The organism is Brevibacterium permense (genome assembly GCF_025506275.1).
Taxonomy (GTDB): domain Bacteria; phylum Actinomycetota; class Actinomycetes; order Actinomycetales; family Brevibacteriaceae; genus Brevibacterium; species Brevibacterium permense_A.
On sequence record NZ_QYCP01000096.1, the window covers coordinates 169033 to 226703 of the forward strand.

The 57671-nt window shown below is 60.7% G+C and carries 45 protein-coding genes (2 of these 45 only partly in view); 23 read left to right on the plus strand and 22 right to left on the minus strand.

The window, feature by feature from the left end:
• The 3 genes in view from D3I60_RS18435 to D3I60_RS18445 are tightly spaced (each overlapping or abutting the next) and all read right to left on the minus strand, a layout consistent with a single transcriptional unit that may run on beyond the window.
• Positions 1–763 carry the 5' portion of an ABC transporter permease gene (locus D3I60_RS18435; protein ID WP_262778323.1) on the minus strand. Its footprint begins 77 nt before the window's first position, so the window shows 763 of its 840 coding nt (coding positions 1–763); its start codon is at positions 761–763; its stop codon lies beyond the left edge, outside the window.
• Positions 763–1539, minus strand: coding sequence for an ABC transporter permease (locus tag D3I60_RS18440; protein ID WP_262778326.1), 777 nt, complete (start codon positions 1537–1539; stop codon positions 763–765). Before D3I60_RS18440 ends, D3I60_RS18435 begins: the two co-directional genes overlap by 1 nt.
• A complete protein-coding gene (locus D3I60_RS18445; protein ID WP_262778329.1) occupies positions 1536–2540 on the minus strand; it encodes an ABC transporter substrate-binding protein in 1005 nt (334 codons plus the stop codon). The genes D3I60_RS18440 and D3I60_RS18445 overlap by 4 nt, the downstream gene beginning before the upstream one ends.
• Before the next feature lie 132 nt (positions 2541–2672).
• Here D3I60_RS18445 and D3I60_RS18450 point away from each other — a divergent pair, with 132 nt between their 5' ends.
• Both D3I60_RS18450 and D3I60_RS18455 read left to right on the plus strand, forming a co-directional pair.
• Entirely contained in the window at positions 2673–3266 is a 594-nt protein-coding gene (locus tag D3I60_RS18450) for a TetR/AcrR family transcriptional regulator (protein ID WP_262778330.1), read from the plus strand.
• Positions 3267–3376: 110 nt separating this feature from the next.
• Positions 3377–4699 (plus strand): NAD(P)/FAD-dependent oxidoreductase, encoded by a 1323-nt coding sequence (locus D3I60_RS18455; RefSeq protein ID WP_262778333.1) that lies wholly within the window; start codon positions 3377–3379, stop codon positions 4697–4699.
• An 87-nt stretch (positions 4700–4786) separates the two neighbouring features.
• Here the strand turns inward: D3I60_RS18455 and D3I60_RS18460 are convergent, their stop codons facing one another.
• From D3I60_RS18460 to D3I60_RS18470, 3 genes are read right to left on the minus strand one after another with little or no spacing between them, the layout of a single operon-like run.
• The gene (locus D3I60_RS18460; protein ID WP_262778336.1) at positions 4787–6382 is read right to left on the minus strand and encodes an amidohydrolase; all 1596 of its coding nucleotides are present in this window, start codon (positions 6380–6382) and stop codon (positions 4787–4789) included.
• A 31-nt stretch (positions 6383–6413) separates the two neighbouring features.
• A complete protein-coding gene (locus D3I60_RS18465) occupies positions 6414–7892 on the minus strand; it encodes an APC family permease (protein ID WP_262778339.1) in 1479 nt (492 codons plus the stop codon).
• Complete coding sequence (locus D3I60_RS18470; protein WP_262778342.1) at positions 7889–9181, minus strand: MFS transporter; 1293 nt, start codon at positions 9179–9181, stop codon at positions 7889–7891. The genes D3I60_RS18465 and D3I60_RS18470 overlap by 4 nt, the downstream gene beginning before the upstream one ends.
• Positions 9182–9466: 285 nt before the next feature.
• Between D3I60_RS18470 and D3I60_RS18475 the strand changes: the two genes are divergently transcribed.
• A complete protein-coding gene (locus tag D3I60_RS18475) occupies positions 9467–10285 on the plus strand; it encodes an SDR family NAD(P)-dependent oxidoreductase (protein ID WP_262778344.1) in 819 nt (272 codons plus the stop codon).
• A gap of 4 nt (positions 10286–10289) precedes the next feature.
• Here D3I60_RS18475 and D3I60_RS18480 read toward each other — a convergent pair whose 3' ends face one another.
• The 3 genes from D3I60_RS18480 to D3I60_RS18490 are packed head-to-tail and all read right to left on the minus strand — an operon-like array spanning position 10290 to position 13639.
• Positions 10290–11261 (minus strand): helix-turn-helix domain-containing protein, encoded by a 972-nt coding sequence (locus tag D3I60_RS18480; protein ID WP_262778346.1) that lies wholly within the window; start codon positions 11259–11261, stop codon positions 10290–10292.
• Between the two features lie 48 nt (positions 11262–11309).
• Positions 11310–12575 carry an aspartate aminotransferase family protein gene (locus D3I60_RS18485; RefSeq protein ID WP_262778347.1) on the minus strand — a complete coding sequence of 422 codons (1266 nt, stop codon included), beginning with the start codon at positions 12573–12575 and terminating at the stop codon, positions 11310–11312.
• The gene (locus D3I60_RS18490; RefSeq protein ID WP_262778349.1) at positions 12572–13639 is read right to left on the minus strand and encodes a phosphotransferase enzyme family protein; all 1068 of its coding nucleotides are present in this window, start codon (positions 13637–13639) and stop codon (positions 12572–12574) included. Before D3I60_RS18490 ends, D3I60_RS18485 begins: the two co-directional genes overlap by 4 nt.
• A 111-nt stretch (positions 13640–13750) precedes the next feature.
• On the opposite strand from D3I60_RS18490, the gene D3I60_RS18495 reads away from it, so the two are divergent.
• Positions 13751–14362 (plus strand): TetR/AcrR family transcriptional regulator, encoded by a 612-nt coding sequence (locus D3I60_RS18495; RefSeq protein ID WP_262778351.1) that lies wholly within the window; start codon positions 13751–13753, stop codon positions 14360–14362.
• Here D3I60_RS18495 and D3I60_RS18500 read toward each other — a convergent pair.
• Positions 14334–15521, minus strand: coding sequence for a DmpA family aminopeptidase (locus tag D3I60_RS18500; protein ID WP_262778353.1), 1188 nt, complete (start codon positions 15519–15521; stop codon positions 14334–14336). The genes D3I60_RS18495 and D3I60_RS18500 overlap by 29 nt on opposite strands.
• A 156-nt stretch (positions 15522–15677) precedes the next feature.
• On the opposite strand from D3I60_RS18500, the gene D3I60_RS18505 reads away from it, so the two are divergent.
• Entirely contained in the window at positions 15678–17132 is a 1455-nt protein-coding gene (locus D3I60_RS18505; RefSeq protein ID WP_262778354.1) for an APC family permease, read from the plus strand.
• Positions 17133–17178: 46 nt separating this feature from the next.
• Positions 17179–17808: a TetR/AcrR family transcriptional regulator gene (locus D3I60_RS18510; RefSeq protein WP_262778355.1), complete on the plus strand. Its 630-nt coding sequence runs from the start codon at positions 17179–17181 to the stop codon at positions 17806–17808.
• A 58-nt stretch (positions 17809–17866) separates the two neighbouring features.
• Here D3I60_RS18510 and D3I60_RS18515 read toward each other — a convergent pair whose 3' ends face one another.
• A complete protein-coding gene (locus D3I60_RS18515; RefSeq protein WP_262778357.1) occupies positions 17867–17992 on the minus strand; it encodes a hypothetical protein in 126 nt (41 codons plus the stop codon).
• Positions 17993–18185: 193 nt separating this feature from the next.
• Positions 18186–18791, minus strand: a complete 606-nt coding sequence (locus tag D3I60_RS18520) for an HdeD family acid-resistance protein (RefSeq protein WP_262778359.1) — start codon at positions 18789–18791, stop codon at positions 18186–18188.
• A gap of 116 nt (positions 18792–18907) precedes the next feature.
• Between D3I60_RS18520 and D3I60_RS18525 the strand changes: the two genes are divergently transcribed.
• From D3I60_RS18525 to D3I60_RS19245, 3 genes are all read left to right on the plus strand, one after another.
• Entirely contained in the window at positions 18908–19132 is a 225-nt protein-coding gene (locus D3I60_RS18525) for a hypothetical protein (protein ID WP_262778361.1), read from the plus strand.
• A gap of 183 nt (positions 19133–19315) precedes the next feature.
• Complete coding sequence (locus D3I60_RS18530) at positions 19316–19552, plus strand: hypothetical protein (protein ID WP_262778362.1); 237 nt, start codon at positions 19316–19318, stop codon at positions 19550–19552.
• A 108-nt stretch (positions 19553–19660) separates the two neighbouring features.
• Positions 19661–21523: a glycosyltransferase gene (locus tag D3I60_RS19245; protein ID WP_262778363.1), complete on the plus strand. Its 1863-nt coding sequence runs from the start codon at positions 19661–19663 to the stop codon at positions 21521–21523.
• Here D3I60_RS19245 and D3I60_RS18540 read toward each other — a convergent pair.
• Positions 21507–22637: a magnesium and cobalt transport protein CorA gene (locus D3I60_RS18540; protein WP_262778364.1), complete on the minus strand. Its 1131-nt coding sequence runs from the start codon at positions 22635–22637 to the stop codon at positions 21507–21509. The two genes, D3I60_RS19245 and D3I60_RS18540, sit on opposite strands and share 17 nt — an antisense overlap.
• A gap of 134 nt (positions 22638–22771) precedes the next feature.
• Here D3I60_RS18540 and D3I60_RS18545 point away from each other — a divergent pair, with 134 nt between their 5' ends.
• The 5 genes from D3I60_RS18545 (at position 22772) to D3I60_RS18565 (ending at position 28632) form a co-directional block, all read left to right on the plus strand.
• The gene (locus tag D3I60_RS18545) at positions 22772–24040 is read left to right on the plus strand and encodes a CDP-glycerol glycerophosphotransferase family protein (RefSeq protein WP_262778366.1); all 1269 of its coding nucleotides are present in this window, start codon (positions 22772–22774) and stop codon (positions 24038–24040) included.
• Between the two features lie 103 nt (positions 24041–24143).
• On the plus strand, positions 24144–24533 hold the full coding sequence (gene tagD / locus D3I60_RS18550) for a glycerol-3-phosphate cytidylyltransferase (protein ID WP_039206950.1): 390 nt from the start codon (positions 24144–24146) through the stop codon (positions 24531–24533).
• Between the two features lie 64 nt (positions 24534–24597).
• On the plus strand, positions 24598–25428 hold the full coding sequence (locus D3I60_RS18555) for a CDP-alcohol phosphatidyltransferase family protein (protein ID WP_262778369.1): 831 nt from the start codon (positions 24598–24600) through the stop codon (positions 25426–25428).
• Positions 25425–26348 (plus strand): glycosyltransferase family 2 protein, encoded by a 924-nt coding sequence (locus D3I60_RS18560; protein ID WP_262778371.1) that lies wholly within the window; start codon positions 25425–25427, stop codon positions 26346–26348. Before D3I60_RS18555 ends, D3I60_RS18560 begins: the two co-directional genes overlap by 4 nt.
• Before the next feature lie 163 nt (positions 26349–26511).
• Complete coding sequence (locus D3I60_RS18565) at positions 26512–28632, plus strand: acyltransferase family protein (protein WP_262778373.1); 2121 nt, start codon at positions 26512–26514, stop codon at positions 28630–28632.
• 183 nt (positions 28633–28815) lie between these two features.
• Here D3I60_RS18565 and D3I60_RS18570 read toward each other — a convergent pair whose 3' ends face one another.
• Positions 28816–31452, minus strand: a complete 2637-nt coding sequence (locus D3I60_RS18570) for a polysaccharide pyruvyl transferase family protein (RefSeq protein WP_262778375.1) — start codon at positions 31450–31452, stop codon at positions 28816–28818.
• Between the two features lie 211 nt (positions 31453–31663).
• On the opposite strand from D3I60_RS18570, the gene D3I60_RS18575 reads away from it, so the two are divergent.
• Positions 31664–33481, plus strand: a complete 1818-nt coding sequence (locus D3I60_RS18575) for a glycosyltransferase (protein ID WP_262778377.1) — start codon at positions 31664–31666, stop codon at positions 33479–33481.
• 22 nt (positions 33482–33503) lie between these two features.
• Here D3I60_RS18575 and D3I60_RS18580 read toward each other — a convergent pair whose 3' ends face one another.
• Positions 33504–36926: a CDP-glycerol glycerophosphotransferase family protein gene (locus D3I60_RS18580; RefSeq protein ID WP_262778379.1), complete on the minus strand. Its 3423-nt coding sequence runs from the start codon at positions 36924–36926 to the stop codon at positions 33504–33506.
• 577 nt (positions 36927–37503) lie between these two features.
• On the opposite strand from D3I60_RS18580, the gene D3I60_RS18585 reads away from it, so the two are divergent.
• Both D3I60_RS18585 and D3I60_RS18590 read left to right on the plus strand, forming a co-directional pair.
• Positions 37504–39633 carry an acyltransferase family protein gene (locus tag D3I60_RS18585; RefSeq protein ID WP_262778382.1) on the plus strand — a complete coding sequence of 710 codons (2130 nt, stop codon included), beginning with the start codon at positions 37504–37506 and terminating at the stop codon, positions 39631–39633.
• 413 nt (positions 39634–40046) lie between these two features.
• Positions 40047–41936, plus strand: coding sequence for a glycosyltransferase (locus tag D3I60_RS18590; protein WP_262778384.1), 1890 nt, complete (start codon positions 40047–40049; stop codon positions 41934–41936).
• A gap of 20 nt (positions 41937–41956) precedes the next feature.
• On the opposite strand, the gene D3I60_RS18595 is transcribed toward D3I60_RS18590, so the two are convergent.
• Both D3I60_RS18595 and D3I60_RS18600 read right to left on the minus strand, forming a co-directional pair.
• Positions 41957–43240 carry a CDP-glycerol glycerophosphotransferase family protein gene (locus D3I60_RS18595; protein ID WP_262778386.1) on the minus strand — a complete coding sequence of 428 codons (1284 nt, stop codon included), beginning with the start codon at positions 43238–43240 and terminating at the stop codon, positions 41957–41959.
• A 183-nt stretch (positions 43241–43423) separates the two neighbouring features.
• The gene (locus D3I60_RS18600; RefSeq protein WP_262778387.1) at positions 43424–45409 is read right to left on the minus strand and encodes a CDP-glycerol glycerophosphotransferase family protein; all 1986 of its coding nucleotides are present in this window, start codon (positions 45407–45409) and stop codon (positions 43424–43426) included.
• Between the two features lie 219 nt (positions 45410–45628).
• Between D3I60_RS18600 and D3I60_RS18605 the strand changes: the two genes are divergently transcribed.
• From D3I60_RS18605 to D3I60_RS18625, 5 genes are read left to right on the plus strand one after another with little or no spacing between them, the layout of a single operon-like run.
• Positions 45629–46672 (plus strand): TetR family transcriptional regulator C-terminal domain-containing protein, encoded by a 1044-nt coding sequence (locus D3I60_RS18605; protein WP_262778389.1) that lies wholly within the window; start codon positions 45629–45631, stop codon positions 46670–46672.
• A gap of 11 nt (positions 46673–46683) precedes the next feature.
• A complete protein-coding gene (locus tag D3I60_RS18610) occupies positions 46684–48231 on the plus strand; it encodes an ABC transporter substrate-binding protein (protein WP_262778391.1) in 1548 nt (515 codons plus the stop codon).
• A gap of 1 nt (position 48232) precedes the next feature.
• Positions 48233–49186, plus strand: a complete 954-nt coding sequence (locus D3I60_RS18615) for an ABC transporter permease (RefSeq protein WP_262778393.1) — start codon at positions 48233–48235, stop codon at positions 49184–49186.
• Positions 49183–50100, plus strand: coding sequence for an ABC transporter permease (locus D3I60_RS18620; RefSeq protein ID WP_262778395.1), 918 nt, complete (start codon positions 49183–49185; stop codon positions 50098–50100). The genes D3I60_RS18615 and D3I60_RS18620 overlap by 4 nt, the downstream gene beginning before the upstream one ends.
• The gene (locus tag D3I60_RS18625) at positions 50100–51899 is read left to right on the plus strand and encodes an ABC transporter ATP-binding protein (protein WP_262778397.1); all 1800 of its coding nucleotides are present in this window, start codon (positions 50100–50102) and stop codon (positions 51897–51899) included. Before D3I60_RS18620 ends, D3I60_RS18625 begins: the two co-directional genes overlap by 1 nt.
• 56 nt (positions 51900–51955) lie before the next feature.
• Here the strand turns inward: D3I60_RS18625 and D3I60_RS18630 are convergent, their stop codons facing one another.
• On the minus strand, positions 51956–52639 hold the full coding sequence (locus D3I60_RS18630) for a helix-turn-helix transcriptional regulator (RefSeq protein WP_262778399.1): 684 nt from the start codon (positions 52637–52639) through the stop codon (positions 51956–51958).
• Between the two features lie 195 nt (positions 52640–52834).
• Here D3I60_RS18630 and D3I60_RS18635 point away from each other — a divergent pair, with 195 nt between their 5' ends.
• A complete protein-coding gene (locus tag D3I60_RS18635) occupies positions 52835–53836 on the plus strand; it encodes an ABC transporter substrate-binding protein (protein WP_262778401.1) in 1002 nt (333 codons plus the stop codon).
• Positions 53837–53848: 12 nt separating this feature from the next.
• Here D3I60_RS18635 and D3I60_RS18640 read toward each other — a convergent pair whose 3' ends face one another.
• The 4 genes from D3I60_RS18640 to D3I60_RS18655 all read right to left on the minus strand — a co-directional run.
• The gene (locus D3I60_RS18640) at positions 53849–54052 is read right to left on the minus strand and encodes a hypothetical protein (RefSeq protein WP_262778403.1); all 204 of its coding nucleotides are present in this window, start codon (positions 54050–54052) and stop codon (positions 53849–53851) included.
• A gap of 195 nt (positions 54053–54247) precedes the next feature.
• On the minus strand, positions 54248–55591 hold the full coding sequence (locus D3I60_RS18645) for an MFS transporter (protein ID WP_262778405.1): 1344 nt from the start codon (positions 55589–55591) through the stop codon (positions 54248–54250).
• Positions 55592–55596: 5 nt separating this feature from the next.
• The gene (gene lhgO / locus D3I60_RS18650; RefSeq protein ID WP_262778407.1) at positions 55597–56886 is read right to left on the minus strand and encodes an L-2-hydroxyglutarate oxidase; all 1290 of its coding nucleotides are present in this window, start codon (positions 56884–56886) and stop codon (positions 55597–55599) included.
• 182 nt (positions 56887–57068) lie between these two features.
• On the minus strand, positions 57069–57671 hold the 3' portion of the coding sequence (locus tag D3I60_RS18655) for a GntR family transcriptional regulator (RefSeq protein WP_262778409.1). The gene runs 108 nt beyond the window's last position; only the last 603 of its 711 coding nucleotides appear in the window; the start codon falls outside the window, past its right edge; it ends in the stop codon at positions 57069–57071.

Sequence of the window (57671 nt, forward strand, 5' to 3'; positions counted from 1 at the left end):
TTGCGAGGTAGCCGAAGATGCCGAGCAGGAGGATCCCCGCCCACATATCGGCGATGGTGAAGGTCTGCTGCGCCAAAAGGGTTTTGGCTCCCAAGCCGGTCGACGAACCCAGCATCTCGCTGGCGATCATGACGACGAAGGCGGCGATGAGGCCCACCTGCATCCCGGAGAGGATGCGTGGTGCCGCGGCGGGCAGCACGACCTCGAAGAGGCGTTCGGACCACGTCAGTCGGTAGACTCTGCTGACCATGTCGAGGGTTTCATCATTGGCGCGGACCCCGTCGATGGTCGAGATGAGAACCGGAAAGAGCGCCGCGACTGTGATCGACAGGATCCGGGTCTCATTCTCGAACCCCAGCAGAGAGACGAAGATCGGCACGAGCGCCACGGGTGGGATGGCGCGGAAGAAGTGGATCACTGGCTCGAGCAGCCACGACAGGAACCTCGACGTGCCCAATGCCAGACCGAGCAGGACTCCGAGGAGGCACGCGATGACGAATGACGCAACGAGGTTGCCCAGCGAGCTGCCGATGTCGATGAGGAATTCGGACGTCTGAGTCAGCTGCCACAGGCGGGCGAGGATTGTCTGCAGCGGTGGGAAGAAGATGTTCGTCGACCCCGCCGAGGCGAACCACCAGGCGGCGATGAGGATGACGGGCAGACCCACCTCGGCGCCGATGAGCAGCCAACGGGGGCTGCGGGCGGCCCTTTGGCGGCGGGCCTGCCGAGTCCGCGATCGAAGCGGTTTCTGGATGGTGGTCATCAGGGGTTCTCCTTCCGGAACTGCGGGTGCCAATGGAGGACCCGACGCTCGACGAGTGAGCTCACACCCTGGAACACCAGTCCCAGCAGCCCGAGGATGAGGACGTACGCGAAGAGTTCGGGCTGATTGCCGGCCAGCTGTGCCTGTAGCAGGCTCTGTCCCAGGCCCGGACCGCCGCCGAGCAACCCGGCCACGACGGCGACGATGAGCGACGTCGGTGCGGCCACTCGCACAGCGGTGCCGATATAGGGAAGTGCGCTGGGGAGCACGATCCGCCGGAGCACCTCCGCGCGGGAGAGACCGAAAGTCTCACCGGTCGCCTTGCGCACCGGATCGGTGTCGAAGACCCCGGCAGAGGTCTGGATCGCTATGGCGATCGTGCAGCCGATGATGACGAGGAAGATGCCCATGAACGGAGTGGGCCCCAGGACGAGGACGACGATGGGCAGAACGACAATGGGCGGAATCGGTTTGAAGAATTCGACGATCACTCGCGTGGCATGCATGACCAGCGGCGACGAACCGATGGCGATGCCCAGAGCCACGCCGACGACGATGGCCGCGAGCAGCCCGACGACGGCGATGACGAGCGTGTCGAGAGTCGACAGCCACAGGTCGACGGTGGTGAGCAGCTGAAGCATTGTGGTGATGGCCTCTCCCGCCGAGGGCATCGGCGATTCGGCCAGCGGGCCGATCATCGAGGCCAGCTGCCAGACGGCGATAGCCAGCAGTACGCCGAAGCAGCCGACGAGAAAGCGTCGAACGGTTGTGCTCATTGTTCCTCTCCTCCCTTGATCACCGAAGTCAGATCCACTGGCTCCGAGAGGAGATTCAGGCCGACGAGCTTCTCATTGACCGATGACAGATCCCGCTTGCCGATGGTCTCCGGCCAATACGGAATCGTGACCTCGTCGAGCGACAGGCCCGATTTCGTGTAGTCGATTCCTGCCTGAGTGGCCTCTTCGGGATGGTCATTGGCATAGGCGTTGGAGCGTTCGATGGCGCGTTTGAAACCCCGGATGAGTTCGGGCTTCTCGTCGAAAGTCGAGGTCCCGACCGTCCACATGCCGACCGCTGCTGCGCCGAAGAAGTTGTACGAGGGTGCGAGGAGGAAGTGTGCCCCGGCTGATTTCGCCTTCGACGTGAAGGGATTGACGAGGGCGGCGGCATCGACTTGGCCCTGACTGAGAGCGGCCGTCGCCGAGGTGAAGTCGAGAACGACCCAGTTGATGCTCTCAGGGTCGACGCCGGCCTGTCGCAGCGCCTCGACGATGGTGACTTCGAGCTGAGCTTTGCGGGCGGGAACGGAGATCGTTCTGCCCGCGAGGTCCTTCAGGGAATCGATTCCGCTGTCGGCGGCCGAGAACAGGGCTGTGTCGTCGAACTCCTCGGGATCCTCAGACTCCGCCTGCTTCTTGCTGAAGCCGTCGGCGCCGGCCACGACGCCGATGGGCATGTGACGGCTGAGAGCCGTGAGGATGGACACGCTGGGCGAATAGGCGATGTCGACCTGACCGCTCTGCGCGGCCGCGAGTCCGGCCGGGGGATCTTTGACCAGTGAGGTGCGGACTTCGATTCCTTCATCGGCGAAGAAGCCCTTCTTCATTCCGGTGATGAGCGAACCGTCGCTGGTCAGGCCGATGGTCGAGACCTTGAGGACGTCGAGGCCGGCAGCAGAACCTCTCGCGTCTTCGAAGGAGCAGGCGCTCGTCGTCGCCACAGCGGCTGCTGCAGCGAGTGCGGTGAGCGCCCGCCGTCGGGATATGGGTTCAGGCATGTACGACTCCTTCGTCGACTAGGGTCTGTATCGAGAACAGGAGTTTAAATCTCCACCTGGTGATTAAAACATATATGATTATTGTCGGACGCCGCCGACAATTCAAGGCTTCTGCGCAGAAAGGTTCAGCTATTGCCGAAGATCGTCGATCATGAGAAGCGAAAGGAGCTGATCGCGGACGCGGTGGTCAAGGTCATCGCCCGCGTGGGCTTCGAGCGGCTGACGATGCGTGAGCTCGCGGCCGAATTGGGGTACGCCCACGGCACGGTCGTGCGCTACTTCCCGAGCAAACGGGCGCTGCTGACGGCGTCGTTCCTCAACCTCTACAACCAGGCCGATGCCAGGATCGGCCGTGTTGTCGAGGGCAAGCGCGGATTCGATGCGCTCGATGCGATGTGCCGGGAAATCCTCCCGCTGGGTGAGAGCGGTCGCAAGGCCGCACGGGTCGTGCTCGCGTTCTGGGCCCGGGCCTCGCAGGATGATGAGATCATGGCCATTCACGACGAGAACAACAGTCGGTGGCGGCAGCAGATGCGCTCGTTCCTCGTGCAGGCCCGGGAGGACGGCGCTATGTGTCCGGACGTCGATATCGATATCGCGGCCTCGGAGCTGGCCGCCCGGAATGCGGGCTGGCAGATGCAGGCCTGCCTCATGGCCGAGGTCACGCCGGATGAAGTTATCGAGGAGTCGCTCAGGCGCCACATCGACTCTCTTCGCCGACGCTGACCTTCTCGCGTTGTTCGCCAATAGGCCTGCGCTGTTGTGCAAGCTCTGCGGCCGCGGAATGGTGGACAATGAGGATCGAATCACCGCCCGCCACAAGGAGTGCATCGAGCATGTCGAAGAAGATACTCATCATCGGAGCCGGATTCTCCGGACTCGTCGCGGCCCGCGAACTGCAGGCAGCAGGCGCGGAGGTCGAGGTGTTCGAGGCACGTGACCGAATCGGGGGCAGAGCCTGGACAGAGGAGCGGATGGGCTATCCGCTCGAACTCGGGGCCACCTGGGTGCACTGGATGCAGCCCTTCGTCTGGTCGGAGATCGCTCGCTACGGGCAGGAGATCTACCCCAGCCCGGATTACGACGGCGCCTATTGGATCACCGAGGGTCGCTGCGTCGCCGATGCGAAGGACCGGATGAATGAGCTGCTCGAACGCCCGCAGGCGAAGATCTTCGAGGGCTCGGAGGAGTTCTTCCCGTATCCGCATGATCCGCTCTATGTGCTCGGCGACCGGTACGACGGTCCTGAAGACGTGGTCGAACGGTTCAAGGCGGCTGATTCCGGAGGGGTCCTTGACGCGCTGCAGAACGGGGAGTTCTCCCAGGAGGAGATCGACCTCTGCGATGCCTATTGGTCGGCGGCCTATCAGGGTGATCTGGAGACGGCCTCGCCGCTTATGGCCAAGCATTGGGCGGCGCTGTCCGACCATCGGCTGTCGCTGCTCGACGAGCAGACCCTCGAATACAAGCTCACTCGGGGAATGCGCGGCCTCTACGAATCGATCGCTGCCGACCTCAGGTGTCCCATCCACCTCTCCACTCCGGTAGAGAGGATCGAACACGAAGGCGGCGCGCGGATCACGCTCGCCGACGGGGCGACCGTGGACGGGGACGCCGTCATCGTCACCGCCCCGGTGGGCGCGGTCAATACGATCGACTTTCAGCCGGCTCTGCCTGACTCGATCCAGCGTGTTGCCGCGGAGAAGACGAACAGCAAGGGCTGCAAGATCTGGATCAAGATCGACGGTCATCACTCGTTCCTCGCCTCGGCCCCCACGGGAAGCCCGCTGTCGATGATCAAGAGCGAATACTTCCTCGATGACGGCACCACCATCATGGTCGGCTTCGGGACGGATGCGACCGAGATCGATCTGCACGACAGGGAGCAGGTGCAGACGATCATGGATCAGTGGCGTGACGACATCACCGTCCTCGACTGTGATGGGCACGATTGGACGAACGACAGATGGAGTGGCCAGACCTGGGCGACCGTGAAGTCGGGACAGTTCATCGACGGTTGGTCGAACTTCCACAGCACTGACACCCGCATGTATTTCGCTGGTGCCGACTATGCCAAGGGTTGGAACGGAGTCTGCGTCGACGGCGCCATCGAAACCGGAATCACCACGGCGCGAAGAGTGCTGCGCGAACTCGCCTGACATGAGGTGAGTCGCAGGGGCCTCGGACCGACAAGGCGGTCAAAGGCCCACTTTCATCGACTGGGAGGCAGATGTCGAGCCGATGCTCTACCGTGCGTACACCTGTTTCCCGCCAAACCACGTCTGCTCGACGCGGGTATCGGCGAGGTCGGAGGGATCGGCGTTGAAGGGATCGCGGTCGAGGGCGATGAAGTCGGCGGACTTGCCGACGGTCAGGGAACCGCATTCGTCTTCGATGCCCATCGACTCCGCCCCGGAGAGCGTGAAGACTCTGATCGCTTCGGACAGCGTGATGGCCTGCTCGACCCACAGAGCGCCGGGATAGCGACCGCTGGGGTCTCGCCGTGTGACCAGGCCTTCGATTCCCTCCCAGGGATTCGGAGACGGTGAGACCGGCCAATCGGATCCGCCTGCCACTGTGACGCCGGCATCGATCTGGGCACGCACTGGCTGCATGCGCGAGGCACGTTCGGCCGGCAGCACCAGCTTGGCCGCCTCGGAGATCGGTCCCGGAGTCCAGATGAACGGTGAGATGTCGGCGTCGACGCCCAGAGCCGCCATCCGCACGATGTCGGAGTCGAGGACGAACTGGCCGTGCGCGACCTGAAAGCGGGTGTCGGTGAAGCCCTCGGCACGCAGGACTTCGACCGCGTTGATCACTGCGTTGACCGAGGCGTCGCCGGTGCAGTGGACCTTCGCAGACAGCCCGGCCTTCGCAGCCCTCCGCAGCCAGTCGAGCAGTTCGTCCGGGGCCAGGAGCGTCTGCCCGCAGTGATGATCGGCGTGCAGGCCATCGGGCAGATAGGGTTCGATGAACGCCCCGGTCTGAGTCGGAGGCACACCGTCGAGGAAGATCTTGACGAAATCGGGGCGGTGGTGGCGAGTGCGGTACTGCTCTCCGTCGAAGATGAGATCGTCGCCGATGGCGTCGAAGCCGAAGATCTCGTCATTGATGAGCATCGAGGATACAACCCACGCGTCGAGCTGCCCATCCTCGTCGAGGGAGGACAGAGCACGGAGGATCTGCGTCGAGACCCCAGCATCCTGGAAAGCGGTGATCCCGAAGGCATGGAGTTCTTCGATGGCCCGGCTCGAGGCCGCGCGTTCCTGAGAGGCAGTGAGCGCATTGGCTTCCGTCTGGAGAGCGGCCACAGGCAGTCCCGCGGATTCGAAGAGCACCCCGGTCGGGCAGTCGGCGATTCCGGCCAAGCGCAGAGCAGCGGTGTTCGCCCACCGGTTGTGGTGAGCGTCATCGGTGAGCACCACCGGGTGATCGCCGGAGGCCGCGTCGAGCTTCGCCAGCGCTTCGGTGGTGTTGATGGCATCGAGCGCATCGGAGGCCCAGGCGGAGCCGGCGATCCAGGCGCCCGGCTCTGCCGCACCCGAAGTGACGTGTGCGGCCACGGCCGCGACGATGTCGTCCACGCCGGCGCCGAGAGGCAGCTTCAGCTCGAAGAGCTCTTCTCTGCCGGAGACGAAGTGATGATTGTGGACATCGACGAATCCCGGCATGATGAAGGCTCCGCCCACATCGATGACTTCTGTGTCGGTATCGGCGTGGGTGAGCACTTCCTCGTCGGTGCCGAGCGCGACGATCCGGCCGTCGCATACGACGAAGCCGCCGGCGGTCGGCCGATCCGGATCGACTGTGTGGACTCGAGCATTGTGGAAGATCTGATGCATGCGGTGTTCTCCTTGAACTGGGGACTGGGATTCAGGTCTCGGTCACCGGAGAAGGTGCCTCCGGTGCGCGACGGGGATCGAACTGTTCGAGGTCGTCGGCGAGGCCGGCATAGATGTTCGGCCGGTTGGCCTTGAGCCAGGCTCCGTAGATCAGGCCGCCGACGGCAGTGATCGCCAGCAGCCATGGCAGCAGTCGGATGGTCTGCGCGTCGGAACCGGCGACGATGTCGAAGTTGGCGATCGCCATAACGACGATGGTGCCCAGGAGGAGGAAGCTGATCAGGGGTGCGACGAAGGTGGTGAGGATCTTCGGCGACTTGGCTCGCCGGAAGTGGACGAGGATCGACAGCGCGGCCAAGGTCTGCAGGTCGATGATCGAAAGGGTGCCGAAGCCGAGCATCGGCGGCACGATGGCTTCCATCGGATTGGCTCCGGCCAGCATGAAGACGAATGCCACGAGCGCGGCGAATCCGGCCTGGACGAGGCCCGCGGTGACCGGGGTGCCGTTCGACCCGGTGCGAGCCAGCACGGGAGGAAGGATCCGTGCCCGCCCCAGGGAATAGAGATAGCGTGTGGCCGAGTTGTGGAAGGCGAGCATGGCGGCGAAGAGGCTGACGAGCAGGAGGATGAGCATGATCGTCAGGTAGGTCGGGCCCACGTACTGTTCCGCAAGGCCGAACAGCAGGTCGCCGTCGGCCAGGTGCTCCGCGGCGACGCCCTGGGTCTCGGCGACGCCGATCGCGGACACTACCGCCCAAGTCGTCAGCCCGAGGATGAGGCCGATGGCGATGATCGCGGAATAGGTGGCACGGGGGATCGTCTTCAGCGGCTGCTTGGCCTCTTCGCCGAAGAGTGCGGTCGCCTCGAAGCCGAGGAAGCCGGTGGCGGCGATGAGGAGCCCGATGGGGAAAGAACCGGAGAAGACTGCGGCAGGGCTGAACGCCTCGAAGCTGTAACCTGTCTGGATCAGGACGGCGATGTCGAAGACGACGAGGAGGCCGACCTCGAGGATGAGCGCGATGCCCAGGATCTTCGATGAGAAGTCGACCCCGCGCCGGGCCATGAAGAAGGACGCGATGATCGAGGCCAGCCCCCAGACGTACCAGTGGACGTCGAGGCCGGTGAGGTCGGCGATGATCGTCTGCATGAAGAAGCCGCTGGTGCCGATGGTGCCGACGACGAAGAAATTGTATCCGATGGCGGCGATGAGTCCGGCGATGAGTCCGCCGGTACGTCCGAGTCCCTTGACGACGAAAGCGTAGAAGCCTCCGGCATTGACGAGTTCGCGGCTCATCTGCGCATAGCCGACCGAGAAGATGAGCAGAATGATCGCTACCGTGAAGAAAGATGCGGCGGATCCGCCGCCGTTGCCCAGGGCCATCGCCAGTCCCGCGACGACGACGATTCCGGTCAGGGGCGCGACTGCCGCCAGGACGAGGAAGACGATACCGGCCGTTCCCAGTGCGTTCTTCTTCAGCGTGCTCGAGGTGTGGTGGCTCAGATCTGTCATGATTGATTCCTTTCCGCTGATGCGGCCGACGACGGCGATGCGGGGTCCCCTGCCGCAGTCTCATGCAGCTCACGCCCGGGCCGACGGGTCAGCCATGCCGCACCGGCCATGGCGATGACGAGTGCGGCGAATGAAGCGACGATGAGGGACGTGAATCCGCCTGGGCCGGAGATGAGAGTTCCGGCGATGATCGGGCCGAGGGCGAAGCCGCCACCGATCATCAGATTGACGGTGTTCATCGTCTGCGGCCCTCCGCCGAGTGCCGAGACCGAGCCGATGAGATAAGGCAGGACGAAGGTCCAGCCGAACTTGAATAGGATCGCGGCCAGGGCGAAACGGATGAGCGCAGGGCCGCCGAGGAGCACGAGGACCGAAGCGGCGAGGACGACGAATCCTGCCAGCAGGAACACCCTGCGCTTGGGGCTCGATCCCAGGACGGTAGCCAACATCGCTGAGGCGATACCGGCGATGGTCGCGATCATGAGAACGATTGACACCGCATTCTCAGAATTGCCGGCCGCTGTCGCCAGCTGGCCCATGAACGTCCAGACGCCCGACAGTGCGATGTAGAAGAACAGAATGGAGACGAGTCCGGCGACGAAGTTCGGGATCTTCGCCGTGTCCAGCCGAGTCCGAATTGCGTTTCGGTCGGCCGCCTCGTCGGTTCCTCCGGCGGTCTTCTCCTTGCGGGAGGTATCAGGAGAACGCAGGGAGATGCCGCGCAGCATCGGCACGAAGAACAGACACAGAACCGACAGCCCGGCGAGGGTCCAGTACATCGCGGAGACATCAGAATCGGCGTAGAGGGCGGGAAAGACCGCGAGAATGAGCGCTCCCATGATCAGCTGACAGGTGACGAAGAGGCCGAAAGCTCGCCCTGGGTTCGCCGCCTTCGGACCCAGAGCCAGGAGGACGACGGTGATCGATCCAGCAGCCAGTGAAGTGATGATCCGGACGATCAGCAGAACTTCGAAGCTGGTGACGAATCCGGACAGGAGGTTGCCGAGGATGACTACTGCTGTGCAGAAGCCGACCGAGTGCACCAGCGGCACACGGTTGAGCCAGAGGTAGGCCGGCAGCGTTGCGAGGCTGAACGCTCCCAGTTCACAGGAGAACAGCAGTCCCGTCTGGCTCGAGTCAAGGCCGAATTTTGCGGTCAGTGGGAAGGCGATGACCGGAGCCACGAGCAGAATGGTGTAGAGAACGGCTGAGAACACTGCGGTGAGGATGTAGATTCTGCGTGAGAGAACAGCTCCGGACAGCACGGGCGAGGCCGGGGTGTCGCGCATGATTCGTGACCTTTCAACGATGAATGGTGCTGGGAGCAGGCGAAGGGCTCTGCGGGGCCGGTCGACGACTGTGCCGCAGCTCCGGGGGAACCCTGCGAATGTGACTTCGAGCGTAATTCTTCGCTGCCCGGCTCGGGTTGTCTCTGCGCGCACGGTTATGGGCTGAGAGTGTGAGAAGCCTCGAAGCGCTGGTGAACCGCCCCGCTGGGGATCGACAATGAGGGAAAGCACTTCAGCGCCGGCGGCCAGTCCACCCGGCCCCCGCTCATTGTTGAGAGGAAGAGGATGTCGGAAGCAGATACCGGACCCCAACGTGGCCGAGTCATAGTCATCACAGGAGGTGGCACGGGGATCGGTGCCGCCACCGCCGCCCGATATGCGGCCGAGGGCCATGTGGTCGTGATCCTCGGGCGCCGGTCCGCGCCTCTGGAGGAGGTCGCCGAGACGACCGGTGCCCACCCTATCGTCGCCGATGTTTCTGACCGCATTTCCTGTGAGGCAGCGATCGCCGAAATCTGCGATCGGTTCGGACGGGTCGATGTACTCATCGCCAACGCCGGCGGGCACGGGTTCGCCGCAGCGACAGAGACTGACGACGAAGCGTGGGCGCAGTCCTTCGACGGCAACGTCACCACAGCTTTCACCATCGCGCGAGCGGCATTGCCGCGAATGGAGGACAACGGCGGGCAGATCGTCATCGTCTCGTCACTGGCGGGACTGTTCGCCGGTCCATCAGTGGTCGGCTATACGGTGGGCAAGCATGCGCTCATCGGGCTGACGAAGTCCTTGGCTCGCGACTACTCGCAGCACGGAGTCCGCGTGAACGCTGTCTGCCCCGGCTGGGTCCGGACACCGATGGCCGACAGAGAGATGGACGAATTCGCCTCGCATGCCGAACATATCGACGATCGCGAAGCGGCATATGCCGAGATCACGAAAGATGTGCCCATGCGGCGAGCTGCCGTACCGGAGGAGATCGCCTCGGTGATCCGCTTCCTCGGCTCACCGGAGTCGTCCTATATCACCGGTGCGACGATCGTCGCCGACGGTGGTGCCCACATCGTTGATCTGCCCACACTGGGGTTCGAACACGCAGGAATGTGATCGCTCAGCCGCTCACCGACTGTCGGAGCTCACTGGGTGAGGTGCCGAAGCGAGCTCTGAACACCCGAGAGAAATGAGCCGGGTCCGGGAAGCCGTTCGCCGCTGCCAGAGATGCGATGGTGCGTGAGAAAAGTGCAGGGTCGAGGATGTCTGATCGGCATCGCTCCAGTCGCTTGTCCCTGATTAGCGCCGAGACCGTGGTGTCGGTGTCGGTGAAGAGATCGTGGAGGTGCCTGGTCGACATGAAGTGAGCAGCCGCGATCGAACTGGGCGTGAGGTCGTCGGCGAGGTTCGCGTCGATGAACCGATAGACCGTCTCCAGCTGGCTCTGCCGCGGGTCCGGGGTCCCGGAGTCGGTGCCCAAGGTCGTCGAAAGCAGAGCCTCGAGCAGTTCGAGCCCGCTCTGGGCGACTTGTCGCCGCGTGTGCAGCGGCAGCGCGGTGATCGTCGAAGGGATCTGTTCGAGCAGCTTCGTCACTATCGAACCGAGCGCGCTGTCGCCGCCGAGGCTGACCGCCGTCAGCTGCTCGACAACCGTTGCCGGCAGGCTCAGCTGATCCTTGGGAAACATCATGACGAGGTTGGACACGACATCGTCGAACATCAGTGAATACGGCCGAGACGTGTCGTAGAGCGCGAGGTCACCTGGGCGGATGAGGACTTCCCTGCCGTCCTGGACGAGGACCCCGCTGCCGGAGAGCAGCATATTGAGTTTGAAGTACCCGCTTCCGCCGGCGGCGATGGTCGTCGGCGTCCGCTCGACCAGATGCGGCTGGGTCTTCAGCGTGGTAAACACTGCTCTGTCGGCGCTGGAGGTGCTCACCTGTGCCGCGAAGGGCCTGTCGCTCGCTCCGGAGACGGTGAGCGGAACGAAGGAACGCGAGACGATGTCACGGAACTCCGGGATCGAGTTCGCGCGCGTCTTCGAGTCCCTCGATGGACCCGACTGCGGATCCGTCGTTGTGGTTGTCGTCATCGTCGACATCATGCCTCCTTGCACACGTGCCATTCTCAGTGTAAGCGCTCAGATGCTGACTTCGCCCAAGGACTCTTCGAGGGCATCGAGCATCAACGGCAGCTCTGCGGGGCCGAACGCCAGCGGCGGACGGACTTTGAGCACGCTGTCATTTCGTCCGATCCGGGAGATGATGACGTGCTTGGCCTTCATCGCCTCGACCACCTGCTTGGTCAGTGCGGGGGCGGGTTCATCGTCGACGGCGAAGTCGAGTCCGAGGAACATGCCGGCGCCTTTCGCCGTACGCACGAAGTCGTGACGGGCGGCGAAGTCCTCGAAGCGCTCCAGCGCCCGAATGCCCAGCTGACGTGCCTGGGCCATGAGGTCTTTGTCTGCCATCTCGTCGAGGACCGCCTGACCGACGGCGGCGGAGACCGGGTTCCCGGCGAAGGTGTTGAAGTATTCGTTGTACGGACCGAACTCGTCCATCATCGCCGCCGAGGTGATCACCGCCGACATCGGGTGTCCGTTGCCCATCGGCTTGCCCAGGGTGACGAGGTCGGGGGAGAGCCCCGCACGCTGATAGCCCCACATATGTGTGCCGGTGCGCCCGAATCCCGACTGCACCTCGTCGGCGATGACGAGACCACCGGCGGCGCGGATCCGCTCCACGATTCCCGCGGCCAGGCCTTCGGGCAGACGCGGCATCCCCTCGGTGGAGAACAGCCAGTCGAATAGGCAGGCCGCGACTCCGTACCCGGCCTCCTGAAGGGAGGCGATCGCTGAGTCGAGTTCGGCTAGGGTGGCCGCCAGGACTTCCGACTCCGGCCTGGGGTCGACGTCGAGGTCGGGGATGCGCAGGGTCCGCACGTGCGGTCCAAGTCCTTCTCGGGTCTTGAGGCCAGTCGTCATCTGGGCCAGAGAGATCGTCGTGCCGTGGTAGCTGAAGTCGGAGACGATGAGTCCGGTTGCGTCGGTGAGCTGGCGGGAGATGCGCAGCGCCAATTCGTTGGCTTCGGATCCGGAATTGCCGAAGAAGACCCTGTCGAGTCGTTCCTCGAAGGTCGACAGCAGCGCTTCGGAGTAGTCGACGATCCGGGAATTGAGATAGCGGGTGTGGACGTTGAGGGTGGCTGCCTGTTCACACATGGCTGTGACGACGCGGTCATTGCAGTGCCCGACATGCGGAACATTGTTATAGCCGTCGAGGTATTTCTCTCCTTCGGCGTCGGTGAACCAGACGCCCTTGGCGGAGACGAACTCGAGCGGTTCGTCGTAGAACAGGGGTGAGTAGGGGCCGATGGTGTGATTGCGGCGAGTGATGAGGCTGCTCATAGGGTGACTCCTTCGGGCTCGGACGATTCGACGAGGGCGGAGGCCAGGCCGACGAGGTGGGGCAGGACGTCGTGGACGTGGAATTCTGCGGCGGGCTCGCCTCGGCGGTCGGCCGCCCAGCCAAGGTAGGTCAGGCCGCGGGCGACGAGGATGGCGGGGAAGACGGCAAAGTCTTCGGCATCGAGCCGGCGGTGTCGCTGATAGCCGCTGAACAACGCTGCCTGGTATTCGTCTCGTCGGGGATGGTGTGTGAAGAAGTACAGAGCGGTGGCGAGATCGAACAGATGCCATCCGGCGGCGAAATCGTCGAAGTCGATGAGGACCAGGCCGTTCTCAGTGCGCAGCACATTCTCCGGTGTGAGGTCAGCATGGATCGGACCGTAACGATCGGCGCGATGACCGTAGTTGCCGAGGCGGTCGCGAATGACGGAGATCGCGGCCTCGAGCGTACGGCGGTCAGCGGAACGGTCTGCGTCGTTGAGCTCGACGACGCGCAAGGGGAACCCCCAGAGAGCATCGGTGCCGATGAGGCCGTCGGCGTCCCAGCTCGGATGGGATTCGGAGACGGAGAATCCTGAATCCACTGTCGCCAGGTGAGCCTGCGCGATGAGCTCGCCGAGCTCATGGAAGTCCTCACGGGCAAGCGCCGCGGTTCCGTCGAAAGCAGTATTTTCGTCGCCGAAGTTGCCGAGATTGGGAATGTAGTGCTGGAGATCGATCTGATGCTCGCCGCTCGGGTGATCGTGACCGACGCGGACGAAGCTGCGGTCTCCGGAGGCAGGGATGAACTGCGGCACACGTACCCCGCGTCCTGCGAGGGCGCGGACGAATCCGATTTCCCTCCCCAGCTCCTCATCGGAGTGATAGCCCTGCCGATGGACGCGGACGACGTAGTCGGAGCTTTCATGGTTGAGAGCGAAGACACTGTTCTCTCGACGTTTGAGCAGCTTCAGCTCGATGCCGGAGGGAAGACCGAACTCTGGAAGTGCGGTGCGAACGAGTTCTTCAGCGGCTCGAACCGCCGCAGATTCGGATTCCTGGTGGTGCTCGCCCATCGACTTCATCGTCCCTTCTGCGAAGTGGCTTCTCCGGATTTCTATACTCGCAGTATAGAGTCTGTACTGAGAATATACACCACTGCGAAGAGGCAGAATCGTCTCTGGAGGGAGTGACACGTGGCCACGAAGGTGCAGACGGCAGTAACGGGCGGGACTCTGCGAGAGCGGCGCAGAGAGCAGACGCGGGCCGATACGGTGGCTGGAGTCCTCGCGGTGATCGATTCACAGGGATTCGAGAAATTGACCATCGAGCGGATCGCGACTGCCGCCGGCGTATCGCGGGGTACGGTATATGCGCACTTTCCCGGCGGTTTGTCGGAGATGGTTGCGGCCGCGTATGCCGAGATCGGCCATCGGATCGTCGCCGAGACCGCTGCGGAAGCGAGCACAGCGGAGGACTGGCGCGAAGAGCTTCTGGCTCATGCCCGAGCCATGTTCGAATTCGCTGCGAATACGCAGAGCGGCTACTTCTACAATGTCTCGGGACCCGCTTTCATCGGCTCCGGCGAGGCTCGGGGAATTGGATCCGGAGCCGGTCGGAAGGCGATCGCCGAAGCTCTCGAACGTGCACAGAGGAATGGCGAACTGAGCAGTGATTTGGTCCCCGGCGCCGTGGCGACGCTGCTGATCGGCGCAATTCGAGAGGCGTCGGCGGCGATCGCCTCCGACGCGGCAGAGCCGACGGAGCAGCTCACTGCCTTCATTGCGCTGGTGGACGGACTGGACTAGAGCCTGACGGCCCCCGCTGTCCGAAAGCTGCCTCGACCTCTGAATGCGGAAGGGCGAAGCTCGTGTGCCCACCACGACCGGTCATGTCCTCCGCAGCCACAAGGGCGTTGACCACGGATTCCTCCGTCGCCTGCACGACTGCCTCGAAGAGCGGGTCGATCCGTCCCCAGGCGAGATGCTCAAGAGACTGGACGAGCGGGCCACGTTCGGACATCGAGGATCGGAGTCCGCCCTCGTTGGCCGTCGAGAGGCCGAGGAAGATGTCGCCGGAGAAGTGGCTGCCGGTGGTTCCGGTCCTGGCCAGGCCCAGAGGCACTCGCCTGGCCAGAGCCTCGCACTGGCGGGGCAGGAGCGGGGCATCGGTGGCGATGATGACGATGACGCTCCCGGCTCCCGGCGTCGGCTCGGTGCCTGAGATCTCCTGATCAAACCAGCCGGTGGTCTCCATAGAGTTCGGCGCGGCAGAATCGCGGCCCAGGTGCCGACCGGAGAGCGTGAGTTCACGACGTGCGCCGAAGTTTGCCTGGACCAACGCTCCGAGCGTGAACGTCTTTCCTCCGCAGTCGACACGTCTCGACGAGGTTCCCGTTCCGCCCTTGAACCCGTAGCAATTCATCCCGGTTCCGCCGCCCACATTGCCTTCTGCCACGGGTCCCGAATGTGCGGCATCGATTGCCGACACTGCGTGATGAGGCCGGACTGTCTCGGCATTGATGGAGTTGAGGTATCCGTCCCAGGTCTCTCCGACCGTCGGCAGCATCCAGGCTGAGGCGGCAGTGGGATGATGTTCGGTCATCCATCGTTCGACCCCCGAATGCACGGCACCGACAGCGTGGGAATTCGTGATTGCGATGGGGGTCTGCAACTGACCTGACTCTTCGATCCATGATCTGCCGGTCAGCTCGCCGTTGCCGTTGAGCACGGCCACTCCGGCGGCGCAGGGAAGATGAGCCTTGGCTGTTCCGCGGGGCAGAATCGCAGTCACACCTGTTCTGGTCACCACCGGCTCGTCGCGGATGATCGTCTCGAATCCGACCTCGAGCCCCGGAACATCCGTGATCGCATTCCATGGTCCCGGCATTCCGTCGAACGGCACACCGAAGTCGCGTGCACGAAGAGGGGTGCGGCTCGCTTCAGCTTCTGAATTCAGTTTAAACATTGTTTAATAGCTCCTTTGCGTCATACACTATTAAATCAGATGCCCAGGGTGGATGAACTGAACAAAGTTCAATATGAACAGTTGATCGCAAACCCTGAGACATCGGCGTCGCGCGGACGGTGCGGCGTGACTGAGAATGCAGACAAAGGAGTCGCAATGCACTCACAGACCTCTCACCCCTACTCAGAGGGGTCAGCGCTGGCGTCCGGCCGACTCGGCACTTGGGACATCGTCTTCTTCGTCGTCTCTGCCGCAGCGCCGTTGACGGTCATCGTCAGCGGCGCGATCACATCGTTTCGGATGGGCGGTGTCGGCGCACCGGGCGCGATCGCCTTCTGCGCCGTGATTCTCATCCTGTTCGCTCTCGGATTCACTGCGATGTCGAAGAGCGTGAGGAATGCCGGTGCTTTCTACGCCTATGTCTCACATGGACTCGGCAAACCGTGGGGACTCGGCGTTTCGTCAGTCACGGTCTTCGCCTATGTCGCACTCGTCATTTCGTTCTACGGCTTCATCGGCTTCTTCGCACAGTTCACAGCATTGGAGCTGTTTGGGATCGATCTTCCGTGGGGCGTCTGGTCGCTGCTGGCCGTGGCGATCGTCGCCTTCCTCGGATATCGCAAGATCGACGTCGGCGCGAAGGTGCTGGCGGTCCTGTTGACCGCAGAGGTGGCCATCCTTCTCGTACTGGCGGTCAGCGCCCTCGCCGATGGCGGGCCGGAGCCGTGGAGCCTGGCCTCGTTCGACCCGGCGAATGTCTTCTTCGCACCGGCGGCCGGAACCCTGTTCGTCATGGGCTTCGGAGCCTATCTCGGCTTCGAGAGCACAGCAATCTATGCCGAAGAGGCCAAGGACTCCGATAAGACTGTGCCGCGTGCGACGATCATCGCCGTGGCATTCCTCGGGATCTTCTATGGCTTTACCTTCTGGATCCTCACTGTCGCGTTCGGTGCCGAGGGCGTCGTGGAGATGGCTCGGAGCGACTCTTTCGAGACCATGGTCATTACCGGCACCGGCGACCTCGCCGGCGCCTGGGCGGCATTCGTCATGAAGATCCTCATCGTCACGAGCTTCTTCGCCTGTGTCCTGTCGTTTCACAATGCGTGCAGCCGCTACCTGTTCTCGTTGGGCCGTGAAAGGCTCCTTCCTCGCGTGCTCGGCCGCGCCAGCTCGAGACATGGCGCTCCTGCCGTGGCGAGCCTGACCGTTAGCGGCGCCTCCGCCATCGGAGTTTTCGTGGCAGTGATCGTCAAGGCGGACCCCTTCCTCGGACTGGCGCTGTGGACCTATGCCACGGGCGTCCAGGGACTGGTGTTCGCTCAGGCCGTCACCTCGGTGGCCGTCGTCATGTACTTCCTGCGAAATCGGCGAGGACACAGCCTGTTCCGAGTGACGATCGCTCCGATCCTCGGAGCGATCGGCCTGATAATCGGCTATATTCTCATCGCCACGAACTTCGAAGTCGTGACTGGGCTCAACGGTGTCATCAATGTGCTTCTCCTGTTGCCCACCCCGTTGCTGTTCATCGGCGGAATCATCATTTCCCTGACCATCAGGGCCAAGAAGCCCGAATACTATGAAGGTCTCAACCAGAATGCGAACAGCGACTGAAAGCAGGGATGATCGCAAGTGGCGGAGGTCGCATACAATTGCGGCTATGAGTTCTGCCGATCAGCGTCGCCTCGAACGCCAGGATGAGATTGTTCGAGCATATTGGCGTGCGGCGAGAGCGAAGCCCGGGCGCAGTGTCAACATCCGCACAGTTGCCGGCGAAGCCGATATGAGTCCGGGGAACGTTCTCCATTACTTCGATACTCTCAAGGACCTCCAGTTCGCTGCGATCAATGGAGCGATGGAGGAATTCTGGGGTCACCGACAGGAGATTCTGGACCGGCGGGTAAGCGCTTCCGAACGACTCTGGGCCATGATCGATGCCGGTGTTCCGGACGTCATCAGTGCGGAGCTGAGGCACGTCTACGAAAGTGTGTCGGTCCTGGCTGAGCATCCGGAATTCCTCCACGCGCATCGGAATCTGACGGAGCGTCAGATCATGCTCTACCGGACATTGATCGAGATCGGCGCAGGCACAGGAGAGTTCACTCCAGCGTCGCCGATGCGAATGATTGCTCGCAACTTGGTAGCACTGGAAGACGCCTACGACCTCTATCCGCTTGTCGGAGACAAAACGCCGCGGGACGAATGCCGCGCCGCGGTCCGCAGTTACGCGGTGGTAGCACTGCGCATCTCAGAACCAGAAGAATCGAGCAGTTCGGCCCGAAAATGCTGAACGTCCTCCAGTTAGCTTCGATGTCACGATATGTACATCGACGAACGGATATTGGGCTTTAAAGAGTCCAGGCGCCGTCGGTGAAGTAGCCGTCGATGAATCCGGGCAGGCGCTGTCCGTCCTTCGCGGTCTCGAGCGTGTACGGGGCGACGTGGAAGCCGGCCTTGTCGACCTCGCCGCCCATTTCGTCGAGGAGTTCGTCGAAGGTGACGGTGGCGGCTTCTTCTCCGCCGGCCGGGTGTTTGATCGTGGCCGCGTCCCATTCCTCGCGGCTGAGGTCCCGGATGGGTCCGGTTGCGCCGTTGAGTGTGCGGTCGGCAGTGTCGTCGTGGATGAGGACGGGGGTGCCGTCTGCGAGGAATTGGTGGGGCAGTGCCTCAGTTTCCGAATGCCTGCTTCGTATGCGAGCGGCCGACGAAGGCCATGATGATGAGGAAGATGCCGAAGATGATCGTGTAGATCGCGATAATCCAAACCAGCGCGAGCAATGCGGCTCCCGGGTTGGAGAAGACGACGATGAACATGATGACGGCGAAGATGATGTCGAGGACTCCGAGGGCCTTCGACCATCCCTTGAATGATTTCGAGGCGACGCTGAGGATGCCACGGATGAGCATGCCCGAAGCCATCATCAGCAGGATGACGGTGCCGCCCATGACGGCGAAGGACAGCGGCACGATCATGATGATGACGCCGGAGACGACGTAGGCGATGCCGGCGCCGAGTTCCCAGCCCCATGAAAGGTTCTGTCTGCGAGCGTGCAGAGCATGAGTGATTTCGAGGATGCCGTCGACGATGAGCCAAGCACCCACCCAGATTCCCAGGGCCACTGCCATTGCGGCGGGTGCGGCGACGAGGAGTATGCCGAAGAGGACGGCCAGGACGCCGCGGATCAGCACCGCCCAGAAGGCGCCCTTGCCGAGTTCTGTCATGAGCGAACGGACCGCGTCTGAAGCATCAGTGGGGTTCTGGGGTGTGGCCATGGTTCCTCCTGGTGACTGCGCCTATGATTGCCACCAGTCTAGGCCTGCGCTGACGGTTCTGTCGTCGTGCGACACGTGGCGAGGTCTCGGGGAGGGATAGCGCCAGTACGAACACGATGAGGGACGATGAAGAGGTTCTGCACAAATACGATCGACCGGTCGTGTTCTATGTGCGGGCGACCGTGCTGCCGTGGGTGTTCTGGTTCGCGGCGGCTCATCTCAGCCATCTGCCGGAGCCGAATCGGGTCGTGCCCGTCGCGACGATGGTGCGGTCCTTGGCGGGACTGTTTGCCCTGCTCGGTTGCCGTTCCTTGTCGCGGCGGTGTTCCTGGTGCCCCTGACGCTGATGGCGGCGCAGGGGCTGTCACTGTTTTTCGGCTACGATCCAGGGCAGTTCGGACTGCAGGGCGGGTTCACGTTCTCCACCGGGCTCATGCCGGTGTGGGTGACGCTCACCGGGGCCGCTGTCGTTCATCGACGGCTACTACCAGAACGAATTCGTCGAGCCAGAGGGGCTGCCGACCTTGAACTTCCCGGACTCGATGGTGGCGTTCGTGCTCGTGATGAACTGGCTGTATTTTCGGTGCGGACGCAGCATCCTCATCCCGGTGGTCTCCCGCGCCTCGGCGAATATGTCCGCGGAGATCTTCATGACCGACCCGGACTCGAAGATCATTCAGACGGGACTCATGCTCGTTCTCTCGGTGATCATCATCGTCAGGGAACGCCGCCTGTTCTTCGCCCGGCCGGAGACACAGTGAACGGTCTCATGCCCCGGAATCCGCCAAGGCTCGTCGTGAAATGCACATCACCTTTTGGTTGTGGTGTGTCGGCGGCCGGCCGCGCCGCGGTCGGCCTATATTTCTGTAGTGAACAGCATCCCCGAAACATCCCTAAGACAGTCCCATCCCCACCGATTCCCTCATCGCGGCCTCCTTCCCGAAGGCAGCCACTTCACTCTGACGTGGACCATCGGCTACGACTACGGCGGCATGACCACGGTCGCGCTGGAACGGAGCTCCGCCTTCGCTCGGCTCGACAATCGGCGCGTTGAGATTCTGACTCTGAGCCCGGAGATGAAGGGCCGGGATCGGGAACGCGAGCTTCGGGCCGCGGGGTCAATCGATCGTAAGGTGAAAGTCCGCAATCTGTGGCAGGACCTCACCTCCTGGTCTGACCGAAAGCTGCGCAGGATGGTCGGCACGGTCGACCCCGATCCGACAGCAGCCGATGATGTCATCACGCGGACCGGTCAGGAATGGACTGAACAGAGGAACGATTCCGAGGACAGTCTGCTCCAGGCCGACAGATACCACGATCGAGGGCATCTGCTTGTCATCGATCGCCAGGATATGAAGAAGCCCGGTCGCCGAGGCGGTCGTCGGATCACACTGTTCGACCGCGAACAGACGGTCATCGCGCAATGGTCAACGGCGCGAGAGTTCTATCAGGCGTGGCTCGACGTCGTCATCGGAGACAAGCCCTCCTACCTCATCTGCGACTCTGCCTTTGTCGGCAATTTCATTCATGAGTACCGGCGCGACAACGTCATTCTCTGCATGGTCAACCACAATCACTTTCTTGCTGATGCCAATGATGAGCCCACCGGTGCGTTGGCTGACGACAAGTTCGGCTACCTCCGTCAACTGGACGGGTTCGATCTGGCGACGACGCTCACCGATTCGCAGCGAGTCGCCATGGAAGGACTGGACCTGTCGGCCGGAAAGCTTGCGACGGTGTCGAATCTGACGGACGATCTGCACGGAGATCCGGACCGACCACGGCCTCGCAGCAGAGGTTCCATGGTTGCTCGTCTGTCACCGCAGAAACGCGTGGAGGACGCAATCGGCGCCGTTGCAAGCGTTGTGGCCGATGGTCAGCAGGTGACGCTTGACGTGTATGGGGACGGCGACGACCGGCCGATGCTCAGCGAGCTCATCGAGAGCGGGAAGGCAGCCGGCCGAGTCACGCTCCACGGCCACGTGGATGGAGCGAAGTCGAACTTCCTCTCCAGCTCATTCAGCCTCCTGACGAGCCGCTTCGAAGGTCAAGGGCTCGTGGTGCTGGAAAGCATGTCGGCGGGGTGCATCCCCATCTGCTATGCGGTGGACTACGGACCCGCAGACATCATCGAGCACGGGACCGATGGATTCCTCGTCGCACCCGGCGACGTCGACGGACTGGCCGCCGCGATCTCGACATTCCTGTCTCTGCCCGAGGACGAGGTCTCGAGGATGCGCCGAAACGCCGTCGCCCGGGCAGCAGACTTCTTCCACGATCCCATCGTCCGACGGTGGGGAGAGGTGCTGGCGGCTCAGTCGTTTGTTCCGATCATCCGTGCCGAGAACGCGCGGGCAGAAGTTCGAACTGCCGAAGTGACTGCCGATGGAGTCTCCATCACTCTGAGCCTCTCTGATCTCGGAGGAAGCACGCCCAAGCAGATGTTCATCTCGTGGAAGTCGCGAACTGGGACCTTCTATGGGCGAGTCGAAGCCCACGCCAGCAAGGAGCTGGTCACGGCCGATATTCCGTTCTCTCGGATTGAACCCATCACAGACGAGTATGTCGACTTCTCCCTCGACCTCGTTTTCGGGCGAGGATTCGAAAGAGTGCGCTTAGCCTGCAGCGAGGACTCAGCCCTCTCGTCGTCGGCTGCGCTGCATCTCTATTCGACCAAGCACGGAAATCTCAGCGGTCGCTTCATCCGAACCGGCCTCACATCCACTTCTTGACCCGGAAGACGATGTAGAGAACGACTCCCAGCCCGAGCATGAGCCCCAGCGCCATCGGATAGCCGAAGGCCCAATGGAGTTCGGGCATATCGTCGAAGTTCATTCCGTAGATCGCTCCGACGAGGGTGGGGGCGAAGAGGATCGCCGCCCATCCGGAGATCTTCTTCATGTCCTCGTTCTGTCTTTGGGCGACCAGCGTGGAATTGACGTTGAGGATCTGCGACAGGGCCTCGCGCAGTTCTCCGGCTTCGGCAAGGACTCTGGTGAGGTGATCTGTTACGTCATCGAGGTAGGCGCGAAGGTCGTCAGGAATCGCGTACTTGGCGGCGCCGTTGCCGAGCGCCTGCGTCAGCCGATTGAGGTGGGTGGAGTTGTGAAGGACATCGATGACTTCTTGACTGAGGAGATAGATGCGCTCGGCAGCGGCAGTGTCCCCGCTGAAGACCTGTCTCTCGATCCCGTCCTTGTCGTCCTGCAGTCCATCGAGAACAGGGAAGTACCCGTCGACCACGGTGTCGAGCAGGCGGTACATGAGCGCTTCCGGCCCGAGCGTGAGAAGTTCGCGGTCTTTCGCCCAGCTGCGCTTCTCGTTCGTGAAGTACTCCTGGACTCCGCTGGTGTCCGCCGGAATCGGTGTTCCGTCGATGAAGCGGTCTCCCTGACAGATGATGACGAGCACATCATCCTTCATGAGAAGGTGGAACTCGTTGAACTCGACTTCCTCTTTCGCGTCGATGTAGACCGCTGATTTCAGAACGACGAAGAGGACATCGTCGTAGCGTTCGACCTTCGCCCGTTGATTCGCATGAAATAGGTCGTCGATGAGAACCGGATGGAGATCCCACGCAGAGGCGATCTCGTTGAGGAGCTCGGGAGTCGATCGCGGAATAACCACCTGAGTGATCGACCCGGTCGTTTCTGTCGGTCTGCCCTCCGAAGTATGCGCGGCCAATGCGTCGCTGAAGGTCGACGCAGTTGTCAGCTCCTGGGGTTCGCTGTTGATGATCTGCCGGCTGAACAGCGTGGTCTCCCGAGCGACGTTGTCGTGGGGCGTGGTCGAAGGACGCTTCCGCAGAGACGACCGTTCGAACCGCTGCCGACTTTCAGGTGACATGTACTCCCTTTCGCAGAATCTCACCCAAAAATAGCCGATTGTCGATGAAAGAGTCGATTGTCGATCGGACATCCGTTCACCTGGAACGGAGGCGTATTCAGGGGGAGCACAGATAGGCATGCACAATAGTCTCCATGACCTTCCTACCGGCAGAATTGCCGCACACCGCAGTTCGTGGTGCCTCGTTCGCGCAGTCAGTGGCCAAGCTCGCCGCGCAGAGACTGCGTGAGCGTGTTCGTGAATCTCGGCTATCTGATGACTTCCATCCTCAGGACGACGACGCATTCGTTGCGGCAGCGTACTTTGCCGGGGACCTCAGCTCTGTCTACCAGCTCGAACAGTGGCTGTGGCCGTTCGAACAGCTCGAGTCCCGACTGAAAGACCTCGGCTTCGGGGACCGTCCCTTCGGCATCATCGTCCGGAATTCACTCGTCGCCAGACATCTCAAGGGCGTCACCTCGTTTCCTGTCCGCTTCTCACGCCTGACGAAGGGACTGGACGAGTTCATGCAGGCACCGAGTCTGCGGGCAGTGTTCTATGTCAACCAGGGGACAAGCAACTTTCAGGCCCTCCGCTATCCCGAACCGGCTCATGTGCACCTCAGCCACGGTGAGAGCGAGAAGATCTCAATGATCTCCAACCAGCTCAAGGGCTACGACTACGTATTCACCGCAGGTCAGGCGGCCCGAGAGCGAATCGAGCAGACTCTGTACGGCATGAGCGACGATCGCATGTTCGATGTGGGGCGGCCCCAGCTGGATCGTCCGCGATCGATCCCGCCCGAATGGAAAGAGTTCGAAGCCGAACACCCTGACGGCAAGGCGGTCTTCTACGCCCCGACGTGGGAGGGTGATTCCCCGTCAATGGCGTACGGCACCATCGCCTACAACGGAACACAGATCGTCACTTCGCTGCTGGAAGCCGGATACCGAGTGATCTTCCGCCCGCACCCGCGCACCGGTGTGATGTGCCACGAATTCGAGAAGGCTGTCGAAGACGTGGCGGAGATCGTCGAATCCGATCCGCGGGGATTCCTCGACAAGAGTCCAGACGTATCGTGGCAATTGGACGAGGCCGACCTCGCCGTGGTCGAGATGACGTCGGTCGCCTTCGACTGGCTTGCCTCCGGAAAACCCCTCGTGATGGTCAAGCCGCACGGACCAGACGCCGAAGTGCTCGAAGGAGGACTCCTCGATCGCTGCCCTGCCGTCGACTCGATGAGCGGGGAAAGTGTCGTCGACCTCATCGACGAAGCCATCTCGCGATGCGGCTTGGTCTCTGAACTGGCGCAGTTCTACTTAGGTGATACCGCGGCTGGTGAGCAGACCGCTCGCTTCATTCAGTCGAGCGAACGTGTGATCAGGATTCGGACGGACGAACGTCGCGTAAAGCGTGCTGAGTGACCCGTGTGACGTTTTCTAAACTTTAAGTAACAGAATGATAAACTAACGCGGAACTAAATCTGCGGCTCACGAGGTGAGCTTCGACCTCTGAACGGAATCAGCCATGAAACGAGTCATCACTTACGGAACATTCGACCTGCTCCATTACGGGCACATTCGACTGCTCCAACGGTGCAAAGAGCAGGGAGACTACCTGGTCGTCGCTCTGTCGAGCGATGAATTCAACGCTGGCAAGGGAAAGAAGTCGTACTTCTCCTACGAAGAGCGCAAGCACATGCTCGAAGCCATCCGCTATGTCGACCTCGTCATTCCTGAAGACAATTGGGAGCAGAAGTCGACCGACGTCGAGAAATACCATATCGACACCTTTGTCATGGGCGACGATTGGGAAGGGGAGTTCGACTTCCTCAAGGACAAGTGCGAGGTCGTCTATCTGCCGCGCACTCCTGAGATCTCGACGACGCGGATCAAGAGCGAGCTGGGCAAGTCCTGACCGTGACGGCGCGGGCTTCGCGCTATCGTGACTGGACACCATCATGGATCTGAGAGGAACGGACGTGCCCGAAAAGTCTTCGGCGAACCATCCGACGCTGTCGGAGCTTCGGGCCAAGGCACAGCCTCCGGAAGTCCGCAGTCGGAAGAACGCCGAGCACTGGACGGCGCAGCTCTACCTACGGCATATCTCGATCTATTTCACGATGCTTCTCGTGCGTACGAAGATCACCGCCAACGGAGTCACCGGCCTGATGATCCTGGCCGGTTGGTGCATCGCATTCAGCCTGCTGATTCCGGGCATCTGGGGTGCGGTACTTGCCGTCCTCTTCTCCCAGGTGCAGATGTACATCGACTGCTGTGACGGTGAGGTCGCGCGGTGGCGGGGAACCAGCGGAGCAAAAGGCGTGTTCCTCGACAAGGTCGGCCACTACACGACCGAAGGTCTGGTCGCGGTCGCGCTCGGAGTGCGAGCCGTGGGCGAATGGAACAGCCTGATCGAAGACCCGGCCGGCACATATCCGTTCCTGCTGGCAGGAACCGTCCTCGCCGGATTGGTGCTTCTCAACAAAGCGCTCAACGATATGGTTCATGTTTCCCGCGCGTTCAACGGACTCGACAAGCTCGCGGACTCGAAAGAAGCCACAGCACTGAACCCGGGAGTCATCTCCACCCTCAAGCGAATCGCTCGGTTCGTGCCTTTCCACCGCATCTTCCACTCCGTTGAGATGTCTCTGATGGCATTGGCCTCGAGCATCGTCACCGCGATAGCCGTATCGGCGGGCGCCGAACCACTGTTCGGCGAACGGTGGCTCGTCATCATCATGGCTCCGCTGTGCCTGCTTTCAGTCATCGGACACTTCATGTCGATCATGGCATCAAGGAGGCTGTCATGAGCGAATCATCACGGATTCTTTCCCAGCGCTTCGAAGACAGCAAACGCTACACCTTCGGCGTTGTCGTTCTCAGCCAAGGCAAGCGACTGGACGATCTCAACCGCGGATTCGAGTCACTGCTGGCGCAGAAGGGCGTCGATCTCGACATCGTCTGCGTGGGAAACGGTTGGGAGCCAGAAGGCATACCGGACCAAGTCAAGAAGTTGGGGCTGCCGGAGAACCTCGGAATCCCTGCCGGTCGCAATGCAGGCGTTCCTCACGTCGATGGCGAATTTCTGTTCTTCCTCGACGATGACGCGTGGCTGCCGGATGACACTTCGCTGATGCGGATGGCCCAACTGATGCGCACAAAGCCGCAGATCGGACTGATCCAGCCGAGGGTCGAGGAGCCAGGTGGGCCGGATGCGCCGAAACGGTGGATTCCCAGACTCAAGAAGGGAAGCGCCGACCACTCATCGAACGTGTTCTCAGTGTGGGAAGGCGCAGTCTGCATGCAGCGTCGCGCCTTCGACGAATGCGGCGGATGGCCGGCACCATTCTGGTATGCACACGAGGGCATCGAACTCGCTTGGAGGGTTTGGGACGCCGGCTACATCGTCTGGTATATGGGCGACCTCGCCGTCGCCCACCCGGTGATCGACCCGAGACGCCACGACGAATACTTCTACATGAACGCGAGGAATCGAGTCTGGTTGGCGCGGCGCAATCTGCCGTGGCCGTTCAGCTGGGCATACGTGGGCTCCTGGACGTTGATGCAATTCATCAAGTGGGCCAACAAGCCGCATCAGCTCAAAGCCTGGATGGAAGGGTGGCGCGCCGGATGGCGCCTCGACCCATGGGGTCAAGATGAAGACCGGCAGAAGCTGTCAAGAAGAGGTGTGCTTCGAATGTCTCGGCATGGCAGGCCGCCGATCGTGTAACTTCACGCCGCCAAGGCGAACGGTGCGCGTCATAGCAGCAGGAACCAGACCGGGGGAGTCCCCCGGAGAGCATACTGTCTGCCGCGTACGACCGGAACGAGTAATGACAGGGACCGCAGTCGGGTCCGAACCAACCGACTGAGAAACTGAGTGGAGCCGATTGATGCAGTCGACAGCCCCCGTCGCTGAAAACTCCCCACAGAGGTCGAGCGCGCCCAAACCCTCGGGATTCCGTTCCGATATCCAAGGGCTGCGCGCTCTGGCCGTGGGAATCGTTCTGCTCTATCACCTGTGGCCCGATCGATTCGTCGGCGGGTTCGTCGGTGTCGACGTATTCTTCGTCATCTCCGGGTTCCTGATCACCAGCCACCTCATCAAGTCCCCTCCACAGAGTTGGGGCGATGTGGCAAAGTTCTGGGCACGACGGGTCCGGCGGCTGCTTCCAGCATCGCTGCTCGTCCTCTTCCTCGTCGGCATCGCAACCTTCTTGGTTGCTCCACAATCGATCTGGGCCGATACCGGACGCCAGATCCTCTCCGCAGGGCTCTACGTCGTCAACTGGGACTTCGCCGTATCCAGCGTCGACTATCTGGCTGCGGACAATGCTCCGTCGCCGGTCCAACATTTCTGGTCGCTGTCCGTCGAAGAACAGTTCTATTTCGTCTGGCCGATGATCATCGGTTTGGCGTTCCTCGTAGGGACCAAGTTCGGCCAGTCCAAGAAGATCGTCGGTTTCACCGTCCTCGGAATCTTTCTCGCTTCGCTCGTCTTCTCTATCTGGTACACGGCTGCCGAACCCGCGATGGCCTACTTCATCACCCCGACCAGGATGTGGGAACTGGCCGCGGGCGGGCTGGTTGCCGTCTTCGTTCTCTACGTTCGACCAAAGCGCCTCCCGTTCAGCTCTCTGCTCGGCTGGATAGGCCTCGCCGGAATTGTGGCAGCCACCTTCCTCATCCGCGCAGACATGCCGTTCCCCGGCTCCATCGCGCTGGTTCCGGTAGTGTCAACGGCGCTCGTCATCCTTGCCGATTCCCGGGGCCGGGCATCAGTGCTTCCGCTGCTGTCGCTGCGGCCGATCCGGTTCCTCGGAGATATCTCGTATTCCGTCTATCTCTGGCATTGGCCCCTCATTGTTCTCGTGCCATACCTCTCAGCCAAGCTCGGACGCTCGGAGAGCCTCGGCGTCCTGGACAATATCGCCATCATCTTGGCCTCGATCATTGCCGCATGGGCTTCGACGACCTGGGTAGAGAACCGATTCCGCAGATCTTCGTTCTTCAGCAGTTCAAAGAAGACCTTCGCGTTTGCGGCACTTGCCATGGCGTTGGTCGCTGCACTCGGGTTCAGCCAGATGGTCGTCGCCAACACTATTGTCGAAGAGAATGAAGACAAGCTGCAGGCCCAACTGGACGACCCCGATTCCTGCCTTGGTGCAGGGATCCTCCTTCCCAGCGCCAAGGACAATCCCAACTGCGAAGACAAAGACTCGCTGCAGATGGAACCCGCTGCGGCGAAAAAGGACAAGTCCAAGGCCTATGCTGATGGCTGTTGGGCCAGCGCACCGTATGCGAGCAAACCGGAATGCACCTATGGAGACGGGTCGAAGCATGTCGCACTCGTCGGAAATTCGCATGCCGGTCATTGGCTGCCGACGCTCGAGCGCTTGGCCGACGAGCATGATCTGACGATCACGACGTTCCTCGCCTCGAACTGCAGCATTTCGACCCTTCCTCAGGACCTGTCGACGCCGGACGAAACCAAGGGGTGCCAGGACTACGCCGACTGGGTCTCGAAGAGAACGACCGAAGGCGGCTTCGACGCAGTGATCACGTCGGAGCGGCAATCCACTCCGCTGGAAGGCATGGATTGGGAAGAAACCGAGAAGAAGGCACCTGAAGGGCATCGTGAGATCCTGCAGCGCTGGGTCGATGCAGATTTGGACGTCGTGGTCATTCGGGACACCCCATACCCGGGCGGGGCCGATGTCACCGTGCCGGATTGTGTTGCCAAGCATGAAGACGACCTCGAGCAGTGCTCCGGAACACCGGAGTCATGGCACTGGATGGATCCCCTTGCCGCCTCGGCGAGGACAATTGATTCGAAGAATCTGTCGGTCATCTACCCCCAGGACTGGTTCTGTCCGGACGGACGATGCGAGCCGGTCATCGGCGGAGTCATCACCTACTTCGATACCGCTCATATCACCGCGACCTACGCCCAGACGCTTGCGCCGCAATTCTCGAAGGCTCTGCGGAAGACCGAACTGACGACATTCGGCTAGGCTCCGTCTGCGAGAACTCTATCCAGCGGTGTTCAGGATCCGACCGTTCACCACCACAACGTCATGGTCGCCGCTGTCGGGTGGATCATACGAAGTGATGTCCTTTGATTGACAATGGGGTCCAGCTCAGTTCCACCTGAGATGGACCCCATTGATCATTGTCCGACGTGACTGTTGCTCGCCTCAGCTGCGAGCTGTAGCGTCAGCCAGCGGGGCATACTGACGGCCGCCGGGCTTCGGCTGTCCCCGCCAGTTGAGCAGAGCTGCTTCGTCAACAGCTTCGAACTGAGGTCGAGCGTTCCACTGCCTCGACAACGGCGTCCGCGCGTGGGCGACGACGATCTGCATCGCGTCCTCATAGTTATAACCGTATTCGTCCATGACTCCAAGCGTTGCCGCAGGCAATTCGTCCCTGCGTGCCTTCTCCCCATCAAGAACCATGACGTCAGCGCTGAACGGCCGGAACTGCCGCTTCTGAGAGGCGAACAGGAACTGCAACGACTTGCTGTGTTCGTCCCTGAGCCGTCGTGCGAACGTCCGGAGAAGCGTCAGCCCATTCGTTCGGGCGCCTCGATCATCATCTTTGGCCGCGAGAAAATCGCTAGCTGCGATCTCAATAGATGCAAGCTTTGTAAGATCATCATCGACGCGGGCCGCAGCCGGCACAACAATGAGACGGTCCACTGTCTCAAGAAGTGCAGGCAGGAGTGCTTTCACCTCATCAGCGTGGGGCTTCGTCCGAGAGACGGGCCGGATGAGCTGAATCGAGCCGTTCTTCAGATCCTTGAAAACACCGTTGGACATATGGCCCTCGAATGCCGGTGCCCAGCCGAAGATCGTGAACCGGTTGCCGGCATTCCTGTCAATCGACTCGACGAGTTGGGGGAGGAGGTCGAACTCGCCCTGTTTGGCATCGATGAAGATTGCGACCGAGTCGGAATCTGTGGGCACATCGACTTTGACCTGAGAGAGAGCCGTGTTGATGCGAGAGCTGCTCGCCACCGGGAGCGCAGCTTGAGAGAGGTACTCGTCTGCTCGTGCCATGTCGTCGGCAGTGATTTCACGCCAAGTGCGGTAGATGGTTTCTTCATCTGCACCATCGGCGATCAGCGGAATTATGACGCCCAGCTTGTCGAGGATGCCCTGACGGATTGCTTCATAAGCCGTGTCGTCGATATCGATCAGTCCGCCGAATCTCCAGTCCGACTTGTTCCCCGGGACGAACTTCACCTTGGCGCCGACCGAGCGAGCGGGCAGATAGGCGTGCAGTCGTGACGTATACACTTCCGAGTAGTCGTAGGCGTAGCTGTCGACCCATTCCTTCGCCAGCTTCAGATTGTCCACAAGGGACAGGTCGCGAACTTCGTTGAAAGCCTGAGTTCGAGACGGTCCCGATCCTCCGCCCTTCCAATCGATGCGTATTGTTCCGCGACGTGTGTCAGGTTGAGGTTCAGGGAAGAGAGTATCGACAGTCGTCGTCATGCAGCCTGAGAAGAACGCGGGTACTCCGACAGATCGAAGCAGTGCCACGCTCTGCCAATCGCGGCAACCGACCGGGGCATACTTCTTGAGGTAGTCGATCGCCTCCGGAGTAAGCATCTCAGGATGCCGGATGTAGACGGAAATGAGAATCGGTCGAAGATTCTCGTGGAACGGAATGTTGAACTTCTTGCCGAATGTTTCGTGCATGAACCATCCGAACACGACAGCCCACGATTCATCCGGGAGGTCTTGGTAGACGTTGGCGTCTCGTTCCAATTCGAAGAGCTCGAGCTTGCCCCGATTACCGCCGATCACGCGTTCGGGTTTGACGTGCTTGCGCACGTCATCGAAGAACTTCACGATGTCCGAGTCGCCCGTGACTTCGATATCGGTCTGTCGGGCAAGATGCCCGATGGACGCCAGAGTCTGGATGTAGTCACCGACGTTTCGCGAACGAGCGCTGGGCTGGTCGTACCCGATGATGCCGAACGGACGAGTCTTTCCGCTCATGGATGGCAGCGAACGCTTGGGGCCTTTCGGCAGCCACAACGAAAGACGTCGCAACTCGGCGGCAACGTCATTGCTCATCCGGTCCGACGGTCTGCCCAGGCCATGTTCGATCAACTGGCGGACTTCGTCATTGAGCCCAGCGGTGAAGGCAAACTGTGCCACCTTGAGAATCGACTTGTCGGTCCACGATTGAACGTGTCCGTTCTCAATATCGCTCATCAGCGTCGGCTGCATCTGTGCGCCGATCTCACTGACTGCAGCTGAGTAGTACTCGGTCGCAGCCGCGGCACGAAGCACAGGGTCGCTGGTCTTCGAAAATTCAGCCCAAGCGTTTTCGGTTGATGATGTGCTGAGAAGCAGCATTCCCAGAACGAACTGATCCAACTGACTGTCAGCGTGCTCGGCCTTCAGTCGGTAGGCCATGGAAGTCACTCTTGAAGTCTCACCGGCGGCGAGCATTTCGCGCACTGAATCGATGACAGATTCGCTCAGCCCTCTGCCGGCCACCAGTCCATCGAAGATCTGAGACTCGGATTGGAGACGGCGGACGTTCTTGAGATTTCGATTCTGCTCTTGACGGCTGGGGGCAGTAGTGAGACCGTTCGGCTTCTCAGAGTAAGAAGGAGAGACCTTTTTGGCGATCTGAATGTATGCTGCGGCAGTTGCCTTGGCCGTTGCCGTCGAAGCGGACTTGGAGGATTTGGGCCCTGCTGAGGAACCTTGGGGCTTCCCCGCCGCCTTGTCGACCAGCGGCTGAACTCGCTGCGCCATGGGTCGAAGCACAGGCTTCAACGACTGTTTGCCCTGATTAATGACTTTTCTCGTCACGGAGCCAAACGATGACAAGATGCCTCCTCGTGTTTCGATGTTGCGGATACGTACGGTGGTGAACTTTGTAGGTCACAGTCTACGGGGCATCGCGGTCGGCCTACCTGCTCCAGCGTGTTGCCTATTCAGAATACGCGCAGGGAAACGGGATGTAACATCGGTCGGAAGCGCTGATGCCGAATGCGTGTCTCGAATGAACAAGGGAGTGGCCATGACCGAATCCTCTGAGCTGTTGCCTGATGTTCCTATCTATGGCTTCATCGGGGGCATTCCGGAGTCATTCGGTGGACGAACCGGAGTCTGTCTTCAACGAGCTAACACTTTTGCCGAGCTCGATGATCGAGATGTCGAGATACTCACCTTGTCTCCTGCTCACAGCCACGACCCAGAAGCTGTCACGCAACGACTTCGGGACGAAGGCCGCATCGGCGATCGAGTGACGATCAGAAACTTCTGGGCCGATCTCCGTCGTGCGAGCGACGAGGATCTGCGGCTCATGTCGAAATACAGCGTCAAATCGCGGTTCGACGATCCTGGGAGGTTGCTGCCGTACTCGTCGGAATCGGTTGAGGAACTCAAGGACTCCGAGGGCAATCTTCTGCAATCTGATCGCTTCCGTGACGACGGGTCACGCGTCTCCAGTCATCGGACCGATGTGCTGAACTCACATGGTCAGACCAGCAAGATGACGACGATATTCTCACATGAAGGTGAGCCGATCGGTCAGTGGAAGGCCCTTCACGAACTCTATTTCTCGTGGATGGACTGGATTTTCGCCGGCCGCAAGACGGTGCTCATCAACGATGGACCCCCGTTGGCACGCTACCTGCACAAGTATCAACGGGACAATGTCATCTTCTTGCAGACGATTCACAGTCGCCATTCAAGCGACCCGAAATCGGCCGCGGGCCGACTTTCAGTCGTCTATCGTCCGACATTGATGCACATGGACAGTTTTGACAGAGTTGTTGTGCTTACCGAATCGCAACATGACGATCTGGTCGCAAGGAACCTCGGGTCAGACAAACTGGTCGTCGTTCCGAATATCGCGGACCTGACGCCGGAGGATTCAGCCGCATCGCGACCTGTCGCCCGAGGCGTGATGTTGGCAAAGATCACCAAGCTCAAGAGAATCGACCGGGCGATTCGTGCCGTCGACCTGGCGAGGCGACAGGGGACGCCCGCTGAGCTCGACATCTTCGGTGCCGCCGGTGACGCCAGTGAGCAGGTCGAGGGACTCCTGCGTACTCTGGAATCTCGAGACTCCATCCGGCTGAGAGGTTTTGATACCAACGCCAAATCACGGTTTGCCCAAGCATCATTCACGTTGCTGACGAGCAAATACGAAGGAATGCCAATGGTTCTGCTCGAGGCCATGGCCGCAGGCTGCATTCCGATTGCCTACGACATCGACTACGGGCCGTCTGACATCATCAGTGACGGCGTTAATGGATTTCTTGTGCCCAACGGTGACATTGAGGCTATGGCTGACCGAATTTCGCATCTTGCCAGCCTCGATGCGACGACTGTCGCAGAGATGCGTGAAGCTGCTCAGCGACGCACCAAGGACTTCGCGCCGGAGATCATCACCCAACGGTGGGGCCAGGTGATGCGGGAAGCAATAGCATCGAAGGCGCCGGCAACTGAACTGAAGGGACAAGCTCTTCTGAAATCTCTGTCATCGGCCGATGACACTTTCCGGCTCGAACTCAGCCTGAGAACGAGGCCCGGGAGAAAGATACACAGAGCAGTGTTGGTATGGGAAGAGAGAGAAGGCCTTGGCTTCGGCAGAGTACCCGGGACTGTGAAGCGGCGACTCACTGGAACATCGGCGGAATTTGTGCTCCCCGCCAGCGAGTTCGACTCGGTGGCAACCGGCATCGTCGATATTTGGGTTGACCTGTACGCCACGGATGGACACAGCCGCCTTCGAGTCAAAGGCGTAGACCCGAAGGCAGCTCTGCCGGCTAGCGGACGAATTCGGCCGTATGGAACGAAATATCAAAGCCTCAGCGCGCGAGTGAAATAGCACTGTGGATCTGATGGTCCGATCAGCTCAATAGACGGTCGATAACGCGGCCGGAGGCGTTCCCATCATCATTTGGTGCGAACCGTTCAGCGAATTCACGCAGCTGTCGCCTCTGATCGTCGTCCATCGTCATCATGTTCCGGATTGCGTTGAACAACTCTTGCGGGGTTCTGGTGATCGGACCCGGCAGATCGGTGTTGTAGTCAAGGTAGAAGCCGCGCAGCTGGTCACGGTACTTCTCCAAGTCATACGCGAAGAACACAATAGGTCTTTGCAACACTGAGAAGTCAAAGAACGACGAGGAATAGTCGGTCACTAGCATGTCACTGGCGAGAAACAGCTGCTGGATATCCGGGTAATTGCTGGCGTCCTTGACCGAGTCCTGCAGATGCGCGGGTATTTCGAGCTTCGTGCTGTTCAGAACGTGAGTTCGCACGATCAACACGACATCAGGCCCCAACTCTCTGGTGAACTCTTCGAGACTGAATGGCCATTCGAAAGCAAATCTGCCTTTGGACGTCGGCTGGTCGTCCCTGAAAGTCGGCGCATAGAGCACAACGGTCTTGCTGCTGGGAATCCCCAGCTGCTGACGAACCGATACTCCGATCTGCTCTCGGTCCTCGGCACGCAGAATATCGTTGCGAGGGTATCCGATCTCGTAGACGGGCCCCGTGTATCCGTACGATGACTGCATCGCTCGCGTCGCGTAAGGCGAAGGCGAGACGAGGGCATTCCACTGAGCCGATGCTTCCTTCACCCGATCGATGTATCCGGCATCGCGGCCGAAGAAGTTCTCTTGATCGAGGAACATTCTCTTCAGCGGTGTTCCGTGCCAAGTCTGGATGTACAGGCCGCCCTTACGCCTGTGGATGTAATTGGGAAAATTGTGATTGTTGATCCAGTACTTGGCGGTGGCCAAGTACCAGAAGAATGCCGGAGAGTGCCGTTTGACGACTACTGTGTGCTCGTCTGCGAAGGGCAACGGCTTGTTGTAGACCCAGACTTTTCTTCTTGTGTCGCCACGTCTGATGAGCTCTTCGTAGATCGCCCGCGGGCTGTCACCGAACTGCTTGCCCTGACCGGACTCGAAGACTATCGTATTGCTGTCCAACGGCGCCTTGCGCATAGCCTTATACGCCTGTTTCATCGTGGGCAGGTACTGTTTTCGTCTGCGGACTACTCGATACACCGTCTGGGCCAGTTCCTTGTCCAACACGTCTGACACGTGGGGCCTGCTCTTCTTCATCGAAGAGATCGCTTGAAAGATCCTCTCTCGACTCTGGGTATCGCGGTGCAGCAGAAAGCGGTCGGCACGGAGGCGGTAGGTTTCTTCCACCTCCGCGTTCGATTGGTAGGCGCTCTCAATTGAGTCGAGCAGTTCATTCTCTTCAGCCACCACCGGACCGGGAAACTCCTTGATCGGATCTGCGTGCGGAGGTGCGAACATGTGGCTGTCGAACTGGTAGTAAGCGACCGGCTTATGCAGGAACGAGAAGTCGAACGCAACACTTGAGTAGTCGGTGATGAGCATCCCGCTCTGCTTGAGCAGGAACTGAACATCGATTTCACCCTGGACAACGACCCGCGCCCCATTGCCTTCGAAATGGGAGCTGAACTGCTGCATATTCGGGTGCAGACAGAAAATCGGTTCGAGGCGGTAGTCGTCGACAAGCTTGCGGAATCGGTCGGACCTGAGCAGAGATTTCCACCGATCGAAATACTCGGACTCCGTGAAGAACTCCGGATCCTGCAGCCAGGGGCGCCATGTCGGCATGATCATCAATTGCTGCCGATTCAGCGCGACGCTGTCGTCCAAGAGCGAGTCGAATCGTGCGAATCCAGTTACTGCAATCTCATCTGGCCTGTAGCCGAAATCCTGGACGAAGAATTCTTTCTCACGTTCTGAACAGACTGTGATGAGATCTGTGTCGAAGCCTGCTGTCGCTTTGCCGTAGTTGGGGACCATCCATTTGGCGGCGGTGACTCCATGCTGCAGAAAGATCTGATCTGCTTGCAACGCTCGTTGAAATTGCGGCGCTCGAGTGGGATAGAGGAAGTTCGGATGATGGGTACCGATGATCTTGTCAGCGCTGAGCGTCAAGCGGATATGCTCGGGCGACCGGAAATCGATGACATGGTCGTAGCCATCCAAGTTGCGTCGCTCTGGCGAATCTGCTCGAATGATATAATAGGCATCGATTTCAGGATGCGAGTCTCGCATATATTTGAAGAACTGCAGACCATTGTCCTGAGCTTTGTAGGGCAATTCTCCGATAATCCAAATCGGCTTCGACTTGCGTTTGCGATTCGCCTTCAATTTCGCAAGTGAGAGTTCGGACTTCAGATAGTCGTATGTAGAGGTCTCAAACGTTTCAAGCGTCAAAGACGGATTCTTCGCCTTGAAGGTGTAGTACGGCGCAATCGAGACCGTCTTGCCACCAGATGTCACCGCTCCGCCTTCGGTCGCCATCCTTACCAGGTATCGGCTCTTCCCGATACGTGCGCGGCGGGGTTCGGACCCGAGTCTGTGGTCGAGATCGAGGTAGAGATCGACATTGTCATCGGAGATCTGCTCCACCAGCCCGGAGAAATCGATCTCACCACTGAAAGTGTATTGCCGGAGACCGAACCGGCGAGCCGTTCGGTCCTCATCGAGCTCCAAACGGGCTCGAGAGGTGGCCTTGAAGCCAGTTGTGCGTCCGATGGCGACGAACTCAGCGCCCAGATACTCGGTTCCGCGGGCAAAGACTCGCCCGCGAACTTGCAGCAGCCCATCGTGGACTGTGACGCCGTCGTTGCGAATATGGGCATAGGGCTTGTGCTCTCGGTCAACTTCAATGACCAGATGACCGCGCTTGGTGACGAGAGGGTAGTAGAAATGGTCTCCTGCCCGTCGATAGCCGAATTGGCCTGTTGCAGTTTGGTGGGCGCGTCCCAGCCGGACCAAGCCGACGGCGCTGTCCTCGTTGGTGACCTCTAAGTCCGACCAGGTAAGTGCCTCGTCATCAAGGTTTTCGTACCCCAGATAGAACCGAAGTACGTGGCCGTCGTTGCCGATTGAAGCACTCGCAGGTTCGCTGTGGTGCGAGGCCGCTGATGGAAGCTGGCTGACGATCGAATCGAGATCCACCTCACATTCTAGAGTTGTCAGTGCCTCACTTCCATCTACCTCGAATTGTGTGGACTGTAGATTGCACAACTGCTCTAAGCTGTTATCAATTTCAACCCAAAGAGAATCCGGTACGTAGTTTCCAGCAACCTTCATACGCAGATGCATGGAGGTCGAGTTCGGATCTTGACAGACCTCGAGCGCGCTGAGCTTCAGCGCAGTGCGATCCGTTGAGGGCGACTGCTTCGACTTGATGCGCCGGGAAGCTTGAGATGCCCTTTGCACTGTTGACTGTGCGAACAGGGCAGCATGCGCAGCGACTTTGCGAATGTTCATCTAGCGAGGTTCTCCATTTGATGCTGTCGATTCGAAGGCTCGATCGTTCCACGGGGCAAGCTGTACCTCACCGAGTTGAAGCAACTTGTGCTGTGCCGTTTCGAGGCCCTCCCATAAGTACAGGGTACGCGGACGTTGTCGGTACTTCTCCGACCGGGTTCGGGGCCGATGTGGGCAACGAAACCGCTACGGACTGATATCAGTCTAATGGGCCGTATCCCCGCGAAACGCCCGATGTGTTCATCGACGGGAGACGATTCGTCGAATGGTGGAAGGTGCCTCGGGCAAGCTGTCGGCCACAACTGGCCCTGTCCAACGGGCCGCCCGCAGCGACGACGGAATGCGTTATCGCAGGGGCCATTGCCGTCGTGCGGGGCGGTTCAGACAACAGAAGGGACTGTCATTGAGAATGCAGAGAAGTGTCGGGTCTCTTCGGCAGGAGTGAGAAAAGGAGTGAAAATTGCAGGGCCGTTCGGGATGGTGCTTAGTGATCGAGCCTGATTCATGAAAGTATCGTCTGGCGTCGATCAAAGTAGGAGAATTCTCGGCTCTTAGTCGAGAGAGCGAGGTAATTCCGATGGGCACGAATACTCTGCCCGCAGCAGCAGGCCTCCGGCCGAGCGGCGGCATCGCAAGTCGCGATCACCGCAAAGACATCCAAGGGCTGAGGGCATTGGCCGTGGGAATTGTCCTGCTTTATCATCTTTGGCCGAACCGATTCACCGGCGGTTTCATCGGCGTCGATGTATTCTTCGTCATTTCAGGTTTTCTGATCACCAGCCATCTACTCAAGACTCCCCCAAAGAATTGGAAAGATGTTGTCGCCTTCTGGGGCAGGCGGATCAGAAGACTCCTTCCCGCGTCGTTGCTGGTGCTCTTCGTTGCAGGAATCGCCACCTACCTATTCGCACCTCAGTCTGTGTGGGCCGATACCGGACGTCAGATTCTGTCTGCTGCGTTCTACGTAGTGAATTGGGACTTTGCCAGTTCCAGTGTTGACTACCTCGCCGCCGATAATGCGCCCTCGCCCGTCCAGCACTTCTGGTCATTGTCCGTCGAAGAGCAGTTCTACTTCATCTGGCCCTTGGTCGTCGGTCTCGCATGCTACGCAGGCGCGAGGTTCAAGCGGTCGAATACCGCTGTGGCCGTTGCCGTCGCAAGCGTGTTTGTGCTGTCGCTCGTTTTCTCCCTGTACTACACGGCCATGGAGCCGGCTATGGCGTACTTCGTGACTCCGACTCGAATGTGGGAGCTGGCTGCCGGAGGACTCGTCGCTGTCGTGATGAGCCGCGTTCGGCCTCAGAAGCTTCCCCTGCGGTCGCTGATGAGCTGGGTCGGTTTGGCCGGGGTTGTTGCAGGGACGTTCCTGATCCGTCCAGATATGCCGTTCCCCGGTTACCTTGCGTTGGTGCCAGTGCTTTCGACTGCGCTTGTCATCCTCGTTGCGTCCGAATCGCGACGGTCCCCGTATGTGCTGCTTTCCCTGCGTCCCGCACAGTTCCTGGGAGATATCTCGTACTCCGTCTACCTGTGGCATTGGCCGATGATCGTTCTGGTGCCGTATCTCTCCGAGCAGATCGGGTTCTCGGCAAATCTGGGGCGATTGGATAAGGCGCTGATCATCGTCGCATCGCTTGCGGTTGCGTGGATCTCGACGGAATTCGTTGAGAATCGGTTCCGCCGGCAAGCCTTCCGAGGGAAGGAATGGAAGACTTTCGGATTCGCCGCTGTTGCAATGATCGTTGTCGGAATTCTGGGACTGAGCCAAATGTGGGTGGCGACCAGAATCGTCGAGAAGAACCAGGACGAGATTCAAGCAGAACTGTCTGATCCCAAATCATGCTTGGGTGGCAACTCACTCCCTTCAGGGTCGCCCGGCGCGACGAAGTGTCCCGATCGGCAGCCGCTCAAGATGGAGCCGGCGGCCGCGAAGAACGACAAATCTCGAGCCTACGCAGATGGGTGCTGGGCAAGGCCGCCCTACTCGAACCGCCCCGAATGCACCTACGGGAGGGGCGAAAAGAAGATTGCGCTGGTAGGGAACTCACATGCCGGTCACTGGCTGCCTGCGCTGGAGGTTCTCGCCGAACGGAACGACTGGACGATCACCACCTTTTTGGCCTCCACCTGCAGCATCTCCACATTGCCGCAAGATCTCTCGAACGAGGAAACCGTCAAAGGCTGTCAGGACTATGGTCGATGGGTGACTGAGCGAACAACTTCCGGTGAGTTCGACGCAGTAATCACCTCGGAGCGGCAATCGACTCCTCTGCAAGAGATGAGTTGGGCTGAGACCGAGAAGAACGCTTCTGACGGTCACACGAGAACCCTCGAAGAGTGGAACAAGGCTGAGCTGGACGTCGTGGTGATCAGGGACACCCCATACCCAGGAGCAGAAGACGTCCATGTACCCGACTGCGTCGCCTCTCACGAAGACCGCCTCGAAGAGTGTGCGGGGACACCCACCTCCTGGTACTGGATGGATCCGTTGGCGGAGGAAGCTCGATCGATGGATCTGCCGAGCACGAAGGTGGTCTACCCAGAAGATTGGTTCTGCCCCGAAGGTCGATGTGAGCCTGTCATCGGTGGAGTGATCACCTACTTCGATACTGCCCACATCACCGCCACCTATGCGAGGACGCTGGCCCCACAGTTGGATTCTCAGCTTCGGCAAACAGGGCTGGCCACATTTGACCGATCTGAATGACTACCCCCGTCCCCAGGGATTCAGCCGAATTCTCAGGCCATGACTCGTCGGCGGAGGGCGCTGTACCCGCTGCTTGTTCGCAAGCGATTGGACATCGGCCGGTATCGCCCGGTGTGGATCCGACACTGCTGTTGTATCCGTGAGGTTGGGTGCTAGGTTTGTTCAGGTCATCCATTGAACGACCAGTGGGCGCACATGAACGTCGGTGGCGGAAGACGGCCAGGTTGCAGTTCACCCGACCTGATCTGCCGGCAGCTTATTGCCGCGACTGCGAATTGTCGGAGTCGGCGAACGAAGCAACTGAAATTCGTCGTCTTGCCAGCGAGCGGTTCGGTGAAGCAACTGGGCGAAGTGGAACGTGGGAGTCGCATCGTTGACCTCGACATTTCTGGTGGAACTGAGAAAGGGCAATCTTGAGCTTGATCACTAGGCTGTTCGGCAAATCAGCGGGCGCTGCCGAGGAACGTTCTCGCAGCCGATACCTGGTCGGAACAGATGAGGTTCACGTCTACAACGCCACGTGGTCGATCCCTGAATCGATCGGCGGCATGACGACTGCAGCTTTGCGGCGGATTCGAAGCTTCCAGAAGTTCGGGCGGCCACTTTCTCAGACTCTGCTGACTTTCAGCCCGCGTATGGATGTCGATGAAGTGCGTGAGAGGCTGCTCGCCGAAGGGCGAGTGACTGAGGACCTTCGGCTACTGAACGTATGGAGCGACCTGCGCAATCGGGGCGATGCGGAGCTCGCCGAGATCCGTGGAGAACCTTCGACCGACCCAGTTCCGAATGAGGATGGCGAGGTCGAACGCATCAATGAGTTCTACGACCTGTTTCGCGATCAGAAAACCGGAGCAGTCATTCGGCGCAACTATCTGCGCGTCAATGGCCGGCCGTTGCTTGTTGACGTGCGCGATCCGAAGGTCGGGAGGCGATTCATCCTCTACTCATCGAGCGGTGATCCGATCGCAGAATGGCGGCGCCCACGCGACTTCTACAATGCATGGGTTTCATCAGTTGTCTCTGAAGATCCAGCGGTAGTCATCGTTGATGACAAGAAGGTCAGTGAGTTCATCCACGAGATCTCCGATAGGAGATTTGGGCTGATCCTCTTCCTACACGGAACTCACCTTCGCCTTCCATGGAATGGAGCTCTCGGGGAGTTCCTTCCGCGGCGTCTCGAGACAATGCGCAATTTCGACCGTTTCGACGTTGTGGGAGTTCAGACTCGGCAGCAGGCGGCCGCGATCGAGGCACGAGGCATCTCCTGGGACAATGTGCGTCTGCTCACCGGTGAGCTTCCATCAACGGCAGTCAACTCCGATGTGCCGACCGATCGATCGATGAACAGTGCAGTAATGGTGGCAAACCTGATTGCGCTCAAGCGCATCGATCATGCAATCCGTACTGTGTCAGTGCTCAAGGAACGAGGAGTAGACGTCCGGCTGACCGTTCTCGGAGAGGGTCCTGAGCGCCCGGCCCTTGAACGGCTTATCGAGGAGCTCGGAGTTGCCGATCGAGTCGAACTGCCGGGTTACGTGCATGATGTAGGTGCACGTCTGGAGACTGCGTCCTTCTCACTGCTCACGAGCACCAGTGAGGGGCTTCCATTGGCCATGATGGAATCGATGGGGGCCGGCTGTGTTCCGATCGTCTACGACATCACATACGGACCGGGGGACCTGGTGGTTCAGGGCGACAACGGGTACGTCACTCCATTCGGCGACGTCGATGCCCTTGCTGACCAGATCGAAGAGTTCTTGGAGCTTGACCAGGACCATGTAGCTTCTATGCGGTCGAAGGCCATCGAGACTGCGGCCGAATACCTCCCTGCAGTCGGTTACTCGCGGTGGAAGACGGTTCTGTGTGAGCTGGAACGTCCGTGGCTTCCAGATATCGACAGTCGCAGAACCGGCGAAAGCATTGCGCCCAGATCACTGACCGTCTCGGGAACCGAACGTGGCGTCGAGCTGGAGATGGACCTGACCGTAATCGACGGGTCCATTGCGCCGTTGCTGCAATTGGTTCTTTCCGGCAGGAAGGTGAACTCGTATTTCCTCTGCTCCGAACCGAAGATTCGATCGCACGCCCGTGGGCGTGGGGCAACAGTCACGTTTGCCGTTCCGCACGAGCTCTTCTCTGAATCGGACGGCGAAATCTTTGATGTCTTCCTGCGGCGCCCGCGCGACCCGTGGAATGCGAAACGGAGAGTTCGAACTCCGAGTACCTTCAGCCCAACGGTGTCGGACTCAAGAGAGTGGTATGCGACGAAGTACGGCAATCTGTCCGTTCGGCCTGAGCGATGATCGGAGGAAGCCGCGATCGACTACTCGTCGCTGGCTTCAGCATTGGACTCGTCCGCAAGTGAGCGGTCCTGCAACGATCTACTTCTTTCACTGATCAGTGAACTGACGGCATTGGTGAAACTGACTGTTGACTGCCCCTTATCGCCGTCGCCGAAATAGTACCTGCGCATGTCCTGACGGGCTGCAGACCATGGGTCCTGTGCAAGAGTCCGCTGCAACATCTCGCCGATGCTTCGAACTGTGGAGGTGTCGATGATAGGTGTCACTCTGCTCACCGGCGCCTCGAGGTTGAGTGTTTGACTATCGTCGCGACGGTCAGTGAGGATGAGCGGCTTATCAGGTCGGAGATAGAGAAAGTCGAGGCCGACACTGGAAATATCGGTGACGAGCAGATCAACTGCGTCGAACATTGCGAGTATGTCACCATCCAGGAACACCTGGTGGTGCTGGTCAGCGTCGTCAATCAACTCGTTTGCCTCGTTGATGAGATCGACTATCTGCTGATGGGCACTGACCATGCTCGGGTCCGACGAAGTGCAGACGCGAGGGTGTGGTTTGTAGATCACGCGTGTCCCCGGAAGCGCGATAGCGGCTGCGACTATCTGAGGGCCGAACATATCTACTGAAGTGTAGTTGTTCGCTGCGTTCTCTCCCTCCCAGGTAGGCGCATACATCACTGTCTGTCCTTGGGCAACATTCAGTTCCGGTTGCCGCTCAATGTCCAATTGGGGTCGTCCGACTTTGACCAGTGACGATTCATCAAAGTCGACCAATGCTTTTCGGTGTCGATCTATCGCTGCGTCGCCAGCGACGAAGACTTTGTCGTATGACTTCGCCTGGTTTGAAACCATACTCAACTTGTCAGATTCCCCGTGATTGACATGAACGTGGACCATAGGCGCGAAACTGAGCGACTGGAAGTTGGTCATACCGTTGTTCACGTAGAGAGCAAGCCTGAAGCTGTTTGCATGGTAGAAGGTCTGCAATGGATCGAATCTGCGCTTGAGGACCATCGGCAAGTCGGTGATCTCACGCGCTGCGAGCAACGCCGACGGCTTTCGAAATACCAGCACCACACGATGAATACGATTGAGCTGCTCGAGGACCGGGATCCACTGGCTCAACTGATAGAACTTGGGCTTTCGGTCGCCGAAGTAGACCACGACTTCGGCGTTGACATAGCTTCCGTCATATTCCAGCTCCAGCTGGTTCCATCGATCCGTCCCCCTGATCCATCGGCTGGTCTTCTTCCAGGCGGATGAACGTACAGCCTGCAGGGCTGCTTCCCGGGCCAGATTCTTCACAGCGTGCCTTTCATAGGTGGAACGGGCGGTTCACAGCACCCGCGTAGCCGATGCCAATCCAATCTTACGGACATCGTCGAATGATGCCTCCCGACGTTCTGTGAGGTTCGTCGGATGCTGTTGGATGACGGGCCCTCGTTCTGTGTGTATCGGCTCGCGGTCGGCATCCTGAAACTCAGTCACTCACATGACCGATTTTCTCGTCTCTGGTGCGTTCGAGATCGACTCATTCAGCGTCGCGAGAATTGACGCTGATCGTGACCGTGCTCTGTGGCCCTGGCCGTCCAGTTCTTGATCTTCTATCACAGTCAGAGCAGTAGTGGAGGGCAGGTTGATGAGTGTGGAAGCGATGGTATCCACACTGGTCGGGCCGTTGAAGAGAACGGTGTCAAAAGCCCGCAGCCGATTATTGATCCAGTCGCAGTGTTCGTCTGAACCGACGTACACGTGTCGAAGGTTTCGATGAGTCAGCTCTCTGAGGTTGAGATTCGCCTGCTCGAACTGCAGGTGAAGCCTCGGGGCCAGCTCGACGAACATCTCTTCGGTTTCCGAGGCATTCCGCCCGATGTGAACTCGCAGTCGAGTTGCCCTGACCAGCCGATCATATGTTCGCTGATTGCCGGTGAGGATTGCAACGGAATGAGTTCGATTGACCAATTCGAGAGCTGGCAACCAATCGAGAAGCAAACCGATATCCTGCGGCCCCGCCATGGTCGACACAAGAATCTCAGATCTCCGTCGCTTCATTGCGGAGTCTCGGCTGTCGATCAGCTTCGATTCTCCCTGATACTGTGCGACGAGGTTGGCCATTCCATTCCCCGCGAATCTGATGCTTCGAGCCGCGAAAGTGACTCCGCGCATGGCGGCCCGTGCGGCCGGTTTCGGCGGTCGACCAACCTCCGGTGCAGCATTGGCTGAAACTGGGCATCCTGAGTTCGAGGGATTCTGCCGCATCTCTACAGCCTGATCGCGTTCGCTGATGACCTGCTCGATTGCAGACGCGAATCTCGAAAGGGATGCTCCCTTTGTGCGGTCCCCGTAGTAGTAGTCTGCCCATCGAGCGAGTTTCTCTCGTTCCATCGCATCGTCGAGCAGGTTGCTTACTATTTGGTTGCAACGATCAGCGTCACTGGCAGTCAGGAGGCGGGTCTTGGCTATGAATCCTTCGGTGGGCATGACCGCTTCGGGCTCGGTGGGCTGAGTGACGAGGAGGGGTTTTGCGGTGGTGAGCCAATCGTATGCAACGGCTGAGATGTCAGTGATCATAAGGTCGGCAAATTCGAGTTGCCAGCCGAACGCCGAGGTGTCGATCAGGTGGGCGTCCTCGTTGGCTTCGTTGGCATCGTGGAGCAGATCCCTGATCTTTTCGTCTGCTTCCGCGAAGTCTGTATCCAGTACTCCGGTTCGAGGATGAGGCCGGTAGATTACACGGAACCGACTGTCAGACAGCAACCGTGAAACGATGGTCACTCCGTGCGACGCGACCGATCCGTACCGCATCGTCCGCCTTCCGCCTTCCCACGTGGGTGCATAGAGCACAGTGATCCGGTCCGATTGCGCTTTCAACGGCGATTCGTGCCGAATGTCGATCTGCGGTCGTCCGATCGCCAGAGTTCTCGCGTCGACATCATAGTTGCGTACATGCTTTCGAAGTCTGTCTCGGGAGGCTTCCCCTGCAACGAAGAAATAGTTGAAGACCTTTACCCAATTCGACGCCATATAGATCTTGTCGGACTCGCCGTGACTGATGAAGACATGTTCTGCCGAGGTGATTCCCAAGATTCGGTAGTTGGCGTAGTTCTGATTCGGGTAGAGGATGATCTTCGGTCGGAGATCCTGTTCGACCTCTCGCAGATCGGTATAACTCGGCGTGAGTACGACTTTGAGGTCGGTTTCCCGGGCTACGAGCTCTGCGGTCGAAGGCTGGTAGCAGAGAATAGCCACTCTGTGGGTTCGTGCAAGGTACTCCAATGGGCCGTACCACTGTCTGATCTGGTAGATGTTGACAGGTTCGCCGGGAAAGTTGACCAGTACATCGACAGATGCCCCCGGGGCGGGTCTGAATTCCGGCATGGCCCGCAGCCGTGTTCGGTGACGAACAGTATTTGCGGACGTGCGCATCTTCCGCGCGATTCTGCTGGCAAGCGCAAGTGTCTCAGAGACGTGCATCATCAATGTTTACCGAAATTTCCCTTGCAATTCAGACAGCCCAAACGTCAAGTGTAGCGACTGTGAAGGTGAGTGGGCGGGTGCTGTCGGAAATTCGCAGACGATCTGGCCGATTCTGTTCGCGGGTTGCCTGAGGCGAGGCGCGCGAATCAACACTGCAAACTACCTAAAACCCCAGTAAGTCTTGCCAAAATCGCAACTTGTGTGCAGACTGTATGGGTGGTCACGACGAGCGAAGGCGCCCAGAGCGCACCGGAATCACTGGTCAGCCGTGTCCGCATCGCTATCAAAGACGCGAGGATCAACCACAGCGAGGTTGCCCGACGCATCGGCCTCGACGCGAGCAAACTGTCAAAATCCCTCGCCGGAGTGCGGAAATTCCGGGTCGAGGAGATCTCTCACATCGCCGAACTCACCGGGGTCACCACGGATTGGCTGACGACCGGGCGAACGGCACGGCCGCCTCGGCGAACAATGGTCGCCGACGTTCCTCCCGCACTCAGCGAATCACCCGCCGACGATTCCGCAGATGACCTCGCGGGTGATGCACGAATGGAGCAGGCCGACGGAGGAGCGGCCCTCGGGCCGGACTCCGAACAGGACTGGATGTCGAAAGGCACCCGCAATCGGCTGAAGATCATCGCCGCTGCCTGGCGACTCTACGCCGACCTCGGCATCGACAAGGTCCGCACCGAGGATGTCGCGGACTCGGCCGGAGTGTCCTCCTCGACGGTGAACTACCATTTCCGGACGAAAGACCAGCTGCTGCAGTCAGCCCTGCGCTATTCGCTCGACGTCATCGCCGAGACCCGCCACCTCAACGACTCCGCCGATCCCGTCGGCGTGCTCCGTCACTTCGCCCGCATCCATGCCGGAGTCGACCGGAAGATTCGGAGAGTGTGGTCGATCTGGCTCCAGTGCTGGGCCCGTGCCGCCACCGACGAAAGCGCCCGAGAGAACCTCACCGCCGTCTACGGCGAATGGATGGACATGATCACCACGGTCATCGACGGCGGTCAGAGAGCCGGAATGATCAGGACCGGCGACACCGCGCTCATGGTCAAATCCCTGTCGATCTTCATCGACGGCCTGGGCGTGGCCCGCACCACCGAACACATGCCCATCACGGACGACGAGGCGCTGGCCATGCTCGAAAACTATCTGAACGCTCACATCCTCAACAGTGACGCGTTCACCGACGACACCCGAACCCCGAAGTCAGACCGGGCCGCCGCAGTCGGTCGGCCCGAACCGACGTCTTAGGAAGAAGGCACATGAGAACACCGAACCGAAGACAAGCGCTGGGCGCAGGCCTTGCCGTGGCCGGCGTCGCGGGGTTGAGCGCCTGCGGCGGCGCGGAAGTCAGCGCCGCCGACGCCGGAGACCCTGTCAAGGGCGGAACCCTGCGCGTCGGTGTCACCGGAGGCAACTCCGCGGACACCGTCGACGCCCACATCCCCGTCAACAACGGCGATGTCTGCCGTGCCGTCAATCTCTACAACGCCCTCTACGGTTGGGACGACGACTCCCAAGTTGTACCGCTGCTGGCCGAATCGATCGAAGCCAACTCCGACTCCACCGTGTGGACATGCACGCTGAAGGAGGGCATCAAGTTCTCCGATGGCAAACCGATCACCTCCGAAGACGTCGTCTTCACCTTCGAGCGGATCAACGACCCCGACGACCCGAAGACCGCGGCAGCGAACTTCTCCATGCTCGAGAAAGTCGTCGCCAAGGACGATCGCACCGTCGAATTCCGCCTGAACGAACCCAACGGCCTGTTCAAGGACGCCGTCGCCGAATACACCGCCGCCATCGTCCCCGTCGGCTACGACCCGGAGAACCCGGTGTGCTCGGGACCATTCAAACTCAAATCCTTCACCGCCGCCCAGTCGACCGTGCTCGTGCCCAACGAGCACTACTTCGACTTCGACAAGATGTACCTCGACGAGGTGGAGGTGCTGAACTTCAACGACGACGACGCCCTCATCAACGCCCTCCTGTCCACCCAGGTCGATGCGATCGCCGGCATCCCGCTGGCCCTCGTCGAAGTCATCGCCGCCGATGAGCGCATGTCCATCCTCAACTCGAAGACCGGCATGTGGCTGCCCTTCACCATGCGAGTGGACAAGAAGCCCTTCGACGACGTCAAGGTTCGACAGGCCTTCCGGCTCGTCGTCGACCGCGAACAGATGATCGAACAGGTGCTCTCCGGCTACGGAACCCTGGGCAACGACATGTTCGGACCCTTAAGCGAGAACTACCCGAAGTTCCCGCAGCGTAAGCAGGACCTGGACAAAGCGAAGAAGCTCCTCGCCGAGGCGGGTTATCCCGACGGACTCGACGTCGAACTCGTCACCGCTCCCATCCAATCCGGAGCCGTTGAGGCCGCCCAAGTCTTCGCCCAGCAAGCCGCCGATGCCGGGATCCGGGTCAAGATCCGCAAAGTCGATGCCACCACGTTCTTCGGCGACGGCTACCTCAAATGGGATTTCGCCCAGGACTTCTGGTACACCCGCGACTTCATGCCGCAGGTCATCTCCTGCGCCCTGTCCGAATCGCCCTTCAACGAAACCCATTGGGACGAACCGAAGTTCAACAAGGTCTTCGACAAGGCCCGTGCCATTCCGGAGGCTGAGAAGCGACGGGACCTTGAACACGAGCTGCAGAAGATGCTCTACGACGACGGCGGATACATCGTGTGGGGTTTCGCCAACCAGGTCGACGCCTTCCAGAAATACGTCGGAGGGCTCGTCCCCAACTCCACGGGACGTCCGCTGAGCGGTTGGAGATTCGACCGCGTATGGATCGGAGAGGTCTGACATGTTCGGAAAAGTCATCGGTAAGCGGCTGCTCTTCTCCGCGTTCATCCTCATCGCAGTCTCACTGCTCGTCTTCGGCGCTACCCTGCTGCTGCCCGGCGATGCCGCCCGGGCGATCCTCGGCCAACAGGCCACCCCGGAACGCATTGCGGCCCTGAACGAACAGCTGGGACTCGATCAACCCGCCTGGCAGCGGTACTTCACCTGGCTGGGAGGACTCTTCGTCGGAGACTTCGGAACCTCCTCGGCGACAGGAGGATCGGTCGGCGCGCTCCTCGGCGATCGGATCGGGGCCTCGTTCATCCTCATGGGACTGGCCGCGCTCATCTCCGTGCCGCTGGGCATAGGACTCGGCGTCTACCAGGCGCTGCACCGCGGGAAGCGCCGTGACCAGGCGATGACCGGCTTAAGCCTCGTGCTGGCGGCCATGCCCGAGTTCGTCATCGGCATCGGCCTCATCGCCATCTTCGCCACTTCGGTGTTCCAGATCCTGCCGGCCGTCACCCTGGCCCCGCCGGGAGAGCCCGTGTGGAACCGCCCCGAACAGCTCATCCTGCCGACCCTGACACTCATCCTCGTCGTCACTCCGTACATCGTGCGGATGATGCGGGCGACGATGATCGAAGTCCTCGACTCCGGGTTCGTCGAGATGGCCAGGCTCAAGGGTGTCCCGGAGAAGCGCGTGATCATGCGTCATGCTGTGCCTCACGCACTCGGACCGGTCGCTCAGGTCGTCGCGATCCAGTTGGCCTGGTTGGCCGGCGGCGTGGTCGTCGTCGAGTTCCTGTTCCGCTACCCGGGACTCGGCCAAGCCCTCATCGACGCGGTGACCTACCGTGACGTGCAGGTCGTCCAGGCGATCTCCATGCTCGTCGCCGCTGTCTACGTCGTGGTGAATCTGGCGGCTGACGTCGTCGGCATCCTCACCAACCCGAAACTCAGGAGCGCAGCATGAGCACTGACGCCAACAGCCTTGATGACCTCAAGTCCGCGGCCACGGACGCCGCCGAGGTGCCCAAGGAATCCGCCACCACCTATGTTCCCTTCTACAAGCGGGTCCTGGCCCAGAAGCAGGGCAAGATCGGCCTGATCATCACCGTGGTCGTCGTCGCGCTTGCCCTGTGCGGACCGCTGCTGCTGCCCTGGGCGACCGGCAACACTGCCACCGAATTCGTCACAAAACCGTTCAGCCCCTACGGTCTGTTCGGTTCGGACAACCTCGGCCGCGATGTGCTCTCCCGGTTCCTCGCCGGCGGTGTGACGCTCATCGTCTACGGCGTGCTCGCCACGGCGCTCGGCATGATCGTCGGTGCGATCATCGGCATGCTCGCCGCCTACGTCGGCGGAACCTTCGACGCAGTGATCATGCGGCTCAACGACGTCATCCTCGCCATCCCGCAGCTCGTGTTCGCCCTCCTGGCGATCACCGTGCTCGGACCGCAAGGGTGGGTGCTCGTGACCGTCATCGGCCTCACCCATGCCCCACGCATCGCCCGCGTCGCGAGGTCCGCGACCCTGGGCGTCATCACCGAGGACTACATCAAGGCCGCTGAGATGTATGCGATGCCCAGGTGGAAGGTACTCATCCGTGAGCTGCTGCCCAATATCACCGGGCCGCTGAGCGTGGAGGCGGGCCTGCGCCTGACCTACTCGATCGGCTACATCGCGTCGCTGTCGTTCCTCGGACTCGGTCTCCAGCCGCCCGCGGCTGACTGGGGCCTGATGATCAACGAGAACCGCATCGCCTTGTCCATCCAGCCCTGGGGTGTCCTGCTGCCGGTCGTCGCGATCGCACTGCTGACCATCGGCACAAACCTGCTCGCGGACTCCTTTGCCCGAGCCACCGCATCAACATCCGTGGAGGCATGATGAGCCCGAAGACACAGACCGTTCGCCATGATGATGCGAACGAACCGAACGAGAAGATCGTCCTGCGCGTAAGCGACCTGCGTGTGCTGACGAACGCCGGGGACGAGATCCTCCACGGAGTCGACTTCGCCCTGGCCCGAGGAGAGATCCTCGGGCTCGTCGGCGAATCCGGATCCGGTAAGACGACGGCAGGATTGGCCTGCATGGGGCACTTCCGGGAGGGCCTGAAGTTCGGGTCCGGATCCGTGAGCATCTGGCCGCGCGGGGATGCCACCCACCTTGAAGTCGGCGACCTCGACGAGGTGGCCCTGCGCGATCTGCGCGGATCCCGGATCGCGTACATCCCCCAGGACCCCGCGCTCTCGCTCAACCCGGCTATGCGTGTGGGCGAGCAGATCCGGGAGGTCCTCGACATCCACGGTTTCGGCTCCTCGGAGAAGGAACGGGCCGATCGCGTCGCCGAGGTGCTCGTCGACGTCGGCTTACCCGGGGATAAAACGTATCAGAAACGCTGGCCGCACCAGCTGTCCGGTGGTCAGCAGCAGCGCATCGGCATTGCCATGGCCTTCGCCATGTACCCCGATGTGCTCATCCTCGATGAACCGACGACCGGCCTGGACGTGTCCACGCAGTCGGTCGTGCTCGACACTATCCGGCAGATGACGGTGGCGAACAACGTCGCCGGTCTCTACATCACCCACGACCTTGCGGTGATCAAAGACATCTCCGATCGGGTGGCCGTGATGCTGCGCGGCGACCTCGTCGAAGAGGGGCCGGTGTCGGCAGTGCTCGAACGTCCGCAGCATGAGTACACGAAGATGCTCATGGCCGCCGTGCCCGATCTTGCCGGACGGAAGACGATCGGTGACGGGGCCGCGGAGGCGAAAGCCGTTGCCGAGGCCGATGAGAAGACACATATCCTCGTGTCGGCGGGGGAGAAGCCCGGCGACTCGAAATCGGATCGGTCCGATGCTGACGGGGCGGCCGCCTCGGCGGTTGATTCTGATGTCTCCGCTGTGGAGGGGAAGGGCAAGTCTGCCTCGGAGAATGCGCCTCTGCTCGAGGTCAAGGACGTGGAGCTCGCCTACGGGAAGGCGCAGATCCTCGATGGGATCAACCTGACCCTGGAGCCGGGGGAGTGCACCATGCTGCTCGGCGAATCCGGGTCGGGCAAGACGACGCTGTCACAGTGCGTGGCCGGGCTCAACGACGACTACAAGGGCTCGGTGAAGCTGCGTGGAACGGAGCTGGCACGGTCGACGCGCAAACGCACGAACGAACAGCGCGTGGGCATCCAGTACGTGTTCCAATCGCCGTTCTCATCGCTCAACCCGCGGCGGTCCATCGGCCAGTCGCTGACGGTGCCGCTGGAGATGAGCGGTCAGGGAACGGCCGCAAGCCGGAAAGCCACCGTCGAGGAGGCGCTGGATTCCGTGCGGCTGGGCCGGACGTTCTACCACCGTCGCCCGGGTGACCTCTCCGGCGGTGAGCGGCAGAGGGCTGCGATCGCGCGTGCGCTGGTCAACGCGCCGTCCGTGATGGTCTGTGATGAGATCACCTCGGCGCTCGACGTCAGCGTGCAGGCATCGATCGTCGCCCTGCTGCGCACCCTGCGAGAGGAGCGGCAGCTGGCGATGCTCTTCGTCACGCACAATATCGCGCTCTCCAGGCACATCGCGGACAATCTTGCCGTGCTCAACAAGGGCAAGATCGTCGACTACGGTCTGACCGCGCAGGTGCTCGAGAACCCGTCGCACGAGTACACGCGGGCGCTCATCGCCGACGTGCCGAAGTTCTGAGGTCGGCTATCCGGTAGGGTAACGGTCACTTCGAGCAGGGATCGCCGAAGTGTGGGTCACCTTGAGCGGGAGTTCTTGACCGCACCCGCCAGGTCGGCGGAGAGCTCTTCGCGGGTGAGGTGGGTGAGCCGGCTGACCGCCCTGATGAGCCCGTCGGATCCGAGGTATCCGACGGATCGGGCAGCGGAGGCAATTGTGGATCCCGCGCGGATTCTGCAAAGGGCCAGGTTGAGTCGCTTCCGCGTCCTCCATTGCACGAAAGACATGCCCAGGTCGTCTTTGACGATTCGTTCGACGTGCCGTTTGCTCATCGAATGGCGCTCGGCGACAGCGGTCAGCGGCACTATCAGGCTCATGGGATCGTCCACGATCGCTTGCACTGCGCGGTGCTGCGGAACCGGTAAGGGGAAGTCATCGACGGTGAACGCGCTCAGCTTTGCGTCGAGGGCTTCCCTGAGTGGTCGGCGCTCGGCCTCGCTGTTCGGAGACGAGGCGAGGATGAGCAGTGCGGTTTCGCGGAGGGCCATCGACCGGCGGATATGGAGGAACCCCTCGGGCGGTTCCGTCCTCGGTGACAGTCGCGGGCCGAGCATGATGGAATCCGCTTTGGCCTTGACCGAATGGTCGACGCGCGAACCCAACCACAGGCTGGACTCCGAGGCGAGGCTGAGATGCGTCGGCACGAACCCGCGCCCGCGCAGATGGACGTCTACGCAGCCGCTGATGACATGAATGAGCAACGGATACGAATGGCTGTGCCAATCATGCCCGGTGAGGAGCACCGGTCGTTCTGTCTCGCTGTCGCCTGGTCGCAGACGGGTGTGTCGTGTTGGTCGGGTGATGATGTCGCCTTTGTCGTGGTTGAGCCGAGAAGTTTGGTTAGGCAGGGCTATGTTCTCAGATTCTAATACCGTATCCGTCAGCCGAGGTGGTCAATGTCCATGCTCCGTCGAATCAGTGCGCTCTTCGCAGGTGTAAGTCTTCTGCTCGTCGCCGCCTGTGCGGGTCCCGCGAGTACGTCGAGCGATGGTCCCTCAGCGAATGGATCCGAGTCCCGTCTGGTCGCGACCGAGCAGGGGGAGGTCGAGGTTCCGGCCGATCCGCAGCGGGTGGTTGTGCTCAACTACGCTCTCGCCGGTTATCTTTTCGACCTCGATGTGCCGGTGGTGGCCACGACCCCCGAGGTCACGGAAACCGACGGGGAATTCTCTCAGTTCTGGTCTGAGAAAGCTGAGGCACAGGGAACCGAGTTCATTCCGTGGAGCAACGACGGATTCGACCTCGAAGCCATCATCGAAGCCGATCCCGACCTCATCATCGCTGGAGGGATCGGATTCCCGCTCAAGCATGCGACCGACTCCTACGACAGATTGCAGGACGTGGCGCCCACGGTACTCGTATCAGGAGACAAGCAGACCTGGCAGGACCAGTTCTCCTTCATCGCCTCCGAGGTGCTGGGCAGGCAGGATGACTATGAGAAGTTCGAATCCGCATATGAGGATCGAGTCGCCGAGGTGAAGGACACCATCTCGATCCCCGAGGGAGAGATCTCCATCCTCACGCTCGACAGCAAGGACACTCCATATATCCTCATCGAGGACAAGAGCCTGTCGGCGGAGCTGGAACCGCTCGGCTTCACGACTGCTCCGCTGTTCGAAGAGAACGACATCGAACCCTACACTGCGGGCGGAGACATGTTCGGACCCTCGCTCGAGGTGCTGCCGGAGGTCCTCCGCTCCGAGACGGTCTTCGTGGTCGGCTTCAACAATGCGAGCATCGGCGTCGACGACCTCAAAGACGAAACGCCGTATAATCGCGTCCCGGCTTTCGAATCCGGTCAGGTCCACGATCTCCCGTACTGGTCGATGCGCGGCGACTATGACGAGGCGATGGCTCTGCTCGACATCGTAGAAGAGATGTTCCCCGCGACGCAGTGACGATGAAGGCGGTCAGCGATCTGTCGACGGAGAATCAGCCGGCCCATCCTCCTCGTCCTCGCGATTCTCATCCTCGGCGGTCTCGTCTGAGCGGCCGAAATCATCGGTGTCGACCTTGTCGAGATACTCCGACGACGGTGCGCCTCCGGCCTCGTGGTCGAGATTCTCCGTAGCCTTGCGCATGCTGTCGGCGGTGCTGTTGCCGTCAGCTGACATTCTGATCACCTTTCGCTGGAGAGCGCGGATAGGTGATCAGTCTATGTTGTACCCACTGCCGAGCGGTACCCCCTGCAGTGGTCGTGGAGGGCATCTCGGTGCGTGAGGATCCGTCGTCTGACCGAGGACGAATTCGAGCTACTCGGTCCGTATCCGCGGCCAGAACCTGCTCTCTCGTGGTCGCCCGTGCCGGGTCTAATTCCGTTCGGTGGTATAGAGCTTGCCTTGATCGAACAGCGCTCCGATTACGACCAACAGGCCAGCGGCCACGAGCACCCAGCCGACTCCGACAGTGGAGTTCGTCGGCGATGACACAACCAGCGACAGGGCACCGAGCGGTGCCAGCCCGCCTGCGACGGCCGTACCGATCTCACGCGCTGTGCCGACTCCGGCCGACCGCGATTCCGGTGGGAACTGCCGTGAGAGGAACGAACCCTGGGCGGAGAACATCATCGGTGCCAGCACGCCGGTTCCGATCGCGATGGCCACATAGACCAGGAGCGTGCTCGAATCCTGCAACAGAGCGAGGAAGACGAAAGCGAACACCATCGACAGCGCGCCGCCGGCCATGATCACAAACTTCGAGCCGAACCGATCGCAGGCCTCACCGAACAGCGGGACGGTGACGATGGCCACGAGACCTGCGACCATCACGGCCCCGGAAGTGACATTGGCGGACACGTCCTGAAATTCGTCGAGGTAGGCCAGTGAGAACGTCTTGAAGATGTAACTGAGTGCGTTGTATCCGATGGCGATGACGAACACCACGAGCAGCGGCCGCCAATGATGGACGAATACATCGGAGAACTTGGGCTTCGCCTTCTCCTCGTTCTCGACCTTCTGCTTGAACTCCGGGGACTCAGGCAATGAGGAGCGGATCCACATGCCGACGCCGACGAGGACGATGGAGACGATGAACGGAATCCGCCAACCCCCGCTCATGAGGAACTCGTCCCCATTGAGCGTGAGTAGGAAGATCGTGGCCGAGGACAGGACGAGACCGATGTTGAGTCCCAGTGCCGGCCAGGACCCCTGACGTCCTCGACGACCGGCCTGAGCGTGCTCATAGGAATTGACGGCGGCTGAGGCGTATTCCGCGCCGGCGCCCATGCCCTGGAACACCCGCAGTGTAACAAGGAGGATCGGCGCCCACGTGCCGATGGCTGCGTAGGTGGGGAGTAGACCGATGCAGAAGGTGGAGATACCCATGAGGGCGAAGGTGATGACAAGCACCTTCTTCCGGCCGAGGCGGTCACCGAGGTGGCCGAAGACGATGCCCCCGATGGGGCGAGCGATGAATCCGACCGCGAAGGTGGCGAAAGCCGACAGAGTGGCTACCTGGCTGTCTCCTTCAGGGAAGAAGATCGTGCCGAATACGATCGATGCCATCGTGGCGTAAAGGTAGAAGTCGAACCATTCGACAGTGGTGCCGACGATCGTGGCGACGGCGACTTTGCGCAGACGCTTCTTCTCATCCTGAGGGCTTTCGTTGAGGAAGCGGCGCGGATTGCTGTTCGCCTCGTTGCGAAGAGTGGTCATGAGAGTCAGTAGTCCTTCTGCTGTGAGTTCTGGGAGGAGGGATCGAACCCGTGGGTCTCGGCGACGACGTCGAGGATGTGCTCGGCGATGGCCATCGACGAGGTTGCCCCGGGTGATGGTGCGTTGCGGATGAGAGTGGCGCGGCCCTGCTGTTCGATGACGAAGTCATCGATGAGCTCCCCGTCGGCATCCATGGCTTGGGCGCGGATGCCTCGGGTGATGGGGCTCGAAACAGCGCCCCGCAGAGAAGGCACGTATTCGGCAGCCCCAGAGAGGAACTTCTTCCGTGAGAGCACAGCGGCGAACTCCTGCACGGCCGCTTTCACGTTTCCAGCGGCGAACTTCCAGAAGGCAGGGGTGGCGGCCACTCGGAGGCTGTCTTTCACCCCGATCTTCCAACCCGCGTAGTTCTCCCGTCCGAAGGAGAGGAATGCGTTAGGGCCGACGAGCATCTCACCATCGACGCGTTTGGTCAGGTGCACGCCCAAGAAGGGGTAGGCCGGATCGGGCACGGGGTACACGAGTCCGTTGAGAATGGTGCGGTGCTCAGGAGCTAACTGTGAGTACTGCCCGAAGAACGGCACGATCGTCGGGTGGGAGGCGCCTCCGGCCATCTTCGCGACCCGATCGGACTGCAGTCCAGCGCAGGCTATGACGAAATCGAACGATTCCTCGCGTTCCGAGGTGCCGCCTCGGCGGGCCGAGCTGTCGGTCGAGATGATAGTGCACCCGTCGGGCCGGACGTTGATGTCGACCACCTCGGTGTTGAGGCGGACCGTGCCACCGCTGCTGCGGACATCCTCGACGAACGAGCGGGCGATCGCTGCATAATCGGTGATCGCCGTGTGCGGTGAATACAGGGCGAGGCGACCGACGGAATTGGGTTCGATCTCCCGGATCCGCTCGGGTCCGATGAGCTCGACGTCCGGCACCCCGTTGGCGACTGCTCGTTCGAAGATGGCGCGCAGCCGCTCTTCCTCGTCCTGTTGAAGTGCGACGACGATCTTGCCGCATTCGTCAAAGGGGAGGCCATTGGCGTCGGCGTAGTCACGCAGAAGTGTGACTCCGCGGCGACACAGTCGTGCTTTGAGGCTGCCGGGTTCATAGTAGAGGCCGGCGTGGACGACGCCGGAATTGTGGCCGGACTGGTGAGCGGCTACCCGATCGGCTTTCTCGAAGATGGTCACCGCAGCGTCGGGGTGGCGCCGGGTGATCTCGCGGGCGACCGCGGCCCCGTTGATCCCCGCGCCGATGACTGCGAACGACCGACCAGGGTGCTGATTGTGTTGAGACATTGCCAATCCGTTCTCAGTGTGGGGCAGTGCGGTGAGAGCCGCACCACATGAGCATCACGTGTAGCTTAACAGCTTGCATGTAGCATGCAACTCGATGGACGGCCATGCCCCGATGTCCTTCTGCCGGAGGTGGCTGAGGTGAAGTGCCCGCGAATCTGAAGCCGCCTGCGGGCGCGAGGCATTCAGCCGATGATCCAGGCCAGCCTGGTGTGCAGATCGCGGGCACCGAATTCGGGCCGCCGGCGGGTCTCCTGGCTGATGAGGATCTCGGCGGTGTTGAAGATGTGGCGACGCATGGCCGCTGCGGCCGCGTCGGGTTCTCGCTGCATGATCGCCTCGAAGATGTCGACGTGATCGGCGAAGCATTCCTGGCACGAGCGGGACGACGGGACAGTGCCCACCCCGGTCTGGAGGACGATGTTGCGCTGCTCGTGGAGAACCTCGGCGGCGCGGGCGTTGCCTGCCATCTGAATCACTGCGGAATGGAAGTCGCGGTCGGCTCTGAGCGTCGCCTCGGTGTCATCGGTGTCGGCGGCATTTCTGAACCGGCCGAATTGGTCGTCGAGGTTATTACGCGCAGCGGAGTCGTCGCTCAGTGCGGCTTTGCGGGCAAGCGGGACTTCGATGATGATTCGCAGCTCGAAACCGTCTATGAGGGAGTCGATGTCGGTCTCGAGAATGCGGATGCCGCGGTTGGGTTCAATGCTCACCAGCCCCAGGCGGGCGAGCTCTGCGGTGGCTTCACGGACAGGGGTGCGCGAGACGCCGAGCCAAGTTCCGAGTGC

What these genes read in the sequence shown, in the direction of transcription:
- D3I60_RS18565 (WP_262778373.1), top strand. Translation starts at nt 26,512, where the DNA reads ATGCAGTCGACAGCCCCCGTCGCTGAAAACTCCCCACAGAGGTCGAGC.
- D3I60_RS18445 (WP_262778329.1), bottom strand. Translation starts at nt 2,540, where the DNA reads ATGCCTGAACCCATATCCCGACGGCGGGCGCTCACCGCACTCGCTGCA.
- D3I60_RS18540 (WP_262778364.1), bottom strand. Translation starts at nt 22,637, where the DNA reads ATGTCACCTGAAAGTCGGCAGCGGTTCGAACGGTCGTCTCTGCGGAAG.
- D3I60_RS18585 (WP_262778382.1), top strand. Translation starts at nt 37,504, where the DNA reads ATGGGCACGAATACTCTGCCCGCAGCAGCAGGCCTCCGGCCGAGCGGC.
- D3I60_RS18460 (WP_262778336.1), bottom strand. Translation starts at nt 6,382, where the DNA reads ATGCATCAGATCTTCCACAATGCTCGAGTCCACACAGTCGATCCGGAT.
- D3I60_RS18645 (WP_262778405.1), bottom strand. Translation starts at nt 55,591, where the DNA reads ATGACCACTCTTCGCAACGAGGCGAACAGCAATCCGCGCCGCTTCCTC.
- D3I60_RS18500 (WP_262778353.1), bottom strand. Translation starts at nt 15,521, where the DNA reads ATGTTTAAACTGAATTCAGAAGCTGAAGCGAGCCGCACCCCTCTTCGT.
- D3I60_RS18545 (WP_262778366.1), top strand. Translation starts at nt 22,772, where the DNA reads ATGACCTTCCTACCGGCAGAATTGCCGCACACCGCAGTTCGTGGTGCC.
- D3I60_RS18525 (WP_262778361.1), top strand. Translation starts at nt 18,908, where the DNA reads ATGAGGGACGATGAAGAGGTTCTGCACAAATACGATCGACCGGTCGTG.
- D3I60_RS18625 (WP_262778397.1), top strand. Translation starts at nt 50,100, where the DNA reads ATGAGCCCGAAGACACAGACCGTTCGCCATGATGATGCGAACGAACCG.
- D3I60_RS18455 (WP_262778333.1), top strand. Translation starts at nt 3,377, where the DNA reads ATGTCGAAGAAGATACTCATCATCGGAGCCGGATTCTCCGGACTCGTC.
- D3I60_RS18580 (WP_262778379.1), bottom strand. Translation starts at nt 36,926, where the DNA reads ATGAACATTCGCAAAGTCGCTGCGCATGCTGCCCTGTTCGCACAGTCA.
- D3I60_RS18510 (WP_262778355.1), top strand. Translation starts at nt 17,179, where the DNA reads ATGAGTTCTGCCGATCAGCGTCGCCTCGAACGCCAGGATGAGATTGTT.
- D3I60_RS18475 (WP_262778344.1), top strand. Translation starts at nt 9,467, where the DNA reads ATGTCGGAAGCAGATACCGGACCCCAACGTGGCCGAGTCATAGTCATC.
- D3I60_RS18470 (WP_262778342.1), bottom strand. Translation starts at nt 9,181, where the DNA reads ATGCGCGACACCCCGGCCTCGCCCGTGCTGTCCGGAGCTGTTCTCTCA.
- D3I60_RS18575 (WP_262778377.1), top strand. Translation starts at nt 31,664, where the DNA reads ATGACCGAATCCTCTGAGCTGTTGCCTGATGTTCCTATCTATGGCTTC.
- D3I60_RS18560 (WP_262778371.1), top strand. Translation starts at nt 25,425, where the DNA reads ATGAGCGAATCATCACGGATTCTTTCCCAGCGCTTCGAAGACAGCAAA.
- lhgO (WP_262778407.1), bottom strand. Translation starts at nt 56,886, where the DNA reads ATGTCTCAACACAATCAGCACCCTGGTCGGTCGTTCGCAGTCATCGGC.
- D3I60_RS18465 (WP_262778339.1), bottom strand. Translation starts at nt 7,892, where the DNA reads ATGACAGATCTGAGCCACCACACCTCGAGCACGCTGAAGAAGAACGCA.
- D3I60_RS18615 (WP_262778393.1), top strand. Translation starts at nt 48,233, where the DNA reads ATGTTCGGAAAAGTCATCGGTAAGCGGCTGCTCTTCTCCGCGTTCATC.
- D3I60_RS18515 (WP_262778357.1), bottom strand. Translation starts at nt 17,992, where the DNA reads ATGGGCGGCGAGGTCGACAAGGCCGGCTTCCACGTCGCCCCGTACACG.
- D3I60_RS18635 (WP_262778401.1), top strand. Translation starts at nt 52,835, where the DNA reads ATGTCCATGCTCCGTCGAATCAGTGCGCTCTTCGCAGGTGTAAGTCTT.
- D3I60_RS18490 (WP_262778349.1), bottom strand. Translation starts at nt 13,639, where the DNA reads ATGAAGTCGATGGGCGAGCACCACCAGGAATCCGAATCTGCGGCGGTT.
- D3I60_RS18600 (WP_262778387.1), bottom strand. Translation starts at nt 45,409, where the DNA reads ATGCACGTCTCTGAGACACTTGCGCTTGCCAGCAGAATCGCGCGGAAG.
- D3I60_RS18620 (WP_262778395.1), top strand. Translation starts at nt 49,183, where the DNA reads ATGAGCACTGACGCCAACAGCCTTGATGACCTCAAGTCCGCGGCCACG.
- D3I60_RS18640 (WP_262778403.1), bottom strand. Translation starts at nt 54,052, where the DNA reads ATGTCAGCTGACGGCAACAGCACCGCCGACAGCATGCGCAAGGCTACG.
- D3I60_RS18610 (WP_262778391.1), top strand. Translation starts at nt 46,684, where the DNA reads ATGAGAACACCGAACCGAAGACAAGCGCTGGGCGCAGGCCTTGCCGTG.
- D3I60_RS18520 (WP_262778359.1), bottom strand. Translation starts at nt 18,791, where the DNA reads ATGGCCACACCCCAGAACCCCACTGATGCTTCAGACGCGGTCCGTTCG.
- tagD (WP_039206950.1), top strand. Translation starts at nt 24,144, where the DNA reads ATGAAACGAGTCATCACTTACGGAACATTCGACCTGCTCCATTACGGG.
- D3I60_RS18440 (WP_262778326.1), bottom strand. Translation starts at nt 1,539, where the DNA reads ATGAGCACAACCGTTCGACGCTTTCTCGTCGGCTGCTTCGGCGTACTG.
- D3I60_RS18505 (WP_262778354.1), top strand. Translation starts at nt 15,678, where the DNA reads ATGCACTCACAGACCTCTCACCCCTACTCAGAGGGGTCAGCGCTGGCG.
- D3I60_RS18485 (WP_262778347.1), bottom strand. Translation starts at nt 12,575, where the DNA reads ATGAGCAGCCTCATCACTCGCCGCAATCACACCATCGGCCCCTACTCA.
- D3I60_RS18480 (WP_262778346.1), bottom strand. Translation starts at nt 11,261, where the DNA reads ATGACGACAACCACAACGACGGATCCGCAGTCGGGTCCATCGAGGGAC.